The 57671-nt window shown below is 62.4% G+C and carries 49 protein-coding genes and 2 pseudogenes (1 of these 51 cut by a window edge); 21 read left to right on the forward strand and 30 right to left on the reverse strand.

The genetic code is table 11. The annotated features are described in order from the left end of the window. From E3T19_RS15200 to E3T19_RS15225, 5 genes are all read right to left on the reverse strand, one after another. Window positions 1-162: the start of a M23 family metallopeptidase gene (locus E3T19_RS15200; RefSeq protein WP_134409249.1), read on the reverse strand. It extends 1005 nt beyond the left edge of the window; 162 of the gene's 1167 nt are visible here — the first part of the coding sequence; the start codon lies at window positions 160-162; its stop codon lies beyond the left edge, outside the window. Between the two features lie 7 nt (window positions 163-169). After that, complete coding sequence (locus tag E3T19_RS15205) at window positions 170-823, reverse strand: hypothetical protein (RefSeq protein ID WP_134409250.1); 654 nt, start codon at window positions 821-823, stop codon at window positions 170-172. Window positions 824-867: 44 nt separating this feature from the next. After that, complete coding sequence (locus tag E3T19_RS15210) at window positions 868-1941, reverse strand: ParB N-terminal domain-containing protein (protein ID WP_134409251.1); 1074 nt, start codon at window positions 1939-1941, stop codon at window positions 868-870. 1391 nt (window positions 1942-3332) lie between these two features. Further along, on the reverse strand, window positions 3333-4232 hold the full coding sequence (locus tag E3T19_RS19670) for a bifunctional DNA primase/polymerase (RefSeq protein ID WP_134409252.1): 900 nt from the start codon (window positions 4230-4232) through the stop codon (window positions 3333-3335). Then, on the reverse strand, window positions 4232-5290 hold the full coding sequence (locus tag E3T19_RS15225) for an ArdC family protein (protein ID WP_134409253.1): 1059 nt from the start codon (window positions 5288-5290) through the stop codon (window positions 4232-4234). Before E3T19_RS15225 ends, E3T19_RS19670 begins: the two co-directional genes overlap by 1 nt. Before the next feature lie 252 nt (window positions 5291-5542). Here E3T19_RS15225 and E3T19_RS15230 point away from each other — a divergent pair, with 252 nt between their 5' ends. From E3T19_RS15230 to E3T19_RS15245, 4 genes are read left to right on the forward strand one after another with little or no spacing between them, the layout of a single operon-like run. Beyond that, window positions 5543-6025, forward strand: coding sequence for a hypothetical protein (locus E3T19_RS15230; RefSeq protein WP_134409254.1), 483 nt, complete (start codon window positions 5543-5545; stop codon window positions 6023-6025). 7 nt (window positions 6026-6032) lie between these two features. After that, a complete protein-coding gene (locus E3T19_RS15235) occupies window positions 6033-6497 on the forward strand; it encodes an ImmA/IrrE family metallo-endopeptidase (RefSeq protein ID WP_134409255.1) in 465 nt (154 codons plus the stop codon). Beyond that, on the forward strand, window positions 6494-7513 hold the full coding sequence (locus E3T19_RS15240) for an MAB_1171c family putative transporter (RefSeq protein WP_174776722.1): 1020 nt from the start codon (window positions 6494-6496) through the stop codon (window positions 7511-7513). The genes E3T19_RS15235 and E3T19_RS15240 overlap by 4 nt, the downstream gene beginning before the upstream one ends. Beyond that, window positions 7510-8658 (forward strand): S9 family peptidase, encoded by a 1149-nt coding sequence (locus E3T19_RS15245; RefSeq protein WP_241980277.1) that lies wholly within the window; start codon window positions 7510-7512, stop codon window positions 8656-8658. The genes E3T19_RS15240 and E3T19_RS15245 overlap by 4 nt, the downstream gene beginning before the upstream one ends. A 107-nt stretch (window positions 8659-8765) precedes the next feature. Here the strand turns inward: E3T19_RS15245 and E3T19_RS19525 are convergent, their stop codons facing one another. Next, window positions 8766-8891 (reverse strand): hypothetical protein, encoded by a 126-nt coding sequence (locus E3T19_RS19525; RefSeq protein WP_255578577.1) that lies wholly within the window; start codon window positions 8889-8891, stop codon window positions 8766-8768. A 397-nt stretch (window positions 8892-9288) separates the two neighbouring features. Here E3T19_RS19525 and mobF point away from each other — a divergent pair, with 397 nt between their 5' ends. Both mobF and E3T19_RS15255 read left to right on the forward strand, forming a co-directional pair. Next, a complete protein-coding gene (mobF, locus tag E3T19_RS15250; RefSeq protein ID WP_241980278.1) occupies window positions 9289-12777 on the forward strand; it encodes a MobF family relaxase in 3489 nt (1162 codons plus the stop codon). A gap of 111 nt (window positions 12778-12888) precedes the next feature. After that, entirely contained in the window at window positions 12889-13275 is a 387-nt protein-coding gene (locus E3T19_RS15255) for a sulfate permease (protein WP_174776723.1), read from the forward strand. 862 nt (window positions 13276-14137) lie between these two features. Here the strand turns inward: E3T19_RS15255 and E3T19_RS15260 are convergent. After that, entirely contained in the window at window positions 14138-14701 is a 564-nt protein-coding gene (locus E3T19_RS15260) for an RNA polymerase sigma factor (protein ID WP_166788894.1), read from the reverse strand. Window positions 14702-15751: 1050 nt separating this feature from the next. Here E3T19_RS15260 and E3T19_RS19405 point away from each other — a divergent pair. From E3T19_RS19405 to E3T19_RS15300, 6 genes and pseudogenes are all read left to right on the forward strand, one after another. Then, a complete protein-coding gene (locus tag E3T19_RS19405; protein WP_134409258.1) occupies window positions 15752-16441 on the forward strand; it encodes a serine/threonine-protein kinase in 690 nt (229 codons plus the stop codon). A 101-nt stretch (window positions 16442-16542) separates the two neighbouring features. Further along, window positions 16543-17151 carry a GAF domain-containing protein gene (locus tag E3T19_RS19410; protein ID WP_241980291.1) on the forward strand — a complete coding sequence of 203 codons (609 nt, stop codon included), beginning with the start codon at window positions 16543-16545 and terminating at the stop codon, window positions 17149-17151. Window positions 17152-17559: 408 nt separating this feature from the next. Then, window positions 17560-18126 (forward strand): DUF4232 domain-containing protein, encoded by a 567-nt coding sequence (locus tag E3T19_RS15275; protein ID WP_166788895.1) that lies wholly within the window; start codon window positions 17560-17562, stop codon window positions 18124-18126. 232 nt (window positions 18127-18358) lie between these two features. Next, window positions 18359-18943 (forward strand): annotated as a pseudogene (locus tag E3T19_RS15280) (hypothetical protein); the annotation flags it as partial. A gap of 130 nt (window positions 18944-19073) precedes the next feature. Next, window positions 19074-19433, forward strand: a complete 360-nt coding sequence (locus tag E3T19_RS15285) for a hypothetical protein (protein WP_134409261.1) — start codon at window positions 19074-19076, stop codon at window positions 19431-19433. 1530 nt (window positions 19434-20963) lie between these two features. After that, a complete protein-coding gene (locus E3T19_RS15300; RefSeq protein WP_166788896.1) occupies window positions 20964-21677 on the forward strand; it encodes a GAF and ANTAR domain-containing protein in 714 nt (237 codons plus the stop codon). A 262-nt stretch (window positions 21678-21939) separates the two neighbouring features. Here the strand turns inward: E3T19_RS15300 and E3T19_RS15305 are convergent, their stop codons facing one another. From E3T19_RS15305 to E3T19_RS15330, 6 genes are all read right to left on the reverse strand, one after another. Continuing rightward, on the reverse strand, window positions 21940-24201 hold the full coding sequence (locus E3T19_RS15305; RefSeq protein ID WP_134409263.1) for a glycoside hydrolase family 3 N-terminal domain-containing protein: 2262 nt from the start codon (window positions 24199-24201) through the stop codon (window positions 21940-21942). Beyond that, a complete protein-coding gene (locus E3T19_RS15310; RefSeq protein WP_134409264.1) occupies window positions 24198-25259 on the reverse strand; it encodes an ABC transporter permease in 1062 nt (353 codons plus the stop codon). Before E3T19_RS15310 ends, E3T19_RS15305 begins: the two co-directional genes overlap by 4 nt. A 1-nt stretch (window position 25260) precedes the next feature. Continuing rightward, entirely contained in the window at window positions 25261-26256 is a 996-nt protein-coding gene (locus E3T19_RS15315) for an ABC transporter permease (protein ID WP_103461488.1), read from the reverse strand. Further along, complete coding sequence (locus E3T19_RS15320) at window positions 26253-27065, reverse strand: ABC transporter ATP-binding protein (RefSeq protein WP_103461487.1); 813 nt, start codon at window positions 27063-27065, stop codon at window positions 26253-26255. Before E3T19_RS15320 ends, E3T19_RS15315 begins: the two co-directional genes overlap by 4 nt. Then, window positions 27062-27886: an ABC transporter ATP-binding protein gene (locus E3T19_RS15325; RefSeq protein WP_103461486.1), complete on the reverse strand. Its 825-nt coding sequence runs from the start codon at window positions 27884-27886 to the stop codon at window positions 27062-27064. Before E3T19_RS15325 ends, E3T19_RS15320 begins: the two co-directional genes overlap by 4 nt. Before the next feature lie 74 nt (window positions 27887-27960). After that, window positions 27961-29616 (reverse strand): ABC transporter substrate-binding protein, encoded by a 1656-nt coding sequence (locus E3T19_RS15330; RefSeq protein WP_134409265.1) that lies wholly within the window; start codon window positions 29614-29616, stop codon window positions 27961-27963. 150 nt (window positions 29617-29766) lie between these two features. Between E3T19_RS15330 and E3T19_RS15335 the strand changes: the two genes are divergently transcribed. Then, on the forward strand, window positions 29767-30417 hold the full coding sequence (locus tag E3T19_RS15335) for a TetR/AcrR family transcriptional regulator (protein WP_241980279.1): 651 nt from the start codon (window positions 29767-29769) through the stop codon (window positions 30415-30417). Window positions 30418-30468: 51 nt separating this feature from the next. On the opposite strand, the gene E3T19_RS19415 is transcribed toward E3T19_RS15335, so the two are convergent. The 7 genes from E3T19_RS19415 to E3T19_RS15370 all read right to left on the reverse strand — a co-directional run bounded on the left by E3T19_RS19415 (window position 30469) and on the right by E3T19_RS15370 (window position 37351). Beyond that, window positions 30469-30663, reverse strand: a complete 195-nt coding sequence (locus E3T19_RS19415; RefSeq protein ID WP_241980280.1) for a hypothetical protein — start codon at window positions 30661-30663, stop codon at window positions 30469-30471. Window positions 30664-30670: 7 nt separating this feature from the next. Further along, on the reverse strand, window positions 30671-31012 hold the full coding sequence (locus E3T19_RS19420; RefSeq protein WP_241980281.1) for a hypothetical protein: 342 nt from the start codon (window positions 31010-31012) through the stop codon (window positions 30671-30673). 560 nt (window positions 31013-31572) lie between these two features. Next, window positions 31573-32175 carry a TetR/AcrR family transcriptional regulator gene (locus E3T19_RS15345; protein ID WP_134409268.1) on the reverse strand — a complete coding sequence of 201 codons (603 nt, stop codon included), beginning with the start codon at window positions 32173-32175 and terminating at the stop codon, window positions 31573-31575. Further along, on the reverse strand, window positions 32172-33224 hold the full coding sequence (locus E3T19_RS15350) for a saccharopine dehydrogenase (protein WP_134409269.1): 1053 nt from the start codon (window positions 33222-33224) through the stop codon (window positions 32172-32174). The genes E3T19_RS15345 and E3T19_RS15350 overlap by 4 nt, the downstream gene beginning before the upstream one ends. 208 nt (window positions 33225-33432) lie before the next feature. Continuing rightward, window positions 33433-34008, reverse strand: coding sequence for a recombinase family protein (locus E3T19_RS15355; protein WP_241980293.1), 576 nt, complete (start codon window positions 34006-34008; stop codon window positions 33433-33435). Window positions 34009-34580: 572 nt separating this feature from the next. Further along, window positions 34581-34790, reverse strand: a complete 210-nt coding sequence (locus tag E3T19_RS15365) for a hypothetical protein (protein ID WP_134409271.1) — start codon at window positions 34788-34790, stop codon at window positions 34581-34583. Window positions 34791-34837: 47 nt separating this feature from the next. Further along, window positions 34838-37351 carry an MMPL family transporter gene (locus E3T19_RS15370; RefSeq protein WP_134409272.1) on the reverse strand — a complete coding sequence of 838 codons (2514 nt, stop codon included), beginning with the start codon at window positions 37349-37351 and terminating at the stop codon, window positions 34838-34840. A 151-nt stretch (window positions 37352-37502) separates the two neighbouring features. Between E3T19_RS15370 and E3T19_RS15375 the strand changes: the two genes are divergently transcribed. Further along, window positions 37503-38069 (forward strand): TetR/AcrR family transcriptional regulator, encoded by a 567-nt coding sequence (locus tag E3T19_RS15375; protein ID WP_134409273.1) that lies wholly within the window; start codon window positions 37503-37505, stop codon window positions 38067-38069. A gap of 497 nt (window positions 38070-38566) precedes the next feature. Here the strand turns inward: E3T19_RS15375 and E3T19_RS15380 are convergent, their stop codons facing one another. Further along, the gene (locus tag E3T19_RS15380) at window positions 38567-39337 is read right to left on the reverse strand and encodes a DeoR/GlpR family DNA-binding transcription regulator (RefSeq protein WP_103461470.1); all 771 of its coding nucleotides are present in this window, start codon (window positions 39335-39337) and stop codon (window positions 38567-38569) included. 30 nt (window positions 39338-39367) lie between these two features. On the opposite strand from E3T19_RS15380, the gene E3T19_RS15385 reads away from it, so the two are divergent. Continuing rightward, window positions 39368-40552 (forward strand): MFS transporter, encoded by a 1185-nt coding sequence (locus E3T19_RS15385; RefSeq protein ID WP_198418799.1) that lies wholly within the window; start codon window positions 39368-39370, stop codon window positions 40550-40552. Window positions 40553-41060: 508 nt separating this feature from the next. On the opposite strand, the gene E3T19_RS15390 is transcribed toward E3T19_RS15385, so the two are convergent. The 3 genes from E3T19_RS15390 to E3T19_RS15400 form a co-directional block, all read right to left on the reverse strand. Continuing rightward, window positions 41061-41711, reverse strand: coding sequence for an HAD family hydrolase (locus E3T19_RS15390; protein WP_134409274.1), 651 nt, complete (start codon window positions 41709-41711; stop codon window positions 41061-41063). A 228-nt stretch (window positions 41712-41939) separates the two neighbouring features. After that, window positions 41940-42662, reverse strand: coding sequence for an HAD family phosphatase (locus tag E3T19_RS15395; protein ID WP_134409275.1), 723 nt, complete (start codon window positions 42660-42662; stop codon window positions 41940-41942). Between the two features lie 1217 nt (window positions 42663-43879). Further along, the gene (locus E3T19_RS15400) at window positions 43880-44491 is read right to left on the reverse strand and encodes a hypothetical protein (RefSeq protein ID WP_134409276.1); all 612 of its coding nucleotides are present in this window, start codon (window positions 44489-44491) and stop codon (window positions 43880-43882) included. 359 nt (window positions 44492-44850) lie between these two features. On the opposite strand from E3T19_RS15400, the gene E3T19_RS15405 reads away from it, so the two are divergent. Next, window positions 44851-45444 (forward strand): RNA polymerase sigma factor, encoded by a 594-nt coding sequence (locus E3T19_RS15405; RefSeq protein ID WP_134409277.1) that lies wholly within the window; start codon window positions 44851-44853, stop codon window positions 45442-45444. After that, window positions 45441-46202: a hypothetical protein gene (locus E3T19_RS15410; RefSeq protein ID WP_134409278.1), complete on the forward strand. Its 762-nt coding sequence runs from the start codon at window positions 45441-45443 to the stop codon at window positions 46200-46202. The genes E3T19_RS15405 and E3T19_RS15410 overlap by 4 nt, the downstream gene beginning before the upstream one ends. Window positions 46203-46288: 86 nt before the next feature. Here E3T19_RS15410 and E3T19_RS19105 read toward each other — a convergent pair whose 3' ends face one another. Further along, window positions 46289-46429: a hypothetical protein gene (locus E3T19_RS19105; protein WP_166788897.1), complete on the reverse strand. Its 141-nt coding sequence runs from the start codon at window positions 46427-46429 to the stop codon at window positions 46289-46291. 24 nt (window positions 46430-46453) lie between these two features. Here E3T19_RS19105 and E3T19_RS15415 point away from each other — a divergent pair. Then, window positions 46454-47416 (forward strand): annotated as a pseudogene (locus tag E3T19_RS15415) (ISL3 family transposase); the annotation flags it as partial. A gap of 322 nt (window positions 47417-47738) precedes the next feature. Here E3T19_RS15415 and E3T19_RS15420 read toward each other — a convergent pair. The 4 genes from E3T19_RS15420 to E3T19_RS15435 all read right to left on the reverse strand — a co-directional run bounded on the left by E3T19_RS15420 (window position 47739) and on the right by E3T19_RS15435 (window position 53659). Then, window positions 47739-49886: an EAL domain-containing protein gene (locus tag E3T19_RS15420; RefSeq protein ID WP_198418800.1), complete on the reverse strand. Its 2148-nt coding sequence runs from the start codon at window positions 49884-49886 to the stop codon at window positions 47739-47741. 14 nt (window positions 49887-49900) lie between these two features. Continuing rightward, the gene (locus tag E3T19_RS15425; protein ID WP_134409280.1) at window positions 49901-50329 is read right to left on the reverse strand and encodes a response regulator; all 429 of its coding nucleotides are present in this window, start codon (window positions 50327-50329) and stop codon (window positions 49901-49903) included. Next, the gene (locus tag E3T19_RS15430) at window positions 50329-52827 is read right to left on the reverse strand and encodes a PAS domain-containing hybrid sensor histidine kinase/response regulator (protein WP_198418801.1); all 2499 of its coding nucleotides are present in this window, start codon (window positions 52825-52827) and stop codon (window positions 50329-50331) included. Before E3T19_RS15430 ends, E3T19_RS15425 begins: the two co-directional genes overlap by 1 nt. Before the next feature lie 286 nt (window positions 52828-53113). After that, the gene (locus E3T19_RS15435; RefSeq protein ID WP_166788898.1) at window positions 53114-53659 is read right to left on the reverse strand and encodes a MarR family winged helix-turn-helix transcriptional regulator; all 546 of its coding nucleotides are present in this window, start codon (window positions 53657-53659) and stop codon (window positions 53114-53116) included. Window positions 53660-53723: 64 nt separating this feature from the next. Between E3T19_RS15435 and E3T19_RS15440 the strand changes: the two genes are divergently transcribed. From E3T19_RS15440 to E3T19_RS19110, 3 genes are all read left to right on the forward strand, one after another. After that, on the forward strand, window positions 53724-54317 hold the full coding sequence (locus E3T19_RS15440; RefSeq protein ID WP_134409283.1) for a nuclear transport factor 2 family protein: 594 nt from the start codon (window positions 53724-53726) through the stop codon (window positions 54315-54317). Window positions 54318-54361: 44 nt separating this feature from the next. After that, complete coding sequence (locus tag E3T19_RS15445; protein ID WP_134409284.1) at window positions 54362-55477, forward strand: amidohydrolase family protein; 1116 nt, start codon at window positions 54362-54364, stop codon at window positions 55475-55477. Between the two features lie 366 nt (window positions 55478-55843). Next, window positions 55844-55981 (forward strand): hypothetical protein, encoded by a 138-nt coding sequence (locus E3T19_RS19110; protein WP_166788899.1) that lies wholly within the window; start codon window positions 55844-55846, stop codon window positions 55979-55981. A 555-nt stretch (window positions 55982-56536) separates the two neighbouring features. On the opposite strand, the gene E3T19_RS15450 is transcribed toward E3T19_RS19110, so the two are convergent. Continuing rightward, window positions 56537-57493, reverse strand: coding sequence for a GlxA family transcriptional regulator (locus E3T19_RS15450; RefSeq protein ID WP_134409285.1), 957 nt, complete (start codon window positions 57491-57493; stop codon window positions 56537-56539). Window positions 57494-57671 lie beyond the last annotated feature (178 nt).

Below are 57671 nucleotides of genomic sequence, written 5' to 3' on the forward strand. Positions count from 1 at the left end.
ATCGCGTGTCTGGGCTGTCAGCGAGTCGGGCACGCTGCCGACGGCGAGGGATCCCGAACCGCATGAAATCGCCGCCGGGTTCATCAGGGTGGCCACGCTCACCAGCCCGATGGAGGGGCCAACGAGTATGAGTACCACGATGACGACTATGAGCTTCCTCATCGCTCAATCACTTCAAAGGACGGTCGAGCTGCGAAAGCCGAAGGAGCACACACGGTTGTCCTTCCCGGCACGCAACGAAAATAGTGAACGCCACCGGACGCTCTGTACGGATGACTTCGGTATTCCACGTACCCACTCGGTGACTAGTTCCCATGATCGTTATTGCCGTTGCACCTGGTGGAAGCTGTCCTGCCGTGGCTTGTTGCAGTGCAGTGGACCACGACTCGGGGACGGCGATTGACTCCACGTCGAGCCGTTGTTGGGTCCCGTAAGCGCTCAAGCGCTCCCACATCTCAGGGCTGGGCAGGTAGCCGCGAACGTCGGACGCCAGGGCTGGCGCCTCTTCCGCGTCGGCGACGTCGAGCGGCGCCTGCCCCCATTCGGCAGGGCCACCCTCGTGCCGGGTGTCCCAATTGAACAAGGCTCGAGCCACGCTGCTGGCGAAGAGCTCGGCGTTCGACGTCAGGAGCACCGGCCGAGGTTCATCGGCGCGTCCAGGCGAGACCGACGGGGCGGATGTCTCGACCGCGAGCCGGTCCGGGGGACTCGCCCTCTCGGGGCCTCGGATCAGGCCGTACAGGCCGATCGCCATGAGCAGAATTAGCGTGAGGCCGCCGCAGATGACTGCAATGATGAAGCGGCGCTGGTGAACGAGGGGCATTTCAGGCCCTCAGTTCCAGGTACCGTAGTGCGTCTTGTACCGGATCATCGGCTTGCCGATAGCTGACTTGAGCCGAGGGAAACGTCGCGCATACGGCGTAGCTGCTCAGCGAAAGCGATGGTGCCTGCCAACGTCTCTTCGAACTGCTCCCATTGCCCGTCCGTGAGCTGGGCCGAGATCTCCTCGACGTCGTAGCGCAGCCACCATTCACCCATATCGTGCCAAAGGAAGACGAAAGAACGGACAGGCAGTTTCGCGTCAGTTGTGGCAATCGCTCGAGTCTTCTTGGACTTGGTTGCGGTTTTGGCGCGTGCCAGCGCATCTTGAGCCAGACGTTCCAGGTCGGCATCCGGGGTCATGGGAGCAGCAGCGTGGACCCGTGTCGCACCCGCCGACGAGGCTTCGCGGATGCCAACAGGCTGTCCGGGGTCTGCGGCCATCCGCTCAAGTTCGAGTACAGCAACTTGAGTGTTCATCCTGTGTTGTGCAGAGGAAACCGAGCCTCCGTTGTGGATCGAGTCGAGCTCGGCCGTTGCGCGACTTCGCAGTGCGTCGTCGAGGCTCTCATCAGCGGCGATTCGTTGCAGCTCGCCTATCCGTTCGAGCATCGTGTAAGAGCGGCGCCCAGTGACGAAGAGAGCAGCTTGGGTGCGGGCAGGCCCATCAAGCTGAGTTGACGGTGATGCCGTTGCGGCAGCACCGTGTGACCTGGGATTTTCTTGTTCGGAGCCGAATCGCGAGGCTTCCTGACGACGCCTTGCGTCCTCGGCCAAAAGGACCTTGACCTCGCGGTAGAGAGTGGCCGCCTCAGTCGGGCTCAGTTCTTTGTGAAAAGCGTTGTCGTCTTGCTCGGCAAGTAGCTGGGTGAGCCGCTCCGATATGCCGGAGCGAACCCAGACATTGAGCCTTCGTACCCCCAGCTGCCGAAGTGCGGCGAGGCGGCGAGCACCACAGACAAGAGTGCCTTCAGGAGTCACCGTGATGGGCTGCAGGAGCCCTTGACGCTCGATCGAGGCCGCGAGTGCGTCTATGTCGCCGAGGTCATTGCGGTGGCGCGAACCTATCCGAATGGAGTCGATTGACCGCTCCAGCTCGATGTGGCCTGGCGTGTTGGTCATACTCGCACTCCTGGTGCGTTGGCCACGATGTCGGAAACGAGGTCATCGTCGCGAAGTAGAGTGCGAAGTGGCTCGCCGATAAGCAACCGAAGCAGGATGCCGCGGCTGGCAGCCGTGTGCGCTTGCAGCGGATCGCAGTTCCCTAAGAGCGCTCGAAGCATCGACATCCACGCTCTCTGTGGAATGTCCAAGTGCGCTCGGGCAGAGTAGTCGCGGCGCAGACACTCGAATGCAGAGGGGCGTGATTGGGAGTCCGCGAGCCTGCTACAGATGTACTCAACGCAGCTTCGTGCTCGGTCAGACTCCCAGCCCAGCAGTGTGAACAGCATGATTGCGTCCTCGACAGCCGGTTCCACTTCAGGTCGCGGCGATGCGTCGGTCTGTGGGCAGGCCGAATCCGTGCGGAACGCCGGGTGATACTCCGGTAGTGGGTGCTCCCGATCACTGAATCGCTCGGCATCGTGGTACCTCGAGATCTTGCGTCGGCGTGCCTGGTGCACTGAGCACAGAAGACCCTGGGCACGTTCCTCCGCAATACAGGTCACCTGCACCGCCCTCGTCACGATCGCCCAAGGGTCGTCGGCCCGCAACGCCGACGGTGCTCGCATGGCGTCGTACGCAGCGGCGGCTGCCTCCCAAGGATCCAGCCCATGTCTGTGCGCCAGGGCTGCGTAGCGTTTGGCGGCGTATCGCATGAGCTCGGATGCCTCGGGGTCAGTTCGCCAGCTGAGACCACCGTCGGCCTGCAGCCTGGCGAGCACCGTTCGCAGTCCCTCGGAGTCGTGAAACGCCCTCGAATCTGCTCCTCGGTGTGTGGTCCATTCCATCACGGCACCTCCCTTCGGATTGGTGTGCGTCGTCGCACTGGCTGCCGTTGAGATCAGGTTCGGCCGAGCTCGGGGCGTGAAACCTGGGGCTGGTCGTTTCGCTGCCCGAATTCGGAGAGCGGGGGAAGCTTGCTCGCGCGGTCGCGTATTGCGCGGCGAGTGGTGGCCGGGGTCCTGCGCATCCGGCGTGCGAGCTCCGCCTCAAAGTCGATGCCCCGACCGGCCATACGCCCGGTGCTGCTGCTGAGTAGATCCGAGGCGCGAACCCAGTTGACGTCGCCACCGGGGGAGCGCTTTTCCTTGCCAGTGAAGAGTAATCGTCTGTCCGCTTCGTTGTGCGAAGCTGCTACATCAGAGCGAACGGGATCCTCTGCGGGCAATGGATGCTGCGGCTGCGTTTCGCCGAGGGTCTCGATAGCTGCTGATTCGCCTACCTCGTCGAACTCATCCCTAGCCATGGCTTTGGTCCTCCCTCATTTCGATGGTTTGAACTACAGGAGTGACGACACTTACCTGGATGGCAACGCTCTGAGGATGGCAAGACGTCGCCGTGAGTGCGAAATGTCATCCCAGGCACGGCGCGTCACCTCGCCCGCGTACCTGAGCTCCTGGGTCGCACCATTGCTCGCTTTGTGCGCCGGGCGCATGTGGGGTGGCCGGCCGGCTCGCGGACCGGATAGTCGCTGTGATTTCCGCAGTCGGCAGCCCCGCGGACTCTGCAGCCGGAGCCAGCGCAGCGTCAATGTCCGCGGGCACAAACCCAGCCTCCACAAGTCGGCAGGCCGCCCAGAACAGGCCTCTGTTTCGTTCGCCCTCGGCGAGGTCGCTGACCCACTGCGCCAGTCGCTGAGGCTCAGCCGAGGCGAGCACCTCCGGCCTCGATACCGCCCGAGGCGGTCTGGGTGCAAAGAACTCCCGGAGGGCGATGGCGTCGACCGGCTTCGAGTCCGCCGCTGAGAGTGAGTCGAGGCGGTAGCTGAATCGGCCGTTGGGTGTCGCCAGTCTCGAGGGAGGCACAATGACGTAGCCGCCGTCGCCACGAAAGTCGATGTGCGCAGCTGCAGCTTGCCAGCATCGTTGAGGGCGGCTCATCAGCGCGGGGAAGTAGACGTGCATTCCGCGGGAAGGGGTACGCACCCGGGCCAGTTCACTGTCGACGAGCCCGGCGGCACTCGCACGCGCATACGCAACGAAACCCGAACTCGCGGCTGTGACGTCGATATCGACCACATCGAAACCAGATGGGCTGCCCGTCGGCATCCCGATATTCGCAGAGGGCCAGCGGGCCCACCAAGCCCGCACTTGGTCTAAGTCAGAGCTTGCTTCGTGAAAACCGGCATGAGTGAGCGGACGTTTGCCCCCTCTGGCACACGGGAAGATCGGGATAGCTGCCCGCGCGAAGGAGAGAGCCGCGCTTCCCAGCGAAGATTGTCTTGTGTCGAGCAGCACGTCGACGATATCCATCAGAGTGTCCTGACTCCGAGCCGCTCCGACCGGTGATCGAGGGCATCCGGCACTGTGACTTCTGAATGCCCGACCGGTTGAGACAGGCCCAACTCGGGAGGATCGCCGGCCCCTATTTGATCGGTCGAGAGCCGGTCGAGAATCGCGACGGCCACCCGACGCACGCGCTCGCCAGTCGCCTGGATAACCTCGGTCTCGGTCTTGTCGGGCACGGAGCTGGCCCAAGCGGACACGTACGGAATCGTGTAGTCGCTTGTATCCATCCCGTGTGCCGCGCCGATCATCAGTGCGACTGACTCCGCTTCTACTTCACTCACCCCGCGGAGCGACAGTGCGCCAGCGTCGAGATCGTGCATCCTGATGTGCGCCAGTTCGTGGCTGAGCGTCTTCACCCCGGCCGCAGGATCCATGTCAGCTCGCACCGAAACGACTCGGCGCACGAAGTCGGTCAGGCCGTTTGCTTCATTGATCGCGGCGGCATCCGGTACCAACACGACAGCGAAGCCAGACTCTTGGATGAGCGCTCGAAGGCCATCCCAGAGTCCCTTGGGCGCCTCGCCTCGGAGCATGATCGGCCCGGGATGCTCAGGGATCGGCGACCCCTCGGTTTGGGTGACATCCCACACGTATGCGGGTCGGGCTCCGACCATTCGCTGGCGTACGACCTCACCGGCTCGAGGCCGCTCGTTTCGGCTAAGCCGCCGCCACGAACTCATGTCGATGGGGGAGGAGCTCGCGAAACGCGCGGTGAGGGGCGCGAAGATCATGTAACCCTTTTGCCCGGCGATCACGTGTCGCCCGAGCGCTTGCCAGTGCCGGAACCCGGCCACGTAGCTCGGGAGTTCAGTCGGGACGGTTCCACGTTCGTGCGCTTCTGAATGCTGCGCCCAGATCAATAGTGAGTTGTTGAAAGACCGTGATCGAAAGCGAGCGGAGAACTCAAGGGCGCGGCTCCACTCATCTCCATTGACGAGCTCCTCGACCGAGGCAACCAGGCGTTCGTGAAGGCTCGCGAGCTTCGCATCCCAGTCTTGTCGCGCTTGCGGTTTCGTCGACACATCGATCACCTTCCCAAGTGGCTGCCAACACTGGTGTGTGGCTGACACAGAGGTGCGCCTCGCCATGCCAGCGCCCTTGGCGAGTCGTCTCCGTTGAGCATGCTCAATTGGTCTCAGGTTCGTTTTAGCACCACATTTGAGCATGCGCAACCATTGCGTTGGTCATGCTCAAAGACTAGATTGAGCACTCCCAAGGCCTCGAGTGACCGCCGACAATGACCGGGCCAGGGCGCAGGGCGAGAGGGTCTGTCTATGACCGATGAAGATGACCAAACAGCCGCCGAGAATCTCGCAAAACGCCTCCGGCTGCTGCTCGACGTTGCGACCGCGGAGACGGGGAGCGAGCCGACCTTCGCCCAGATCGCCACGTACCTCGAAGAGCGCGGCACGAACCTCTCGCGGTCGCGATGGACGTACATGGTCAACGGTCACCGGTATGTACAAGACCTTCCACTATTCGACGGCCTGGCCGCATTCTTCGACGTCGATCCCGCGTTCATCACGGGTGCCGCCGATGCTGACATTCCCGCAAAGGTGAGCGCTCAGCTCGACCTCGTTCGCGCAATGCGAGCCGCCCGAATCAAGACCTATGCAGCTCGCACCCTGGGAGACATTTCCCCTGGAGCGCTGCAAGCGATCAGCAGGTTCTTGGATGCGGAGATCTCTCCGAAATCTCCAGAAGCGTACGAGAATCGTGCCGGAGATGAGCCCAAGATAACGCATGAATTGAGGTGAAGACGCAGTGAACAAGGACGTGAGCGTGTCGACGGCTGTTGACGACCTCGCTCTTGGGGACAACTTCACATTCGACGAACTCGTAGGCGCCGTGCAGAGGAGCCGGCACCGTCGACTCCGAATCGTTGAACTCGCGGACCTTGGCGATCAGGACGGCTTGTGTGCGGTTTGGCTCGTGGCGGACGGGGAAGACTTGATCCTGCACGCCAGCAGTGACTCGGCGCTGCATCGGCAGCAGTTCGTGCTTCACGAATTGGCGCACATGATTCTCGGTCACGATGCCAACCATGATCCCGAAGCGCCGGACTTCCTGCTGCCAGACATCCCGCCTCAGATTCGGGCCCGGTTACTCAGGCGCCAGGATCTAGACACCGCCGAGGAAGTCATTGCGGAGACGCTTGCCGACCGCCTCGCCGCTGCAATCCGTGGGTCGGCGATGCACAACTCTCGGTACTTGGAGACCTTCGGATGACTGTCGTCCTCGTTGCCGCAGCCATGTGGTTACTCGCTGCGAGCCTGCTTATCCTGCGGCGTGGTCGTGCCGAACGGAACATCACCTACGCGGCGCTGACGATCGCAGTCGCGATGACACTAAATACTGACCCCGTCTATCGGGTTCTCGACAGACTGGCCGGCGGCGATAACCTCGTGACCCTTGTGGCGGACGTTGCGTTGATGATCGGTGTCTTCTTCTTAGGTCGCGGAGTGATGAAGGCATCCGAGCGCCAGCCGAGGGCGGTCAGGCTCGCGCTCGGGCGGGTCGCCCTTGTGACCGCAATCTTGAGTGCGGTCGTCGCCTTCTCTCTCATCGACCTCGGCGGGACCACCACGAACTTCATGCTCGAACTCGGTGATCAACCCGCGGCTGCTGTCTACTCAATGATCCAATTCGTTTACTACGGGGTCGTCCTCTCCGCGATGGCAGTTCTCGCTGCCCGGCAGTTCCGCAACATCGAGGGTGTCCAGAAGTTGCCTCCAGCTTCTTTGCTTATCGGAAGCTTCCTTGGTGTGGTTCTGAGCGTCGTCGTCATCGCTATGGACCTCGCCCACGTCTTCAACGATCTGGACCTGATGGCGGAGATCGCCGTCACATACGAACCACTACGACTACTGGCGTTTCTTTTTCTCTGTCTCGGCTTCGCTGGCCAACCGGCTGCTCGCACTTTGCAGGCCCGTTCTCGCGAACGACGGACCCGGAAGCTGGTCGACGATCTCAGGCCGATCTGGGCAGAAGCGACCAAGGCGCGCCCAGGAATCAGCCAAAACCAGCATGTCGCGGTCCCTGCGGACGAACCCGACACGGTGCTCCATCGTCAGGTCGTCGAGATCCGCGACGCGATGATCGACTCGCGGGTGAACTTTGCAGTCAGCGAGCCCGAGAGAGAGCTCATCGAGCGCGCCGAGCTCCACCTTGTCGGGGCGGGGCAGGCCGGCTCGCTGGCCGCCGCTTTGCCCACGACAAACGGAGATGAAAAGTTGGCGCCATGAAAGCCGGCTGGGCGATGGCCGGTGCGGTGGCCGCTGTTGGTGGGACGCTCGCCGGGCTGGGGCTCGTGATCGCGAGGAACTTGACCGCGCCCGCGGGGGGCCGAACGTATGACCTCACCGTCCGTGGGGTCGAGAAAACGGGCGAGCGGACCATCGTCGTTCTCGATCGGACGACTCACACCGGCGCATCCGGCATCTATTGCCTCATTCTCGAGAACGGCGGCTGGGTTCGGCTGTCGAAGGGCATAGTGGACCGTGGGACAGGGCGCGTCGGCCGCGTGGTGGAAGACCTGAGCGGAGAGCTAAGAGCAGGCGACAAAGCCTCCTGGAGCGGAATCTTCTTCTCGACCCCCGCGGAAGCCGGTTTGGCGGCGAAGGACGTCTGGGTGCCGACAGATGTTGGGCCCGCGCCAGCGTGGCTCATCCGCCCGCCAGCCGGCCCATCGACGACGTGGGCCATCCATATCCACGGTCTCGGGAGCCCGCGCGCTGGAACGCTTCGTGGGGTGCAAGTCGCCGCGGAAGCGGGTTTGCCCTCGCTTGTCGTGACGTACCGCAATGACGGCGTAGGCCCCACTGTAGGAGCTGGACGATCCGAGCTCGGTGCTGCCGAAACGGATGACGTCCGCGCTGCTGTGCGGTTCGCCCGCGAGAACGGCGCACGCAGCGTCATCCTGTTCGGATGGTCTATGGGCGCTGTCATCGCACTCCAGCTTGCTAAGGACCCAGAGTTTGGGGTGGTAGTGAATGGCCTCGTGCTTGAGTCACCTGTCCTCGATTGGGTGTCGACGATCAGAGCGAACTGCGCACGGGCCGGCCTGCCTGCATGGACCGGCACCCTTGCCCTGCCGTGGCTGAACTCTTGGCCGCTGGCACGCTTGACCGGTCTCCCCAAGCCCATCACCCTGAGCAGGCTTAACTGGATTGCGCGAACTGACGAGCTGACCGTGCCGACTCTCATCCTGCATGGCCGCCAGGACAGTTCATCTCCGTTCGAAGTATCGAATCGGCTTAGCGAACGGCGACCCGACATCGTCGACCTTGAGCCATTCGACGCAGACCACACCATGAGCTGGAATTCGGATCCCGTTCGCTGGAGGGCAGCTCTCCACGCTTGGCTGACTTCCCTGACCAAAATGAGCTGAGGTAGCCCACCGTGATCGAGCTCAACCCAGATGTCGACTCTGCGCGAAGCAAGATCGAGGTGAAGCTGAATCCCTAGCGTGACAGCCGCGGATTAGATCCGCGTGAACTAACGACGAAGACCTCTGAGTTCCCGCACGAAGATCCAGATCAGCCACAGACCACCCGTGATAAGGACCAGAATGACATCGAGCAGGAACTTACCAAGGCCGTATTTCCGGGCGTTGCGGGACATTTAGTGGGTTCCTTTTGGGTTCGAGGGGTGTGAGCCGAGTGGGACATGGACTCGGTTGAGCTTAGTGAAAGAGTTGTCTGCAACACGCCCGGGCCGGTGGCCCATACGCTGAAGAAGGTCAATGCGCAAAGCATTGCACCGCGTTGGAAGAAATAGCCGGAATGCGATCGACATAACCAGTCGACGTTCGCACTCATCGCTGGGCCGATTATTCTCGATCACCCTTGTCTGGACGGGTTGCCGACAAGGCGGCAGGCAGAATACCGACACCAGCCAGCGGTGAGTGAAACACTCCGTTGGGCGAGCCTCGGAGTCCCCTAACCGTATTACCACGCCTCTTGCAGATCGAGGCGGCGCACCTCTCTCCCGGAGGCGGTGTGTTTCAATGACGGTGTCTATGCGGGTGATGAGCGCTGGTGAGGGTTACAAGTACCTGCTCCGCACCATCGCTGCTGGCGACGGCGATCGGTCGTTGTCAACGCCACTGACCCGGTACTACAGCGCGAAGGGCACCCCGCCAGGACGATGGATGGGCAGCGGCATCCCGAGCCTCGGGATGGGGCGCATTGTCGAAGGCGCCGAAGTCACAGAGGCGGAATTACAGCTGTTGGTTGGTAGGGGGAGGGACCCGGTCACTGGCGCACCATTGGGACGCGCGTATCCCGTCTATCAAACCTCGGTCGCGTCGGACGTGGCCCCGGCGGGAAGCGACCAGGTAGCACGTCGGCGGCGCGCAGTCGCCGGGTACGACTTCACATTTTCAATCCCCAAGTCGGCGAGCATCCTCTGGGGTGTCGCAGACGCAGCGACCCAAGCGCAGATCGTGGATGCGCATCATGCGGCGGTCGCCGAGGTTTTCGCGTACATGGAGCGCGAGGTTGCCGCCACGAGGACTGGCGTAGCGGTCCACGACGGCGCCGTTGCCCAGGTGGATGTGAGCGGCTTGATCGCGACGGCCTTCGATCACTTTGACAGTAGGGCGGGTGATCCGCACCTGCACACGCATGTCGTAATCAGCAACAAGGTGCAAGCCGTGCTGGATGGACGGTGGCGATCCCTCGACGGTCGACCAATGCATGCGGCTGTCGTGGCCCTATCCGAATTGCACGAGACCTTGTTTGCGGACGCCCTTACGCGCTCGATTTGCGTGAGGTGGGAAACGCGCGAGCGAGGCAGAGACCGTCACCCAGCATGGGCAATCAGCTCCGTTCCCGAGGCGCTCGTCTCCGCGTTCTCCACGAGGTCCAGACACATAGATGTCGAGACCGACCGGTTAATCGAGGCATATGTGGGTAGTCACGGTCACCGTCCCAACCCGGTCACAATCACCAGGCTTCGCGCGCAGGCTACTCTGTCCACTCGACCTACGAAGACATTGCGGTCTCTGGCTGAACTCACCGCAGAGTGGCGTGAACGCGCCCAGCGTGTGCTGGGCCATAAGGCCGTGCCCCAGGCGAGTGCAGCGGAGGTGGGGCCGTCACCGGTGGTCCTTTACGAGACCGACGTGCCCCTTGACACCATCGGCGCACTCGGGTTGAAGGTGGTGCGTGCGGTCGGCGAAAGGCGTGCGACCTGGCGCCACTGGAATCTCCTGGCCGAAGCCGCCCGCCAAACCATGCAGTACCGTTTCGCATCGGCATCCGATCGAGAAACTGTTGTCGGCCTGGTGGTGGATGCCGCCGAGTTCGCGTCATTGCAGATCACGCCTCCGGAATTGGCGTCGAGCCCAGCACCATTCCAACGGGGTGACGGCACGACTGTCTTCCGTCCCAAACACTCCGCGGTCTTCACTTCCACGGAGTTGCTGGACGCCGAGAGTCGGTTGCTCAACCGGGCTCGTGATACGACTGGCCCACGGATACCAGCGACCACACTCCGATCTTCTGAGCGACGGGTTCTGCCCGGTGGCGGCGTACTTGCCGCCGATCAGATGGAGGCGCTGACCGCGATTGTCGAATCCGGGCGGGTGCTCGACGTCCTGGTGGGGCCGGCTGGCGCGGGTAAGACTACAGCGATGAGCACGCTCCGGCGGGCATGGGAATCGGCCCACGGTGCGGGTTGCGTGGTCGGGCTGGCTCCCTCTGCTTCCGCCGCTCAGGTGCTCGCGGATGACTTGGGCATTACGACCGAAAATCTGGCGAAGTGGTGGAAGAACCATCTCGAGCACGGAGCGACATTCCGCGCTGGCCAGCTGGTGATCATTGACGAGGCATCGTTGGCGGGGACCTTGCCGTTGGACCGGGTTACCGCGCTCGCCGCGGGCGCTGGCGCGAAAGTTCTCCTCGTGGGCGACTACGCCCAGCTCCAGTCGGTCGATGCGGGAGGGGCGTTGTCCCTGCTGGTTCACGATCGAGCGGATGCGCCTGAACTTCTTGACGTTCACCGCTTCGTCCATGAATGGGAGAAGTCGGCATCACTCGGCCTGCGTCACGGTGACCCGGAGTCGATCGACCTCTACGTCGGGCACGATCGCGTGCGTGAGGGCAACACCGAGTCAATGGCAGATGCTGCGTTTGAGGCCTGGCGCACCGATGCTCGAGCCGGCAAGACCACGGTGCTCATTAGCGACTCGCTCGAGGCAGTTGCCACGTTGAATGTCCGCGCCCGGACTGAACTAATCCTGGAGGGGCGCGTGGATGCGCTTCGGGAGATAACCCTGCATAACGGAACCCGAGCGGCGGTCGGTGACACGGTAATCACGCGCCGGAATGAACGGCGTCTTTGCGCGGCAAGATCTTGGGTGCGCAACGGCGACAGGTGGACCGTGATCAGTGTGCACCGAAATGGCTCCGCTGAGGTCCGACGGCACGGCCGACGGTGGGGGAGCACGGTTCTCCTCCCTGCCGAGTACACCATGCGACACCTGGAACTCGGCTACGCGGTCACCTCTCATCGGGCCCAAGGCATGACGACGGAAACCGCTCATACTGTTGTTGCGTCGGGCATGACGAGGGAGAACTTCTATGTGGCGATGACGCGTGGCCGGAAGGCGAATACCGCGTATGTGGCCGTGGATCGACCCGATGATGCTCACGTCGGACCTCGACCTGGCGATAACCCCGAAGCCACGGCGCAAAGCATCCTCTATGGTGTTCTGCAGCACGTGGGTGCTGAACTGTCTGCACATGAGACGATCGCGGGGGAGCAGGATTCGTGGGGATCGATCGCCCAGCTTGCTGCAGAGTACGAGACCATCGCGGCGGCGGCTCAGCACGACAGGTGGGTGTCTATGGTGCGCGAGAGTGGGCTGTCGCAGGTGCACGCCGATAGCGTTGTCGCCTCGGATGCGTTCGGCCCGCTGACCGCCGAACTCCGTCGCGCCGAGGCACACCACTTCGACATCGAGCGCCTACTTAAGCACGTCGTCGCGGTTCGCGGTGTCGAGGATGCTCAAGACATTGCTGCCGTTCTTCGGGCCCGAGTGTCGTCGGTGACCGCCCGTGAAACCGGGCCGGGTCGCTCGCGCAAAACGCCGCGACTAATCGCCGGGCTCATTCCGCGAGCCTCCGGGCCGATGCGCGCTGACCTTCACCGAGCACTCACCGAGCGCAGCGACCTGATGGAGGCCCGAGCAGCGGCATGCCTGGCAGCCTCGCTGGTAGCGACGGAGGCGTGGACGAAACACCTTGGGGCGGCACCACGGGAATCCGAGGATGGCGCTTGGCGCCAGTTCGGACGCACCGTCGCGGCCTACCGGGACCGATACGAGATCGTCAGCGCGAGTGCTCTTGGCCCGCCACCGCAATCGACTGCCCAACAGCTCGACAGGGATCGCGCTCACGCAGCGCTCAGACGAGCTCGGCGCCTCGCGGATCGGCTCCCGGCCTCCGATGCACCTCATCAGCGCGTCAGCTTGGGGCTTCCGACATCAGGCATCCAGTTCTAAACTCGAATCAAGCGACCTCATGTGCGCCGCCACTTGCAGTGACGGCACGACGTTCCCTCCAATAGGCAGTCCTTCCAGGTTCTCGTCGCCGAACATCAGGAAGGCTCAAGCATGTTCGGACTTATCCTGGGCGTAACGGCCCGCGCCTACTACGTCGTGCGGCGGTTCATGCCGACCAACATCGCGCTCGCTGCCATCCACACTCGCCGCGGTCTGAAGTGGGGCCTGCCTGCGACACTTCTTGCGGTCCCATACACATTCGCGATGGTGTTGTGTGCTGGTCTGGCTGACAATAGCGGCGCGGGCTGGCTGAACCTCTTTGCGTTGCTGTTTGCGTGGAACTCGCTGAAGTTCCTCGTTGCAGGCCCCGCGACCTTGATCACACTGGTTCGAGTGCGCGGTCGGGAAGAGCGATGTCGGGCGACTACTGCCGGACACTTCAATGGCGGCGAGCAGGAGCGACTCGAGGAGCCTGTGTTTTCTCAGAGTCGCGGCTGAGCTTTCGCAGTTCCTCGGTGTCGACACCGCGCGAACGATACACCGAACCTCGGCACGCATCCATAACTCACGAACCACGACCGACAGGCCAGGAGATGCCACGGTAGTCAATGAAGAGGCCCACAAACCGAGCTCGCAGACGAGCTACTCGCTATGACGCAAAAGCTGCACACTCCATTCGTACCGTTCTGCGCCCATCCGACTCCTACGACCTGTTGTGCAACCTCCAAGCCGCCCAAGACGCGCTCGCGCAGGTCTTCGAGCAGTTGGACACCTGGCACGTGGAAGCGATTAACGGCACGCCTTACAAAGGCAAAGACGGCACCGGTGCGCCTGGTCTTCACGCCGTGGGCCCGGCAGGACAGGTAGCCGGACTGCTCAAATGGCGGCGGAGTCCGCCGCCCTCGTCCGACGAGCTCAAACCGCTAACGGCGTCGTGCGTTGGTTCGATGGCGTCAAGGGCGCTGAGTCCGGGCTCACCATCGACAAGGCTTTGGCTGCTGTAGAGCGATGAGTCCGTTGCGCGCCAAGTGCCATGTCTTCGTACCCGGCAAGGAGAGGATATCGCCGCCTCCATGCCGATAGCTCGGTCGAGCGGTCATTTTCCACCAAGGCCGACGGGGCGCGACCGGTTCGCCTCGACCGCGGAACAATCTCGCGCCAACGATGACGCTTGCGAGCGTGATCGCCGTACTTAGCAGGCTACTGACCAGCGCGGGTGCGCTCAACGCGGCGAGGAGATGACTTCAAAACGACCGCTCTTGCATCTCGTACCGACGCGCGGTCGTTTGGCCACGAGTCTGGCTTAGGGCCCGCCTTTATGCGCGGAAGCCACCAGGGGTACGGCTGCGAAGCTGGGTGTTTAGTGCCATGCTGCCAACTCCCGAGCGAGAGTGTGGCGTGATCGAGCAAGTAGGCCACGAACCGTTGATTCCGGAACGCCTAACTCGCTAGCTATTACGTTGTAGCTAGCACCCGAAAACTCGCGCATAACCCAGGCTCGACGCTGATTCGTTGGCAATCCGGATAGGGCCAGCGACAAGGCCTCATTGTGCAGGAGGGTTTCAACTACGTCGAAGGGGCTGTCCAAGAGTGCCGGCATATTCTCGTCAATCTCGACGGTGACGGGGCGCCGTTTTCGCAGTCGATCCAGGCACTTGTTACGCACAACACGCATCAGCCAAGCCTTCAGGTGCACGCCGTCCTTCAACGCCGGAAGCTTTTCCCACGCAGTGATAAACGCTTCCTGCACGACGTCGTCAGATTCCTCATTGGAACCCAGCGTCCGCATAGCGTAGCCATGCAGCATCGGTCGATAGCGGCGGACCAGTATTTCGAATGCCGTTTGGTTTCCGGCGATTACGAAGTCAACCAAAACACTGTCAGTCTCATTCTCAAGAAGCAACTGACCAATAACGTCAGGCACCGTCAGGTTCCAATGGTTGATAAGGAAGGGCGCCTGACTGCGCGTGGGATAGGGATATCAGCAGGAAGCACTCGATGAGTATACGGACAGGTGACGACCTAATGTGCTGACCATGGCGCATTAGAACGTCTTGTTGCACTCGTAGGGTGGGCGCCGCGGTGCCGAAACTATTCAAAGCCGCGCCCAGGACGAATGTGGCCCCCGAGAGTATCGTCGGGCCGGGGCGTCCGCCCGACGATTCTCTGTCGGTCGGTCGCTTGCGGCTCGATTGAAATCCAAGAACTAACCGCAAGGTGCCAGTTAGACCGATGGCCGCGCCCCACAAGCTCAATGTCTTGAGGCACCGGTAGTCTGCGGAGAGACCAAGAGGACCATTGGCCGCGATCGACCCGGAGTGCGTGGAGCATCAATATCTTTACGTCCCATTTCCTGAGAGCGCCGACATCGATACGGTCCCTGTGGGCAAAGCGATCGCCCTTTGGGTTGCGGCTCAGTATCACGTCCGGCCCACCGTTGCCCGTCCGCAAAACTCCAATGCCGCCTCCAGACCGGAACTCACAAAGCAGCCCGTAGCGCCCGAACGCGGCGCCGAAAGCGCTGCGCGCAATTTGATATGAGTGACTTTTCGGGGCGTGGGCCATTCCCTGACTTCCGACCATGTGGCCGCGTTCTTCAACCGCGTGTTCCACGGCCCTTAAATCGCATGGGGTGACAGCTCCAACACGTAGCTAGAACCTACCAGTGAGAATCAGTCATTTAGGAAAAAGTCCGGTCTTCGCGCATCGCGAGTATCTGTCGGCCGAGCATCATGAACCAAAAGGGCGGGTGATCTCGCATGCAATCGGGTGATTCGACAAGTGGTTCCGCGCGCGTGCACTTGGCCGGTGTGTCGAATTGGATGGCCGCGAACGCGAGACCTTGGCAGCGACCCCGCCCATTGCGGGTTTACAACGACAGGACGCCCGCAGTCTCCATGGCCACGGCGCAGGTATCTGGCCCGGTAGAGTTGCGGCAGGAAAGGCGGGCAGTGTGCCGGAGAATGGTGCAGCAATGGGTATGCTGCTGCGAGGCCGTTACCGGCTGCTTGACCTGCTTGGCCAGGGCGGCATGGGGGCCGTCTACAAGGCCATCGACGAAGTCCTCGGCCGCCACGTGGCCATCAAGATCTTCCTCGCCGACGCCACCCAGTCGGCCGACGTACGGCGTCAAGAGGATGAGGTTAACATCCTCGCCTCCCTTAGTCACCACAGCCTCGTCACCCTGCTCGACGCTGCCGTTGACCGCAGCGATCCAATGATGCCGCGTATTTACCTGGTGATGGAGCTCGTCGAGGGCGCCGACCTGCAGCGTCGGCTCGCCCGCAGCCCGTTGCCCTTGCGTCAAATCGCCCAGCTGGCTCAGGATCTCGCAGAAGGCCTGGAATACATCCACTCGCGCGGCGTTGTGCACCGGGACATCAAACCCGCCAACGTGCTGCTCGTCAACTACAACGGCGACGACTCGCGTACCCGAGCTAAGCTCGCCGATTTCGGCATCGCCTTGCTCGCCGATTCCCGGCGCTATACCGCGGATGGAGCGGCCACCGGCAGTGCCCACTACATGAGCCCCGAGCAGGCCTGGGTGACCAGGTCGGGCCAGCCAGTGACGTGTATACGCTGGGACTGGTTCTACTGGAGTGTTTCACTGGCGAAATCGCCTTCCCCGGCCAGGCAGTACCGTCGGCTCTGGCCCGACTTATGAAGGATCCGGCCATTCCCGAAACTGTGCCAGCCGCCTGGGCCGGCCTGATCGCCGCGATGACTGCGCGCGACCCTCGGGACAGGCCGTTGGTGGACGATTTGGTGCTCGCGCTGCGGCAGCTGATCGCCGGCAGCTCAGGGCGGCACCGCGCCAATGCACCTCTGCAACTGACGGCCACCCGGCCCGGGGCTCCTGACGCCGCGGACGAAGAGGGTCGGATGATCGCCGTCAGACGCTACGACCTACTAGACACCCCGCCCGACGACACTTTCGACCAGATCACCGCGTTGGCCGCCCGCGCCTTTAGGGTTCCGATCGCGCTCGTCAGCGTGGTGGACCACGATCGGATCTGGTTCAAATCGCGACACGGGTTGGCCGTTGAACAGATCGACCGCGACGCCGGACTGTGCGCCTCCGCCATCCTGCAAGACAAGCCCTGGGTGGTGACAGATGCCCGGATCGATCCCCGAGCGCTCGCTAACCCCCTGGTGATCGGCGAAATGGGTCTACAGTTCTATGCCGGCGTTCCGCTCACCACTCGGGACGGACACAACGTCGGCACCTTGTGCCTAATCGACCACACGCCCCGGGACTTCACGAGCGCCGAGATGGCCACTCTGGAAGGCCTCGCCGGCGTCGTGATGATGGAACTAGAACTGCGCCTGGACAGCCGTCAGGCCCTGCTCGATAGCCGCGCCGCCCTCGGCTAACGACCTTGGACTGGGGGAGTGCCCTGCCAGACGATCGATTCCCGGACGCTTACCGGGCGATGAGGGCGAACGGTTCGGCATCATGGAGGAGAAACGCGCGTAGCGCTCCCGCGATCTTCGAGACGTGATCCTCACCCACGAGTGGACGCCGAGCGGTTGAGCGCTGCGCTTGCCGCGCTTGCCAGGGTAGAAGGAACGCACCCGCGCCTGTCATAGCCGAAGCCCAGGCCGACCCAGAAGGCCCAGCCTGGAACCTAACGACGCACGTCTGGGGCGACCAGCGAGTTGTCCCTCGAGATACGGGGAAGCTGGGCGAGTGCTGAGTCTCTGAGGGACTAAGAGTTCCCCAACTTTTCGCGCTGATCAGCTGTATAGTTCTGCTAGATGACTTGGTCTGGGGGGATTCCAATGAACGGTCGACCTCGTCGATCCACCATCGCACTGACGGGTGCGACAGCGTTGATCATTCTGGCGGTACTAACGGGCTGTTCGCCGACCTGGGCCAATGAAAGACCGGCGATGTCGGCACCGACGGTAGATGCCACGACGGGCAGCTGCGAGTTTGCTGCCTCCCGTAAATCCCTCGACCCTGACCACCCGCAAAACACAGCCCTGACTTACGTGAGGCTCGCCAACACCGGCACCACTGACTGCGAAGTGTTCGGATTTCCAGATGTGGCCCTGCTCGATGTCAACGGGAACGTTATCGGCGACCCGGCCGTAGAAAGAACCACGATCCCAGCACGGACGCTCACGGTAAAACCGAAGCACGCCGCCTACGTCATGCTCAAAGTCGCCGGCCAAAACCTCTACCAGGGTTGCCCGCTGCTCGGAGCGGCAACACTGCGGATCCGTCTGCCTCAAAGTAGCGAAGACCTTCTGGTTGATGTGGCTGATCTCAGCATCTGTGATGGCGCCACCTCCAACTGGCTGGTGTACAACATCGTGGCAAGCTCGGACAACCCTCTTTCTTAACCGATGCGGCTGGACGTCACCTGTTTAGCGTTGGCTAAATGATAAATACCAGTGCGCTGAACGCAAGAATCAAGTCGGATCGGCCGCTGACGGCGCTGAAGAAGACAGGCCGCACCATCACGCCCCAAGTGATGCGCGCACCACCCCCCTGTCAGGTTGACGCACCCATACCGGCGGTCCTGGCCGATCAGGACGCCCGCAAGCAGGTGCGAACACTGCGAGGTCGGCCAAGACGATCACCTTTACGAGCTCGACTTTAATTTACGGATTCGACCCGACTGCTCACATGACTGAGAACGCCCCACTTCCGGCGGCCAGCGTGCAGCCCGTCAAGGCTCTCGCCGAGAAGCTTAACCTGGATGCCCCGAACGTCACGGGCATCGTTGTTCACGCGGGACTAATTTATGGTCACGACGGCCCCGGCACCGTGGCGAATATGATCCAGGGCGCCGTCTCCCGGGGAGCCGCCACCTACATCGGCGACGGCGCCAACACGTGGACACCGGTGCACGTGGACGACATCATTGATCTGTATGTGCTTGCCCTGTTTATGCCGGTCGCCGGGATCTTCAATGCCGTCTCGTCGACACCATTCTCGTTCCGCGACCTCGTAGAAGCGATTGGCGAACTGACCGGGGCTCCCGCGGTGTCGGTCAGCTACGAGACGATCGCCCAGAACGTCGAGTGGTTGGCGCAGCTGATGTCCAGCACCAACGATGCCGTCGGCGGGAAGGCGCAAAGCACCTTCCGGTGGACCCCGTCGGGTGTCTCCTTGACCGAGGATGTCCGGGCCGGCAGCTACACAGTTCCCGCCTAAGCTCCGCCACATGCGTACCCGCGCCCGTTCACTTTCGGCAGACCTGAACGAGCTGACTGGGCAGACCCCGAGTTGTGGCCGCCGGCCACAACTCGCGGGCGCCTCCCTGAGAGCCCCTAGAGGTGAGTCCATGTCCAAATCGGAACAACGGGTCAGCCGTGTCGAACGGCAAGTCGGGGCGGGATGCCAGGACCGCCGCCATATTTCGCGGGAGTTCGAACGGCAGCTTGCCCTGCGCTGCGGCTTCGCCGGTCGGGATGTCCAGCAGAGCTTCGGGGCTCGCACCCCAGTTCGCCACGACCGCGGCGGCCGACGTCGTGATCGGATCGAGGGTGCCGTTCGCCGTCAGTTCATTCGTTTGGATCGTGATGGATACGCGCTGGGCCGCTTCGCCGGCGGCTCGAAATTCCGAGGCGCCGAAAATTGCATCGGCCGCATCCGAATCGACATAGGAATTCTCGAATACGCCGTGGAGGAACTTCTCTCGTAGCAGCCGACGGGCCGACACCCTCGGCGTTGTAGTCGCCGACTGGCCCGGGCGTCCGATGCGGATCCCTCATTGAACTTGCGTCGGGGACTTGGCAAGCGCCCATCCGGCACCCGCCCTGTCCGCTCAATCCAGCTCATCTCCGACGACGCGACTGGCGGCCGCGTATACGGGGTGCCAAGCCTCATACGGTAGTCCTGGTGCGTTAGGGCTGGTACATCGACCAATCGGACTCGTTCAGCACGCGAGTCTCCCCTTTCACATCGAGGTGCCAGACCCCGCCTGCGCGATCGATAACTGTGCCCACAACTATCTCCGGCAACCACTCCTCACCTTCTCGCAACCAACGAATCAGACCGATCCGCCTACCAACGTCGCCGAGCTTTCGCTGCACCATGCGTTTATCCTCTCAGAGCGCCAAAACCAGGACGGCAACAGGAGCTGTTATCGCCGAAGAAGCCGCCCGTGAACTGTCACCGGATACGGGATCGGACTCCTATCGGGCAGACAGGGCGACTTGTAGTTCCGTGCAGGCGTCGCTCAGGCGATGACTCGCGACGGTGCACGTGACCCAGGGGCTGTACAGCTGCGCCACCCGCTCACAGGCGACCGTTGACGCAGCGCAGACTTCGACGCACGCGTCGAGGTTTGGAGGGTCCTCTGTCGTGAGGCGCCGCCTGGTGGATCGAGCCGAAATCGTCATCAGGGGCAGAAAAATTTCTCTAGATTCCTTCGACCGATGCTGCAAGCTGCGCTCGTCGTCGAGGATGGTGTTGGTGGAGTCGATCCAACCGAAGCAAATGGCTTCCTCGACGGCCTCGGGGTACGGGCAGCGTGGTCGGCCGGTGGTGATGCGCCAGGAGCACAACCACACACCTCGGGCTGACGCGAGGTTGTGCGTCAGCCAAGCTCGCCCTTGTTCCCTAGACTCGGCGTGGATGATCGGGTACTCGAACTCGCACGTTGGGGGGTGGGCGGATACCGGCGGCGGTGATTCTGAAGCGGTCATTTATCCTCCCAGCTCATGATGGCGCCACCTTGAGGTGAATGGCGAGCTTCTTGACGGTGTCGGCGAGATCGGCTGGTTCGATGACCACGACCGGAGCTTCAACGACTGGACACTCGCTCATCTTCAGGTCGCCATCGGGGTCAAGCTGCACCTAAGAGAGAGCTTTCATCTCTCCTGGAAAAATGAGACGGACGGTGTCGGAGGGCGGGGCTCGATCTGGATATTCCCCGGCGCCCCACTCTTCTTCAAGTTCGCAGACGGCCGATGGCCTCTCCTCGATTTGGAGTGGGTCGAAGCGTTAGTCAAGTCCGCGAACACGCCCGAAGGAATGACGGTCATCCCAGAAACGCGCCCACTCGTCGCGAATCGACCCGCCAAGGTTTGGTCCCCTAACGTTAGCGGGACCGCTCAGGTCAATGACCCAGTCTGGGCCGGGCGCACAGTTCGATAATCCGTGTAGGGCCTTTGGCAGTGGAGCGCAAGCCCTTTACGGCCGTCGTGATCGCGCCCTATTCTCTGGGTGCATGGTCTCCTCACAACGCGAAGTTGATCTTGCAGACGTCTTTGTGCTCCTCGCCGACTCACTAAGTGCGGGCCGCGACGTCGTCGACACCATGGACATCCTCGTCCAGGCCAGCACCGAATTTACCGCGGCGACAGACGCCGGAATTCTTCTGGCCGACAGCGGTGGAGTTCTCCACATTGTGGCGTCTTCCAACGAGCGTACGAGCGAGGTCGAAGAGGCCCAGCTTGGTCACGATCAAGGCCCGTGTCTGGACTGCTTCGCTTCCGGGGAACCTCTAGAGATTCCTAATCTCTCCGAAGAATCCGGACGGTGGCCTCAGTTTGTTGCGATTGCCCTCTCGCGAGGATTCGATGCCGTGCATGCCTTCCCATTGCGCCTGCGCGGTCACACGTTCGGGAGCCTTAACCTCTTTAGTTCCACCCGCGAACCGTTCAGCGACCAAGACGCAGCCTTGGCGCTGGCCTTGGCTCAAGTGGCAACGATCAGCCTCGTCCAGTACCAAATCACCCACAATCAAGGCACAGTGAACGGACAATTACAGCAAGCGCTGAAGAGCAGGATACTCATCGAGCAAGCTAAGGGTGTTTTGGCGCAGCGCCACGGGGTGCCCATTGATGCCGCCTTCTCCTTGCTCCGCACCTACGCCCGCACAAGTAGTTCAAAGCTGCACGACATTGCTGATGGTGTCGTGCATCACGGGCTCTCGTTATAGATGGAACGATTGAATCGTTCGCTTGAGCGCCCTCGCCTGGAACAGAAGTCCTGGGCAGCTTGCTTCGCGGCCGGCACGTCAGTGGGAGGGGGGTTCGCTCAGCGGCCATTTCCCCGGTTGAGCAAAACGCGTGGGGGACGTGGGCGCGGGCTGACCGATAGAGCCGTCCGTATGGCCTGGACCCGTGCTCACTCTCCGGGGTCAAGGCCACCGGTGGTAGTCGGTGCACTCGAGCGGGCGACTTCACTGGCTGCCCCGCCCGCTAATCTTCTGTTACCGTAAACCCCGCCCCGAGCAACGCGGTGTCTCGTGACGACGGACCGACCAAAAGCTCGAACTCGCCCGGTTCCACGACTCGTCGTTCTTTGGCATCCACGATGGTGCACTCGGCGACGGGCAATTCCAACCGCACGCGAACGCTCTCGCCGGGTACCAACTCGATCTGACGGAAGGCCTTGAGTTCCTTGTCGGTCCAGCTCACCGAGGTGACGACATCCCGCACGTACACCTGCACTGTCTCCAGTACCGGGCGGGCGCCGGTGTTGCGCACTGTGATGTGTGCCACGATCGTCTCGGATGCTGTCAGCGCCGTCGCCTCCAGTACGAGGTCCTCGTACTGGACGGTGGTGTAGCTCTGCCCTTCACCGAAGGCCCAGGCGGGTGACTGGGTGAGGTCGGCGTAGCGGTCGCCGTGCTGGCCGCGGATCTGGTTGTAGTACGCCGGCTGCTGCCCGACGTGCCGCACAAAGGAGATCGGCAGGCGCCCGGACGGTTGTACCTCACCGAGGAGAATCTCGGCGAGTGCGCGCCCGCCCTGCATGCCCGGATTCGCCGTCCAAAGAACAGCTGCGGCCCGCTGAACGGAGATTGGCAGCACGAGCGGTTTGGAGGCGAGCAGCACGACGACCACCCGCTTCCCCGTCGCGATTAGCGCGTCTAGAAGGGCGTTCTGTCCACCCATGAGCTCGAGCGTCGCCGTCGACCGCCCCTCACCGACGAGTTCGATCCTGTCGCCGACGACGACCACCACGACATCCGCCTGGTTCGCCGCGGAGACGGCCTCGGCGATAAGTTTCGGGTCGGGGTCGCACGCCAGGACGTGCGGCGGGCGGGGCTGTCCATCCGGGAAGGTCGCGCCGATGGGATCCGGCTGCAGAGTAAGGATGTCGGCGCCGCGCGCATAGGTGACGGCCCAGTCATCGGGCGCGATCCGCCGGATGCCGTCGAGCACGGTGGTGATCATTTCGCGCGGCTGCCCGGCGAGCCAACCGACCTGACCCGATCCACCGGCCCAGTCGCCCAGCTGAGTCTGAGCATCGTCGGCCAGCGGCCCCACAACGGCGACCCGGGTCGGGCGAGCAGCCGACAACGGCAGCACTCCGTCGTTCTCCAGCAACACAATCGATCGTCGAGCCACCTCCAGGTTTAGCTGAGCGTGTGCGGCGCTACCGACGATCACGTCCAGGTCAGCGCGCGGTAACCGGGGGTTCTCGAACAATCCGAGCTCGAACTTGAGGGTGAGGATCCGGGCGACAGCCGGGTCGAACGCGTTCGGGTCGAGGAGACCCTGGTCGACGGCATCCAGCGCGCCTTGGAAGAACTGGGGGGTCGTCATGATCATGTCGTTGCCGGCCCGCACGGCAGTGGCGGCCGCGTGCGCATAGTCGGGCTGCACACGCTGTTCCCAGACCATCCGGCCGACATTGTCCCAGTCGGTGATGAGGGTGCCGGTATAGCCCCATTCGCCCCGGAGGACCTTGCTCAGAAGCCAGTCGTTAATGGTGATGGGCACGCCGTCCATGCTTTGGTAGCCGAGCATGAAGGACCGGCAGCCCGCCTTGGCCACTCGCTCGAACGGCGGCAGGAACCACGAGCGGAGCTTGCGACGAGAGATGTCTGCCTCGCTGGCATCACGCCCTCCCTGCGTCTCTGAGTACCCGGCGAAGTGCTTGGCGGTAGCAAGGATCGCCGTCGGGTCGGCCAGACCGTGTCCCTGATAGCCCCGCACCATCGCCGAGGCCAGCTCGCCGATGAGAAACGGATCCTCGCCGAAAGTCTCGTTCACCCGCCCCCAGCGCAGGTCGCGAGCGATGCACAGCACGGGTGAGAAGGTCCAGTGCACGCCCGTGGCAGCCACCTCGATCGCTGTCGCCCGGGCGACCCGCTCCAGGAGATCGGCGTTCCAGGACGCCGCCATACCCAGCTGCGTCGGGTAGATCGTCGCGCCCTCCCAGAACGAGTGACCGTGGATGCAGTCCTCAGCGACAAGCAGCGGAATGCGCAGCCGCGTGTCGGCGGTGAGTTCGTTCGCACGCACGATCAGCTCCGGCGAGGTGTGCAGTACCGATCCGACATACTTCGTAAGCACGTGGTCGTCGAGGCCCTGACGGGCGTCGAGTTGGAGCATCTGCCCCACTTTCTCCTCCAGCGACATGCGTGCGAGGAGGTCGGCGACGCGTTCGGGGATCGCGCGTGCGGGATCCTGGTACAGGCGGGAAGCGGTGAACGTTTCGGAGATGGTCATTTCGGGCCCTCTTGCTTACTCGGTGTCGAAGTCTTGGTCATGGTGCGCACGATGGTCATCGTCTCGTTGATGTCGAGACCCTTCTTTTTCATCGCCCGGGCACGCTCGCCGGCCGAACGCAGGCGTGGGTTGACGTACTCATCGATGCCGAAGTTGATCAGTGACAGTGCGACGCCGAGGATGGCGATGCAGAGTCCAGCCGGGATGTACCACCACCAGAAGTCCGGGAAGGCGCCGTTCTGCTGAGCCCAGAACAGGATCGTTCCCCAGTTCAGGTTGGTGATGGGGATCACGCCGATGAAGGCGAGAGTGGTGAGGCCCAGCACCGCTGCAGTGACGGTGCCGACGAAGCTCGAGGCGATGATCGCCATGAGGTTCGGCAGCATCTCCACGAGGATGATGCGATGCAGCGGCTCACCGTTCGCGCGAGCGGCCTGGATGAAGTCGCGGTTGCGCAGCGACATCGTCTGCGCCCGAAGGACGCGGGCGCCCCAGGCCCAGCCGGTTGCCGCCAGCACGGCGGCGATGAGGATGAGCGGTGGGTTCTCGAACTGGGACGCGACAATAATGATCAGCGGCAGCCCTGGTATGACGAGGAACACGTTCGTGATCGCGGACAGCGACTCGCTGCGCCAGCCCCGGGTGTACCCGGCGACGACGCCCATGACCACGGCGATCGCCGTGCCGATGATACCGGCCAGGAACCCAACGATGAGCACACCGCGGGTGCCGTAGATAATTTGGCTAAGGATGTCCTCTCCCATGTGCGTCGTGCCGAGCAGGTGGGCCCAGGACGGTGCCTGACGTAGCGCCGTGAAGTCCTTCTCCAGCGCGCCGTACGGAGCTAGGACGTCGCCGAGGAGCGCAACCGCGACGAAGACGCCCAGGATGACGAGTCCAGTCAGCGACTTTGGGTTGCGGAACATTGCGAACGACGACGCGAGCTGCGACAGGAACGTCTTTTCCTTGGGCGGAATGCTCGCTGCCGGCGAACGCAATGTCGCCGTTTCGGGGCTGCCGGCGCTTGCCGGTCCGGTGGGGTTTAGCGGGGTTGTCATCTCAGGCCTCCGTCTGGCGTGTGCGGGGATCGAGGATGGCGTAGGCGACGTCTGCGAGGATGTTCGCGCACAGCACCGCCATCGTGATGATGAGGAACACGCCTTGCATTAGCGGGTAGTCCTTCGCGGTGGTCGCGTCCAGCAGCAGCTTGCCGATGCCGGGATAAGAGAACACCATCTCCATCACAATCGTGCCGCCGACGATAAATCCGATGGATAACGCGAAGCTGGACAGCTGCGGCAGCATCGCATTGCGGGCTGCATAGTTCCAGAGCACGCGACGGTTCGGCATGCCCTTAGCCTGTGCCACGGTGATGTAGTCCTCGTCGAGCACGGTAAGCATCATGTTGCGCATGCCGAGGATCCATCCTCCGAGCGACGCGATGACGATCGTGATCGCCGGCAATGCGCCGTGGGCGATAACTTGCCCAATGAAGTCGGCCGTGAACTCGGGCGACGAGCCTTTGTCGTAAGCGTGCGAGGCGGGAAACCAACCGAGGGTGGACGAGAAGACCGCGATCGCGATCAGTCCGAGCCAGAAGTACGGCACCGTGCTAAAAAAGGTCGAAATCGGGACGATCACGTCTGCCTTGCTTCCCCTGCGCCAGCCGATCAGGGCGCCAGTTGCGGTGCCGAGAACGAAAGACACGATCGTGGCGATCCCGACAAGCCCGAGCGTCCATGGCAGAGCAGAGGAGATGACGTCACCGACGGGGGCGAGGCCGTTGGAGAAGGAGCGTCCGAGGTCGCCGCTGAACAACAGTTGCCAGTAGTCCGAGTACTGCTCCCAGACGCTGCTGTCCTGGTCGAGGCCAAAGAGGATGCGCAGCGACCGCTCGGCTTCCGGGGTGATCTGCCCGGCGTTCCGCTGCATGTACGCGGTGACGGGGTCACCCGCCATCATGCGCGGCAGGAAGAAATTGATGGTGATCGCCGCGAACGCCGTGAACAGGTAGAACGCGGAACGGCTGGCGATGAAGCGGACTGGGATCTTCATGCGACACCGCCCTGGGGGTGGGCCGATGTCGTCGCGAAGTGCTTCTCCGGGTCGGGCGACGCCGATCGGAGCTCCCGGGTGTATTCGTGCTGGGGGTTCAGGATAACGTCGTCGGCTGAACCGTGCTCGACCACGCGACCGTGGTGCAGCACCATAATCTGGTCGCTGAAGTGCCGCGCGGTGGCGAGGTCGTGGGTGATGTAGAGCACACCCAGGCCCTCTTCTCTCTGCAGGTCGGCGAGAAGGTTCAGCACACCGAGGCGGATCGACACGTCCAGCATCGACACCGGTTCATCGGCCACGAGCAGCGACGGCCGGGACGCAAGCGCTCGGGCGATCGCGACTCGTTGGCGTTGTCCGCCGGAAAGCTCGTGCGGGCGGCGGTCGATGACCGAATCCGCGTCCAGGCGTACCCGCTCCAGGAGACGTCTGACCTCTCTCTCGGTTTCGGCTTTGGGAACGACGTTGTCCAGCCGCAGCGGGCGTTCGATGTGGTAGCGGATTGAGTGGTACGGGTTGAGCGAAGCGAAGGGATCCTGGAAGATCATCCGCAACGTCTGGCGGTAGCTTCGGAGGCCTCGTCCGTGGCGCGGGATCGGCTTGCCGTTCAACAGAACCTCGCCGCTGGTCGGTGTCTCCAGCTGGGTCAGGATCTTCGCGATGGTCGACTTACCGCTGCCGGACTGGCCGACCAGGGCAATGGTCTCGCGGTCGTGCAGGGTGAAACTGACGTCGTCGAGGGCGAGCATCGACGGTGCTCCGCGCACCCGGTAGCGTTTGGAAACGTTCACAAACTCGAGTGTGGTCATCGGACCAACACTCCCCTCTCGCCGGTCAGGCGGGGAAACGACGCCAGCAGCGTCTTGGTGTACTCATGTTGCGGTTGCTCCCAGAGCTCGCGCGCGGGTGCGAGTTCGATGATCTCTCCGTTGCGCATTACCGCGATCCGGTCGCTGATCTCCAGCAGCAGAGGGAGGTCGTGGGTGATGAAGATCACCGAGAAGCCGAACTCGTGGCGCAGCTGCGAGATCTGGCGCAGGATTTCGCGTTGCACGAGTACATCCAGTGCCGTGGTCGGCTCGTCCATGACCATGAGCTGAGGGCGCAGAGCGAGCGCCATCGCGATCATCACGCGTTGGCGCATGCCGCCGGAGAGCTCGTGCGGATAGGAACGGATGCGCTCGCGCCCCACGGCGACGAGCTCGAGCAGCTCCTCGCACGCGGCGCGGCGTTCGCGCCGGTTGAGGTCGGGACGGTGAACCTGGAACACGTCGTCGAGTTGTGCGCCGATCGTGGTGACAGGGTTGAGCGCGTTCATCGCCCCCTGGAACACCATAGAGATTTTGTCCCAACGGAAGCGTCGCATCTCTTCGATGTCGAGCGCGTTGACGTCGATGTCAACACCGGAGGCGTCGTGGAAGGTAACGCTTCCGCTAGTGATAACCGCGGGTGCACGCAGCAGGCGCTGCAGGCCGTAGGCAAGGGTGGTCTTGCCGCATCCGCTCTCGCCGGCGAGTCCGAGGATCTCGCCGCGCTGCAGTTCGAGGGTGACGTTCTTCACTGCCTCGACGGGCGGATCGACGTCGTACACGATGGAGAAGTCGTGCACGCTGAGCAGGGGGTCTGGCATGGGTTTCGTCGCTTTCGTGAGGGTCGGCGCAGGAGGGTCGGATGCTGTCGCATCCGCCCCTCCTTCGATTCGAACTACTCGGCCGGTGTCAGCTTCGTGAGGATCAGCGGGACGGTGACCTGCACAGGGTCAGCTGTCGCGTACTGATCCTCCTCACTTGGCCAGCCCACGTAATTGCGGGTGTTGTACTCACCCAGCACCGGGTGAGTGCCGACCGGGATTACCGGCACGTCCTCGACGAACACCTTCTGGATCTCTTCAAGCGCTGCGGTGCGCTCCTCGTCGGTTGCCGCGGTCGCGTACGTGTTCAGCAGCTCGGTGGCACGAGGGTTGTCGTAGCGACCGAAGTTGTAGTCCACGTTCTCGCCCGTCAGCAACCAGCGTCCGTCCATTGTGTCGGAGTAGAGGTCGTACGGCGTTGTGCCGCTGTCGGTCCAGTGCATGATGGCGTCGAAGTTTCCCGAGCGTTTGTTCGCCCACCACGTGTCGGCGTCCGGCGTGTTCACCTTCGCGTCGGCGCCGAGGGTCTTCGTGACCTGGTCGGCGATGAGGCTGATGCCGGTGACGTAGTCGTTCCAGCCCTGCGGGACCTCGAGGGTGAACGAAACAGGCTCGCCATCGGGGTCGATCAGGGCGTCCTTGGCCCAGGTGTATCCCGCGTCGGTGAGAATCTCGCGAGCGGCCTCGACGTCCATGGCGAGTTCTTCGCCCTGGTACTCGGGAGCGATGTACTGCTCGCCGACGGGAGTCGGCAGGCCGGTAACCGACGATAGTTCGGGGCCGGCCTTCTCTCGGGCGATCTCGGTGTGCGCAGCACGGTCGATGACGATGTTGACCGCCTGGCGGAAGGCGAGATCGTTGAACGGCTTCTGCTGGTGGTTGAGGAAGAGGACGTCGGGCGCCATGACGTTCGCGGCCCAGAATTTGTTGTGCTCAGGGTCCTTGTCTACAAACGCGCTCTGCACGTTGGGGATGAACGCCTGCGCCCAGTCGGCATCGCCCTTCGCGAGTGCAGTAGTCAGCGCCGTGTTGTCGTTGTAAGAGACGTAATACAGGGTGGGCACGGCGAGGTCGCCGCCCCAGTAGTCGTCACGGGCCTGCAACGTGACTGACTGGCTGCTGAAGCTGTCCAGCGTGTACGGACCGGTGCCGACGGGTTCGGGGTTGGTCTCCGTAGTGGGGTCGGCGATGTCGGCCCAAACGTGCTCAGGGACCATCGGGATGTGCAACACCTGCGCCTGCTTGACGAACTTCGACTCGGCGAAGCTGAGGACCACGTTCTCGCCGTCCTTCACAACTTCAGTCAGCTGCAAGTTGCCCGTGTCCAGCGCGGGAGTGTTTCGGATTAGGTTGAAGGAGAAGACGATGTCATCAGCGGTGAACTCCTCCCCGTCGTTCCAGGTCACCCCGGTGCGCGGGGTAACGGTGAGCTGGGTGTAGTCGTCATTCCATTCGACTTTTTCTGCCAGCCAGGGGGTGGTCTCGTTCTCGCCGACGAGGTTCACCATGGCGAGGGGTTCAAAGATGACGTTTTTATAGCCAAGCTTGTTCGCGGACGAATCACCGACCCAGGGATTATTCGACTCCGTGGCGATGGCGCCGTCTGGCTTCGCGATGGTCAGTGCTGCCCCGGCCTCAGGCTGTGGGCTGGGGGCGGCGCCTCCGGTGCAGCCGGTGAGGGCGAGAGCCGCCACCAGTCCAGCGCCGATAAAGGTTGTTCTAAGCCTCATTGCTTCTCCTTTGTGATGCAGCACCGTCATCGGTGCGCTCTTCGCAATTACTTACTTGCTGGTAAGTGATCTTCTGCGTAGGCTACCAACAGGTAGGTAATAATGACAAGTAACAATTCAGACTTCATCGTCGCCGCTGAAGGGGGCACCGTGACACACGACGTCCAGAGCGTCTCACCGCGCACTCGCCCAGCGACGCTGCGTAAGCGCAAGAGGATCCTCGACGCTGCCATCGACATCTTCGGCAACAAGGGCTACGCGAACGGCACCCTTGCCGACATAGCCGACCAGGTGGATCTAACCCACGCCGGCGTGCTTCATCACTTCGGGTCTAAGCAGAATTTGCTGCTCGAGATGCTCACCTACCGCGACCAAACAGACGTCGCCGATCTCGACGAGCAGCACATCCCAGGAGGGCCGGACCTGTTCTTGCACCTGGTGCGCACGGCCCTCGTGAACTCGCGCCGCGCCGGTGTGGTGCAGGTCTACACAGTACTTTCGGCCGAGTCCGTCACCGATGATCACCCGGCACGCCCCTACTTCGAGAGTCGGTATTCGACGCTACGAGGCCAAGTCGCCGATGCCTTTCAAGTGTTGTGCCTGCAGGAGGGCGTCACGGAGACTGCGATGATTGGTCCTGCCTCAGCCAGCATTCTCGCTGTAATGGACGGGTTGCAACTGCAATGGCTCCTGCACCCACAGGAGATCGAGCTCGCCGAGGCCAGTGAGTTCGCCATCCGTGCCGTCGTCAACGCGGTGCTTCATCCGGGACCGGAGTTGTCCCAATATTCTCGAGGCTGATCGCCCGGCGATCGAAATGGCCGATTCAAGCCGCTCGAGGTCCATTAGACCCTACGGGCGGAGAATGCCTGAGCCAATTCTGGTCGTCATCAGGGACACATCCATTTCGCCTTGCAGGATTCTGACGTGTGAGCCGGCTTCGCCCTTCGGCCCGATGCTGCGGTCGATTACCGCGGTCGCCACGGTGATGAGCGTGAGGCTGTGGTGGCGCGCATGATTCCTCAAAGCCACGAATGCTTCGTCCATGGTTAGCTCAGCGCTTCCTTTTACAACGCCCTTCGCTTGCTCGGTCAGAATTCGGGAGTTTTGAGGCGTGTTGCAACTGCGCCGCGACGAGTCCCTCCTCGCTGCTCCCTTGCTCTTGCAGTAGCCCGATGGTGCCAACGTCGGCCAAGGCCTGTGCAGCAGCGACATCGGTGGCGGCCAGTTCACCCACGTGGATGCTGAACATCTTCACGGCCCCAAGTTGAGTAGATGCCACAGACCGCTGGCTGCTTCTGAGTTCTGCCCTCTCACTTGAGGAGAGGACGAGTTGGTCCGTAATGTCCTGATCGACGAACTCCACGCCGCACTCCGCGTAGACCTTTGTCGTCAAGTCTTCTTGAGTCGGCGCGCAGCCCGACTGCCCTGTGATCACTTCTGACCAGCATGCTTCGCACTGCGTTTCGTCCGCAGCTGCCGGCGGAGTGGGTGCTGCAGGGGCAACAGGGAAACCGACTAGGAGCGTTTCTGCTGACGCGAGTGATCCCTTAAGAGAAGCCTGGCAAGGCTTTCATTGTTTCCCCCCGTTTGAATAACGGCGGGCGATCACCGGCCGTTGATTGGAGCTTGCGCTTTCCGTTCTTGAGAAGATGGAGCTGTCCTGGAGGCGGCCAGACTCAACCGCGAAACAGTTAAGGCCCTCACCGCAGCCGGCGTTAGCCAGGCAGGCACCGCCCGAATTCTCGGCCTCTCACCGCAGCGCATTAACCAGCTCACTCACTAGGTCAGCTCCAAGAGAGCAGAGTGTGTCGATCTGGGGGACAGCCCAACTCGGCGTCGGCAGTGTCGCAGGAAGCTGAAAGAATACGTCTAAACCAGCTTTCTAGACGGCTAGTCCTGCCGGCTCTGGAGCTCTGCCGCACTCATCGAGTGGTTCGCATGAGACTGGATGAGTTATGGCCTATGAATGACGTCTTGAATTGCGCCCAACAAGACCATGTCGGTGCCCGTGGGCCGCTGTCCGGCAAAACCGGCACTCATGATGACGACTCCCTCGAATATGGTCACAACGGAGTGAGCTCTGGCCCGCCGTGCACCACGAGCCAACCCGGGCCTCGCGCGCTCGATCACGCGCTCGACGTAGCGCACGTACTCACTGTAGAACTCCCGGAGCACCGCGGCGATCTCTTCGTCCGAGGCGGCCATCGCCCATATTTCCACGTACAGGCGCACGACGGTGGGATCAGTTTGTTGCTGCATGATGGCGACGACAAGCCTGTGACTGTCATCGCGTGATACGGGGCCATTGCTGCCGGCGTCCAGGTCAATCCCGGTGGTTTCCCGCATCCACGCCAAGGATCGGTGAAGCACGCGCTGTAGCACGGCCTGCAGGAGGTCCGAGCGGGCGGGAAAATAGTACTGGAGATGGCCGATGCTTACATGGGCCGCTGCGGCGAAATTTCGCATCGTTGCCGTGGCGTTGCCCGAGGTGACGAGCACCTGCTCGGCGGCTTCCAAGAGCATGATTCGTCGGAGTTCACCCTTGTTCGCTTTCACGCGGCGTGAACAATTTTCACGTTGTAAGCCTGCAGTACGGCCAGCGCATCGGTTATGTCTGGACGGATTTCAGGGAAGGTTACGCCCGTCGCGGCGCCATCGGCCAGCACTTGCTGAAGCCCGAGGTATCCGCCCAGGGCGGTCAGGTGTGCTTGGCCGGCGGGGTCGGTGACGACTACTGAGCGGTTGCCGCCCGGGCCGTGCGCATCGATGCGGATCATGGCAGTCCCACCGTGGCCGGGAGAATACAGCAGCGATCGCCGGAGGCCCGTGAACCTAGGGCCGCTGCCCCAGCGGAAAAAACCCACCGCCTTCGCGGCAAGTAGTGCTCTGGATGACACGTTCGAACTGAAGCCGATTCTCGTCGCCACGGAGTCCACGCCGAGGGTGAGTGGCAACGTGAGTTGTTCGGGCGTGTCTAGTCGAGCCACCAGGGTGCGATGTGCGCCGATGTTGGCCCACCTCGCATCGGAGAGCGGAGTGACTATTGCCGCCGCTCCGGCGTGGCGCACCTCATAGTCCTGTCCGAGCCTGTCCATGAAGTCCACCGAGTCGACTCCAGCGCGATCCTTGACGTCATAACGGATGGCAACTTCTATGCTGTCTGCTCCACCGAGTTCGTTACTTAGGGACGCCGCCACGATGTTCACGATGCCACCCATCCAGCCTGACGATAGGAGCACGGGTGCCGTCGGCTGCAGCAGGCTGGCCGTGGTGGCGGCTCGCAGCATCCGACTCGTCCAGCGGGTGACATCCACGTACGGAATGCCACCCCGCACTGCAGCCCGCACGACGCGGTCGTCAGGATCGTTGACTGTGCTGACGATGGCACGAGGTGCGGCGGAGAAGGGTTCCGGTGAGTTGAGATCCCAACGGCGCACGGTGGCGCCGAGATCTGTCGCGAGCTCTTGCCCCTTGGCGGGGTTGCGTCCAGTGAGCAGCAATGGCCACGAGGGCGCACCCAGCCGGGCGAGGGCACTGCCAACTGTGCCGTAACCGCCCACAATGAGGACTGGGCCGAGGGGAGAGTGGGTCAGGAGATCGCTCATACCAACAGATTAGGTCAGATGACCTATTATGGCGAATCGCACTTTTGCCTAACACTTCGCCACGCGCTGCCTACTGTGTGCATCAACGAACTGCGGGTTGGCAGCGCGCCCCTGGGCTTCAGTCACGCGAGCGAGCCAGGCTGGTGGGCTGTGGTCCTCGGCGTGGAGGGGGAGGTCCGTTTTCGGCCTGCTGGTAGATTGAGCCGCTTTAGCTGATTGAGGAGGACTGCTGGTGGCAATAGAGAGTCGCTCGGCTCCTTCCCACGAGGCGGGCTGCGTTTTCAGCGGTGCGCCCGTTTGCTCGCGCGTTGGTGGCGATGGCGAGCTTGTCGGCGATGACTGCCGGGTCTGAAAGGGGCCGTCCGAAGCGGGTGCCGGACTGCCGGGCCGCGGCGATGCCTGCGGTGACGCGCTCGACGATGAGTTCCCGTTCATATTCGGCGAGGGTGGCCAACATGTTCAGCATGAGCCGGCCGGTGGTGGTCCCTGGATCAATGCCGTCCGAAATGGATCGTACATTGACGCCGCGTTCCCGCAGCAGAGTGACCGTGTTCAGGACATCGATCAAAGAGCGTCCCAGTCGATCCACCCGCCACACCACGACTGTGTCGTCAGGCTCGGCATGATCGAGCAGCTTTTTCATCCCCGACCGCTCGATCGCGGTCCTACTCCCGGACGTGACATCGGCGAACTCATCCCGCCTTTGCACCCCGGCGGCAACCTGGACATCCAGCTGGAGCTGAGCGTCTTGACTGGAAATGCTGATGTGGATTGGCCAAGCAATCCCGTGCTTTCATTCTGCCTCGAAAAGCCCCATTCAGAACCATGAGACACGAACAGCGGTGAGGCAACTTTCCGAGAGGCCCGGGCGCCCCGAATCGCGGGGGAATGAGCGGCAGAGGCCTGACACGCCTGGTGTCTTAGAAAGCATTAGGTATTTGATACAGGGGTTGTTGGTCATCATGGGTATGGCGCTTGGTGATGACCTGCTCGCGGCCTTCCGATGGGCGGCGGGCGAGTCGGTCGCGGCCGGGGCCCAAAAGCTCAGTGCTAAGCAGGGACGTCGCGAAGAACGAAGAAGAGGCCTATGAGCCTCAAAAGATGCCGCGCAAAGCGCTAGCTGTCACAAGACAGGCTCACCTGCTCACAATATTCTGGTGTGGTGAGCGGGCGCCGTTATGAAGAAAGCAGCCAAACCAGCGCGGGTGTCGGCCAGGGCAGTGAAAGCTGGTCCATAAGTTTTGATTCGGTCGGCACTCAGGCCCGCAATCACTGCATCGAACGATTGAACCGCGATCATGGCCATAGCAGCAGCGGCGGCAAATCCAGGGGAGCCGCTGAATATGGCACCCGCAGTCACGACCACGAGAGCGGCGCTACCGCGAGCGCGTACTGCGACGGAATACGGGATGCGGCGGTAGAGGACTGCAATCCTGTCAGGGCGTAGCCAAAGCTCGCCAGGGAGCTGACGAGAGTGAGGTTAGCGTGGTTCCACGGCTGCGCCCGCGCGGTCATGACGATGACGACGACGATGACTTGGCCGATGTTTGCCGTCTGGTGGAACACGATCATTCCTAGGGCGAGACCAATTGCAGCCGTCGACATCGGGATCTTTAGAGTCGGGAGGCTGGGTGGGGTGGTTTTGGGCCTGTGATCACAAGGCGCTGGAGCGACACGCCCTCCACATCGATGTTCGGCAAGAGTCGGTCGAGCCGGTTTGGGATCCACCAGGCGGCGTCGCCGAGGAGGTGCATGGCGGCGGGGATTAGGAGCATCCGCACGATAAAGGCATCGAGGAGAACGCCGAATGCCAAACCGAACCCGATCGGTCGGATCGTTGCTGACTCCGAGAAGATGAACCCGGCAAAGACGGCGATCATGATGAGTGCTGCGGCGGTGACTACAGGCCGGCCCAGGCGGAGGCCGCGTTGCACCGCTTCCTGTGCTGAGGAGGCGTGCACGTATGCTTCTCTCATCCCGGAGACCAGGAACAGCTGGTAGTCCATAGCTAGGCCAAAGAGCACGCCGATTTCGAGCATCGGTAGGAAGCTGAGGATCGGGGCGGGGTCGTGGACTCCAAAGAGCGCGCTGAGCCACCCGAACTGGTACACGGCCGTGAGGGCGCCGAGAGTGGCTACGAGCGAGAGCACGAAGCCGGCGGTCGCGATGATGGGAACGAGAATCGAGCGGAAGACGAAGATAAGGATGATCAGGGACAGCGCTAGGACCACGGCGAGGTAGATCGGGAGGACCTCGCTCAGTTTCTCGGAGATGTCGATCTGTGCGCTGGCGGTACCTGCAACACCGAGGGTAACTGCGCCATCCTTCGTCTCAACGGGGGAGAGGTTGCGAAGGTCGTGAATGAGATCTTCAGTGGCGACGCTCGATGGGCCGCCGGTGGAGATAATTTGGAAGGCGATAGCGGTGCTGTCTGGCGATGTGGCGATGGGAGCGACGGCACTCACGTTGTTCTGGGCCGCGATCTTTGTGGCGATGGCAACCTGCTGTTGGAGCAAGGTAGAGCCCGTGGCTGCTTCCGGGAGATCAGCCACGACAACCAGTGGGCCGTTCTGGCCGACCCCGAACTTGTCGGCGATGGTGGCGAAGGACTTGTAAGGGCTGGAGGATGTCGCTTCTGACGATCCATCGGGGAGGCCAAGCCGCATCGTCAGCGCGGGGAGGGCGACGACTCCGAGAAGCGCGACTCCCGCGACGATGGTGAGCACCGCGCGCCGTGTCGACATGGGAGCGGCCTTGATGGTGGTGGCATCTCTTATTTGTTTTCGCTCCTTCTTGCGAAGGATGCGTATGCCGGCCAGTGACAGCATCGCGGGAGTGAGGCTGATAGCGACGAGGATAGCGACCGCGACGGAGACAGCGCCCACCGTGCCCATGAGGCCCAGAAACGGAATGCCGGTGATGTTCAGGGCCAGGAGCGCGACGATGACAGTTGTCCCGGCGAAGACGACGGCGTTGCCAGACGTACCGTTGGCCAATCCGATGGACTCAGCTAGCGGTATTCCCCGGTTGAGCTGGGACCTGTGTCTGTTGATGATGAAAAGGGAGTAGTCGATACCCACCGCAAGGCCCAGCATGACGGCGAGGAGTGGGGTGATCGAAGTGAACTCGACGAGCCCCGAGAACGATAGACCGGCAAGGAGTGCGACACCGAGTCCGACCATCGCGCTGATGAGCGGAAGCGCTGCCCCCAATCCCGTTCCCAGCAGCACAAGCAGCACTATGGCCGCGATGACGATCCCAACGGCCTCACCCGGACCGACGAGGTTGGGTGTGCCTTGAACCAGCTCGTTGGATATGTTGACCTCAACACCTGGGATGCGGGCATCGGCGGCCGCGGCAACGACCTGGGCCTTCAGCTCAGGCGGTACGACGAAGGCATTCTCGGTGAATTGCACTGTCGCAAGTGCCGCCGTGCCGTCCTCTGAGACAAAACGAATGTTCTTTGACATTCCGAGAAGTGAGGATCCGAGATCGAGTTTCAAACCAGGCTCTGTCAAGGACTCAACGGCAGAGTCGAGGTCGGCCTGCTGAACAGTCAGGAGCGTCCTCTGGGCGTCGAGGAGTTGCTGTTGTTGCGCGAATTGCGCCTGAGCGTCGGCGGAATCGTCCGCTTGGGAGCGTGCCGCGTCGAGTTGCGCGTGCGCGCCGGCGAGCTGCTGCACGCCAACATCAAGCTGGCCCTGCGCCGCGTCGAGCTCGGCTCGTCCGGCAACGAGCTGTGCCCGCCCGTCCATGATCTGCTGGCGCTGATCGGCCAGTTCCGTCTCGATCGCGAAAGGATCCGTTGCGGCGTTGATGCCCGAGAATTTAGCAATATCGGTAAGCAGGGCGTGGGCTTGTGCCTTCTGCGTCTCGGTGAAGGGTTGACCACCGGTGGTGGAGAAGACGAGGGTTCCAGTCCCTCCACTTACCGCTGGGAACTGCTCCTCAAGCTGTTCGCTCACCTTCGCCGTCGGGGTACCCGGAATCGTGATCGAGGACGAGATCGTGCCCGCGAACAGCGCATAACTGGCACCAGACAGCACGAAAATGACGATCCAGGCAGTGATGACGCTCCACCGCCGCCGCGCGGCGAATCGTCCGAGACGATAGAGAAGACCAGCCATGTGGAGAACCCGTTCCGTTGGGAGGAAGTCGTGAGATCACGAACCATTTTCGTTATACACACTGTATAGTCAATTACTATACAGGGTGTCGGTTTATGCTGTACGAACTGTAAAGTAACTAAGACCATCTAGGAATTAGGGAGCATTCACCGTGGCACGAGTCGCCCGCACCACTCGTTCCGAGCAAACCGCTCAGGCCAAGCAGCGCATTCTCGAGGTTGCCGGCACGATGTTCGCCGAGCACGGCTATGACGGCACTTCCATGCAGGACGTGGCAACGGAACTCGGGCTGACTCGAGCCGCGCTGTACTATCACTATTCGTCGAAGGCCGACATCCTGAGCGAGATCATTGAGGCCGAGACGTCACAGTTCCTCGCGACGCTAGAGACCATTAGCGCTATCAAATCCCGAACCGCTCGAATGGATGCGACAATAACGGCGCTGGTGGCCGCTGGGCTCAATCAGAGACTGCGGATCGTGTTTCTCGTCTCCGATCCCGCTGTAAGCGCCCTTCCGAGTCCCGCCAACGGTCGGCCAGACGTCTTCGATCGCGTCGCCAAGGTGATCTACAGCGAAACGCCAACCCCGGAACAGGTGTTCGCAGTAACTGCCGCATTCATGTCGTTTGCGGCAATATCGACCTTCCCGCACCTCACGGATGAGCAGCTCTCGCCCATCCTGACGCGTGCACTGCACCGCCTACTCCGGGTTCGTTAGGTTCCCGGACCCACACCGTTCGCCGCACGCCGGCCAACGTTGCAACCGGAGGAGACATATTGAGTCACAACAACACATGCGTGAAGTCGACTTCGATGTGCTCGCCCCCTGGTCGAACAACACCAGGTCAAAAAGGTCGGATAAAGGCAGGAACATCCGGCCAATCGCCTCGCCCACGGTGCGTCGTAAGAGCCACCTTCTGTGCATCCGGCGGAGGGGCAGTAGCCAAATGCCGGTATTTGGCGTGTGCGGCGATGTGCCGCCCGCCGCTCTCGACGCCATCGATAACACCTCACTCTGACGTTGTTGCTACGACCCCTTGAAGCCGCCCATGGGATACGAGACAGCGCGAAGCGAGTGCGGCTTGGGCAGTTATCCCGTGGTAGCCCCCCTCGTGCACTGCCTCTGGGATCGCTTCGATCCGCCTCGCACCACTCGGGCGAGAAGTGATCCCGGCCTTAGCCGCCACCAGGAGAATTCCCAGTTACCTGCTCGCGTTACGCGAGCTCTTCGGATGCCACGATTACGGTGGCCCCTGCTTCCCTTGCGTCGAATATGACTTCAGCGGGCACGTCGCGGGTGGTGACAATCGTGTCGAGGTCTTTTAGGCTGCCAAATCGGTGAGCGGCTGTGCGTTCGAACTTGTCGGGGGTGGCGACCAGCACGACGCGCCGGGCGCATTCGATGGCGGCCCGCTTAACTTGAGCGTCTCCCCATCCGGCTACCGTTAGGCCGGTTTCCGGGTCGGCTGCGCACGCTCCGAGAATAGCGAAGTCAAACCTCATTGCCCGAACCGCTTCCGCTGCACCCGGTCCCGTGAAAGCCAGGTCGTCGGGTCCGACCACACCCCCCGGCACGATCACTTCATTTCCCGGCGTCCGGGCCAGCGCGGCGGCGGCATGTAGAGACAGCGCCATTACAGTGATGCCAAGGCCGGACAGTCCTTCCGCAACAGCCAGCGCCGTCGTGCCGTTGTCAATGAGCACGGAATCGCCGGGCGAAATGAGGCCGGCGACCGTTCGAGCCAGCATCATCTTCTCGGCTGCGTCAGCACTACGGCGAATCTCGAATGGATACCGCGCTCCACGGCTAAGCGAGGGTGCGGCACCACCCCGAATACGTCTCAGGGCGCCTTGCTCGGACAATTCCACGAGATCGCGCCGGATGCTTACGGCAGAGGCGCCCGTGAGGGTAACCAGATCGTCGACGGTACGAACACCGGAATCAACAGAGCGAATGATCAATCGGTGGCGTTCTGATCGTTGCACGTGATCATTCTAGATCGTAAAGTGCTCGCTATGACGAAGACAGGCAAAGTCTCAAGAGCGGGTCCAGCGGGTGTGGGAATCATGTTCGCGAGCAACGGGGCCGTCTTCGCAGCGCTGCTCCCGTGGTACCCGCTGCTGTCCCAACGGCTGGGTCTCGGCGCAGCAGAGTTTGGCTTGATCGTGGCAGCTTTCGCTGTCGGCGCGATTGCCTCATCGGCTCTGCCATCACCGCTCATAGCTCGATTCGGGGCGATACCCGTAGCCGTGCTCGGCACGGCACTCGTGGGCGCCTCGGTTGCCGCAGCGGCCTGGGCTACCTCTGGCTGGATGCTCGCGGGGACCATTTTTCTCATCGGCTTCTTCGACGCCATCGTGGACGTAGCTCAGAACATTGCCGGCATCAGAGTTCAGGATCTGGCCGGGCGATCTATCCTTTCGTCGATGCACGCGCTGTGGAGCCTCGGCGGAGTCGCCAGCGGCGCCCTAGCCACCCTGGCCGCAGCTGGAGGGGTAGACGTGCGAGTCTTCCTCGCGGTGGTTGCAGCAATTTGTTTCCTGCTCGCCATCGCGGGCGGTTGGTTGATCGGGCCAGCCGCGCAGGCGCCCGAGGCGTCGGCCGCGGATGCCGCCCGGCCGCGTGGGGGCATGAGGCTCGCATTCGTGGCCGCATTGCCGCTTATCGCAATTGCGATCTGCGGGACGATGCTGGAAGACGTCGCGAACAACTGGGCAGCTATGTCAGCGGTGCAGATCGGAGGGATGCCGGTAGCCCTCGCCGGCCTCGCGTTCACCGTCACTATCGGCAGCCAGTGCGTAGGTCGATTCTCAGGCGATCTGCTTATCAATCGTTTCGGGCGGAGTGCAGTTGCACGCTTGGGCGGGCTCCTTATCGCGACGGGTGCGCTGCTTGTCGTCAGCACGCACGACCAGGTCGTTACCCTGCTGCTCGGCCTCGCGATGGCCGGCTATGGCTCCGCCACGCTCGTCCCCAGCGCGCTGACGGCCGCCGCCTCACTTCCTGGAATCAGCGCGGGGGCCGGGGTCACTCTGGTCAGTTGGCTCATGCGGATCGGATTCCTCGTCACCAGCCCCCTCGTGGGCGGCCTAACGGAAGCCACAGATCTCAGATGGGGCCTCTGTGTGCTGATCGTGGTCGGTGTAGTGGTTCTTCTTCTCGCGCCAAGTCTCTCGCGCTCGAGGAAAACGATGGCCTAGACGCTCATTGCCCTCCCGCACACCACCAACATAATTGATTCGCCCACGCTGAAGGAGTACGAAAATATGAAACGGGAACTTGCACCGAGCACCGTTCGACTGGCACGACGAACGCCGCTCTCTCAATTCCTCGCACCCGCTGGCGTTGCAATCAGAAGCCCAGCCGCCACCGTTGCTTCTATCTGGTCGGCGGCAGCTGAGACGGCTTCTACTGCTTGGTTTGCAGCCCAGTCCAATGACTTCCGCCTCGAGGAGCGATGATCGTGGCCTGGATCATCCTGAGTATCATTCCAGCAGATCCGATCAAGGATCTTTGCCGCCGCCCATGAATGTATGAGCGCTCCGCAAGCCGGATCGTCAGTGAAACGGCGAGCGGGACCTGATTAGTGCTCAGGGGCTTTTGGCTTGCGCCGCTCAGCTGTGCCGCGATCGGAGCTGGGCGGAAGGCTTTTGCCCAGCGACACAAGGACCCCCGTCACGCGCCGACGAACGTACGATAGACGATCCCTCAGCGCGACACGTGTGGGTGAGGGGCAGCGACCGTGTTGTGTCCGATCAGGGGGAGAGCATCTTCAGGTCGTCGGAGCGTGACGGTGGCCGGCGCCTTTGGGTCGTATAGGTGTCCCCATGCGGCCGCAGCTCCCACTGCTCCAGCCGATTGCGCTGCCTGAAGATCAGTGGGAGCGTCGCCGATATAGATCACGTTGGACAGCGAGGCCCCTGCGGCCTGTGCTGCACGAACTACACCGTCTGGTGCGGGCTTGGGGTGCTGAACGTGATCACCGCCGATAAGGAGGTCGACGTCAATTCCTGCAGCATCAAACAGGATGCGAGCCGCTCGGGAACTGGCTCCTGTGAAGACCACGACCTGTTGTCCTAGCCGCCGAACTTCAGCGAGAGTCTCAATGATTCCAGCGTAAGGCTCGATTTGCTGGCCTCGAAGACACTCATAGTAGAGGCTCATTTCCTGGTTGGTAACCGGTCGACCGACAAGGTGTGGAAGCATCACCTCCGGTACGCCAAGAGAGTATGCCGCGACGACTTGATCGCGATCAATATCGCGCGCTCCAAGCTGATGAGCGACAGTCACGAATGCCGCGGGCACTACGTGCGTCGAGTCCAGTAGCGTCCCATCCATATCCCAAATCAACTGAGCCATAAAAGCACCGTAGCCCGAATGCAAAGCTCGGCGACAATCACGGCATGTAGATGCACTCTTCAACAGCGCAGTGATCGTCCGACGCTCGGTCCTTCACCTTGCCGAGGCGACGTCGATGGGCCGGCTGATGGTCAACGTGCTGACCACTTCCGCATGGAGTACGAGCACGAGTTAATTGAAGAGCGGATCAGTCCAAACATCAACTGTCGCCAAGCAAAGCGGGCGCGACTAGAACATTCCGGGTGCAGTGACGCCACGTCGGGAACCAAATAGGTGCAATACGTCTTTCACGGTTTTTCCGTGGAGTGTGTCCCAAAGCGCGTGATCTTTTCCTTCCTCGAGCGCGACGTCGTTGGGCACCCCTAACGCGACTGCGCCAGAAGCGATCGCAGCCCGAAGGCCCGTGATCGAATCTTCAATTGCCAGACAATCAGCGATATCGACGCTAAGACGGGCCGCCGCAGTCAAATAGGGTTCTGGGTGAGGTTTCCCTTGCGAAACATCATCGCCGCTCACGACGGTGGAAAACGTTAGGTCGGCTTCAAGCGCCCGCACGACGACATCGACGAGGCTCTTCGAAGACGTGGTCACAATCGCCTGGCGGATGCCCGCGTGGCCGAGACTCCGGAGAAGTTCGCGGGCCCCAGGCCTCCAGACAATTTCCTCGCGGAGGGAGTTAATGACCGCGGTCTCCAATGCCTGAGCGATCGCGTCATCATCTAGGTCCACCCCCGCCGACCGCAGAGCCGCTACCGTCTGTTCCATTGTTGAACCTACTAGTGCAGTGACATCGGCCTCCGTCCAACGACCGCCGTATTGTGCCGCCAATCGGTGTTGAGCTTCTCCCCAGACTGACTCCGAGTCGATGATCGTCCCGTCCATGTCCCAAAGCACCGCCGCCATCTCAGCGTCATGAGTGACCGCCGACAAGGGAGCGGTGCCACGATGCATTCGAGGGCCTACAGGAGTGGAGTCCACAAGTCATACTTCCGTTCAGTCGATGAGTGGATCGGCCCACTCGCGGCTAGGTTATTCCAAATCGGCGTGGATCATCGCCAGCATGGCGGCTGCCGGAATCCGGCAGCCAACGCACCGTAGCGGTGGAAGGAGGGACTGATCGTTCGGCCAAGTCTCATATAGCGCGCGTGAGCACTGAAAGTGTCTCGCAACCCAAGCGCCTCATATCCCATGGGATGCAAGACGCTGTCTGGGAAAACCCCAGCTCGTGTCCGCGGGGTGGCGCCGCCGCTGAGACGACTTTTAGGGATGACTACTTATCGTGCGGTGACGAGCACTCTGCTCCCGTACAGGGAACCGTCCGAGTGTCTCGGAAAGCTGTACTTTTCTGAGACTGCTCCTTGTGCGCCGTCAACGTCGCATAACTAACAGTGAGTGCGATATCCAACCAGGAGGTTATGCAACGAAGTTACGAGATCATCGCTCCGCGAGATTCCGCGGTTCGTGCAGGGGTCTGTGAACGGGGCCGTGAGACGCCTTATATCCGTAGGGATTCGAGACAACAGGATGCCGTGCCCGACGTCGTGCGTCTGATTCCCACGATGCCGCCGTGGCTGGCGGCATTTTGAGATGGTTGCCAGCGGAACCAGAGGCAGCACGACGAAACACTGCCGAGCCGGCCCAGTCAGATGGCTACAGCATCGCTGTTGGCTACTCCAAAGGCGCAGTCGTTCCCCGACGAATTGGGGTTACCAGAGTTCGAGGAAGCCTATACGGTGCTCCACGATTGCCATCTTGGACAGCGCCAACCAGGGCGGCGGCGGCCTGCGAATAAATGGCCTGACGATTATCCGTTGGATGAATACAATCAGATTCACATCAAACCACCCAAGACAAGCCCCCAATGTGGCCCTGGTTTTCCAGAACAACACGACCCATGCAATGCAGGCAAGTGGAACGACTATCCAAAGAAGTACCATGCGTATCACCACAACCAGTACTTGCACTGGTATTTTCACTTCACTCACTAGAAGCCTCCCAGCCAATCCGTCCGATGGTCGCCCCCGGGGAGCCACACCAAGGAAGACGCCCTTCATTTGTATCTGGACCTGTCTCGCATCGGTAGGGTTTCGAGACACGTCATTGCGTTGCTAGCGCCGGCCCTTGGAACTTCCGCAGGACGGGAGATGCCGGCGCCCGGATTTGAACATTCAGGAATCCGCGTCATGCCGAGGACCGACTGGGACTCTATAGAGCGCTTCTTTCATTCCTTCCGTTGACAGGTTGTGGTGGCGGACATTTCGAAGGTTTAGTTGGAGGCGGTTGTTGCGGTGTGCTGTTGTGAGTTCGAGATCGATCGCCGGGTGACCCCGGTACCCGTCACTGACTTGTCCTACTGCGGCGGATTTGATATGCGAGGAAGCCAAAGTCAGAGTCGGTCCCTCTGCACCGGCCTCCCAAAAGGTGACGTCGGCCGGACCGAAGCGGACTCCAACAGTGGGTATCGATAGATAGGCCGACCCGTGTAGTCGCCAGCCGAGCTTGCCCAGCTGGCTCCTGACGGACGGATAAACGAAAGCTATGAAGTGCGCAGCGTCTGGATCGTCCAGGGTCATCAGGGCCCACGTCTGGCTCGACTTCCTGCGACGTAGCCAGGCAACCACCGCCATGAAAGCAAATAGGACTACCAAGACGGGCATCCCACCACTCATCCAGAGGAAGAGTGCGTTTGATGCACGGGAAAATCGCCAAACAGCAAGCCACCCAAGCAGCACCCCAATCAAAACGATCGGTACCACTACTGGCCAGTTGACTTTCTTCATTTGGTCATCCTCCCGCAATCGTGCATGCCCGGCGTTGCCGACGTGATTATGGTCGACGCGGATGGCGTCGCCACTGGATCTGGCGCTAAGCATGTGTACGTTGATTGTGGCCGAAGGCCGCCTGGTTGTTCGAGCGTCATGGATGCCCCGCCTTGGGCCATTGCCCGACATCGAATCATCGCTCACTTGCGGCCCGCACTTGCGCCCACGGAACGCGACCCAACGCACGCGCGACTGTTTCTTAACCCACAAGGCTCATAACCCATGGTTTACGAGACAGCGGTACCGCCCAAGAGGTGCGTTCACCTTCAAATTCTTGGCTTCTGTAACCTTTTCGATCCTGCCCGACAATACAGGGTATGGGGAACAACGATCGCGATGATGGCGAGCTGTGGTCGCGCAGCCTCGCGGGCGAGGGCGACGCCTTCGGTGTGCTTTACGATCGCCATCGCGACCGGATCTTCCGGCATGCCTACCGGTTGTCGGGAAACCGCCACGACGCCGAAGACATCCTCTCGGCGGCCTTTCTTGAGTTGTGGCGCCGCCGCAGCAAAGTGAGATTGGTAGAGGACTCTGTTCTCCCGTGGCTTCTGGTCACGGCCACTAACGTCGCCCGCAATGGCCGGCGGGCAGCGTTTCGCTACTCGAAGCTTCTTCTTTCCCTACCCAGGGGCGAAGTCGTCAATATCCACAAGAGCGAGGACTCCTATGCGGAGGACGCCGCCAATGTGAATGCGGCGCTTGCTCTCAGGAGTTTGAGCCCCACAGACATGCACCTGGTCAGCTTGGTCGTCTTCGAGGATTACTCTCTCGCCGCGGCTGCGGCGATACTCCACATCACACCTGGGGCGGCGAAGACTCGGATGCATCGGGCGCGTCGTCGAATGCGAGCAGCAATCGCCGAAGGGGCCACTCCCAACTCAGGCGCGATAGCGGAAGGGAATTTGTCATGAATCATCTTCACGTGGATAACACGTTTAGCGACGCGCTCAGGGCGGAGCTTGTGAATCAGGTCCAGTCGACCGCTCCTGTCCAGCGACGCAGGCAAACACTGCTGTGGTCGGCGGCCGGGGTTGTTGTCGGCGTGGGTCTCCTCGGGGGGTTGGCTTTAGCAATGGGTGGCGTGCTTATCCTGCCCGGCGGCCAGCCGATCGCCCAAGAATCCGCCGCACCGTCGTCCTATCAGGTTACCGACACCCTTGAGGCTCTCGGCGGTCGCACCGTCGATTACGACCCGTTGGATTCCCCGCAGGAGTTGGCCGCGGTTAGCCAAATGGTTGTGGAGGCGACGGTCGTGGGGTTGCGGGAGGGACGAACGATCACGGGTCTCGACTCTACGGTCCTCGTCCTGCTCCCCGACGACGTTTTCAAAGGAGAGCTCGCAGCTGGCAATGACGGCAATGTGTACCTCGAGCTTTACTGGGCGGGCAGTTCGGATCCCTCGTACTACGCAAAAGCTTTACCTTTTGGAGCCAAAGTTGTCGCGTACATGGTTCCCGCCGCCGACGGCGCGCCCGAAGAAGGGATTGATACCGTAGTCGACGACCCGAAAGCCGGTCGCCCCGAAGGACAAGCGTTGTTCCTCCCGAACGGGCCACAAGGGTTGGTAATGCAAGTCGAAGGCCACGACGTCGTCTGGCCCCTCCTCGGCGCGCAGGCGCCCGGGAACATTGCCGACACCCTTCCAAGAGGAAGCCTGATCGCAAAATAGCCAACTGGTAGCTCGTACTGAGGGAGTGATTCGACTGCGACGACACCGCCACAGCGTCGCAGGTCACTTCACGATCGAGAGAACCCCTAATAGACGGAGTCCTCGTAGTAGTGGACGGCAGAGTCCACCTGCAGGGTTAAGAGGCTCTTCGTAATTGAGGGTGTAGTCGGGGTGCGCGTGCCGGTGCTCGGATAGGCGTCGAGGTCTTCCAGGATGGAAGTTCTCACGCTGCCCATCTGAAAGACCTCGACGTGCTCCAAACTACCTTCGCCGCGCCCGATCTGACCACGTTCTGCCGACTCGATGAGCTCGGTCTCGAAGCCGTCGGGCAGCACCTCGAGCCGGACCGGGCGGTGATTGAATGCCGGTTGGTCGAGGCGGATCCGTGGTGTCGAAAATGTGGCACCGAGGCTGTGCCGCGTGACACCGTAATTCGCCGACTCGCGCATGAACCGTTCGGGCACCGACCGACGACACTGCTCGTCCGGGTCCGCCGCTACCGGTGCGCTGACTGCGGGCGAACATGGCGGCAGGACACCAGCACGGTTGCCGTGCCGCGGTCAAAGATCACTCGCCGCGGGCTGGCCTGGGCGCTTGCGGGAATCGTCGTTGACCATCTCACCGTGTCCCGTGTCGCCGCCGGTCTCGGGGTGTCGTGGCATACCGCGAACAGTGCGTTCATCGCGGAGGGCAAGCGACGCCTGATCGATGACCCTCACCGCTTCAATGGGGTCACCACGATCGGTGTTGACGAGCGTGTTTGGCGACACACCCGCAAGGGCGACAAGTACGTCACCGTGATCATCGACCTCACCCCCGCACGGAACAAGACCGGCCCGGCGAGGCTGTTGGATATGGTCGAGGGTCGTTCGAAGGCTATGTTCAAACAATGGCTCGCGGGGCGCCCACAGCAGTGGCGTGATGGGATCGAGGTCGTCGCGATGGATGGATTCAGCGGGTTCAAGACTGCCGCCGCGGAAGAGCTTCCCGACGCTGTTCCCGTGATGGACCCGTTCCATGTCGTTCAACTCGCCGGCGACGGCCTGGACCGGTGTCGTCAACGCGTCCAACACGACACCACGGGCCACCGTGGCCGTGCCGGTGACCCTCTCTACGGTGTTCGCCGCACCCTGCACACCGGTACGAGCCTGCTCACGGAGAAGCAGCAGGTTCGCCTGGAAGCGGTGTTCGCGAGCCAGGAACATGTCGAAGTCGTCCCGCTGAGTGGTGAAGTTTCTCAACACCATGCGGGTCTGTTGTTTTAGTCTAGGCGGAGACGAGTTCGGGGAGGATCACCGCCTCATCGATGACCTCGATGGGGTTGTTCAATGCGGCCAGCTCGAGCATGGAAGCTTCGGAGACGTAGCGTTGGTCGCCGGCTTCCCACGTCGTGCTGCTCGCTCAAAACCGACCCCGCCAAGTGTAGCAGCGCTGCCACTTCTCGACTAGGGCGTTGCACACGGCGGCCCGCCCGTCGTAATAGAGGATCTAGGCGTCGCCCGCCGTCCGGCGGATCAGACGGATGCGCTCCTGTAGTTAGCGCACCACGGCCGTCGGCGAGGTTGTCTCCCTATAGTTCACGCCGAAGGCCTTGACCACGGCGGCGTGCACCACGTCCGGGTCCCAGGGGTCTGTGTAGTAGCCGTGGGTCGGCCCGTGGTTGATCGCGTCGCTCAGCGCCTTCACGTCTCCGCTCCCATTTACGACGATTCGACGGGCGTGCGGGTACATGTGCCTGGCGTGACGGAGGAAGTCGCCGGGCGCGCTGATCTGCTGGTCGCAGACCAGGACTTGGACCTCGTGTTCGGCCAGCATCGCGAGCCCGTCGTGCGTTGAGGAAGCCGACAGGACGCGGTAGCCGTCCCGTATGAGGAGGGCTCGGAGGGCCGTCGTTTCGGCGGAGTCAGGGCCGAGCAGCAGCACGGCTTTCAGTGGGCACCGAGGGTCCGCGTCCGCCAAGACCGGAGCGGAACTCATAAGTGCCTCCAGCTCGGGTAGCGCCAGTGGGCAGCTGAACAAGTAGCCTTGCATCTGGTCGCACCCGTGCCGACGGAGGAACGCCAGCTGCGCCGCCGTCTCTACCCCTTCCGCGATCACCTCGAGGTCCAGGTCGTGGCCCATCCGGATGATCGCCCGTGCGATTGCAGACTCCTGGGCGCTTAACGTGATGTCCCGCACGAAGGCCATGTCGATCTTCAGAATGTCGATCGGGAACCGGCGCAGGTAGGCGAGGCTGGAGTATCCCGTGCCGAAGTCGTCGATCGAGATGCGGACGCCATGCTCTTTGACGCGGGCGAGCGTCTGGATGGTTGTCTCTGTGTTGGCCATAAGCGTGCTCTCGGTCAGCTCCAACTCGAGCAGATGCCCGGGGACGTTGTGTTCGGCCAGGGCGCAGACGACGTCGCTGAGCAGGTCCCCGTCGAGCAGCTGGCGGCCGGAAACGTTCACAGAGATGGACAGGTGGTTGAAGGCGGTCTCCCGCCATGCGCTGATCTGCCGGCACGCCTGGTCGATGACCCACTGCCCGACCCGCACGATCAGGCCCGTCGTCTCGAGTGCGGGGATAAAGTCCGCGGGGGACACCGCGCCGTGCCCTGGGCAGTCCCACCGGAGCAGGGCCTCGAAGCCGCTAACCTGGCCCGTGTTCAGCTGGACCTTCGGCTGGAAGTGCAGGGTGAATTGCTCCTCGACCACAGCGAGGCGCAGGGCGGTTTCAAGCCGGACCCTCGCCTGGACTTCAGAGTTCATCAGAGCGTTGGAGAAGCGGAAAGTGTTCCGGCCGGCCCGCTTGGAGGCGTACATCGCAGTGTCGGCGTACTGGAGCAGCGTGTCTGGCCGATCGGTGTCGTCCGGGTACAGAGCGATTCCGACGCTGGCGCTGGCGGTGACGTCGGTACCGTCGAGCTCGAAGGCGACCCGCATAGCGTCGACCACATTCTGTGCGACGCGCCCGGCGCCCGCCGGACCGTCCTCGAGAAGCAGGATCACACCGAACTCGTCGCCGCCAAGGCGTCCAACCGTGTCGCGGACGGGCACCGAAAGGCGCAACCGTTCGCCGAACTCGCGCAGGAGGCTGTCGCCGGACGCGTGGCCCCGTGTGTCGTTGACCATCTTGAAGTCGTCGATGTCGATGAAGAGCAGGCCGACACCGGACCCCTGCTCGACGCTCAGGGCAAGTGTTTTCTCCAGGGTCTGCATGAAAAGCGCGCGGTTGGGCAGCCCGGTCAAAGAGTCGAAGTGGGCTAGGCGGTTGAGCTCTGCCGTGCGCTCGATGACTTGTCGCTCAAGGTCGGCACCCTGCTCGGCGAGAGCATCCGTTAGGTCCTTGAGCCGGAGCAGGTTCCGAACCCGCAGCCACATCTCCGCTCGGTCCACCGGTTTGCTGAGGAAGTCCTCCGCACCGGCCTCGAGACCCTCGAGACGCGCCTCGGGATCAAGCCGCGCTGACAGCATGATGATAGGGATCCCGGCTGTCGTTGGGTTGCTCTTGAGCGTCCGCGCCACAGCGTACCCGTCCATGCCGGGCATCATGACGTCGAGCAGTACAAGGTCCGGCGGAAGCGCTGCAACGGACGCGAGCGCGTCGATCCCGTTGGCCGCGGTCCGCGTGCGGTAGCCCTCCGGGTGGAGCAGCGCCTCCATCAGCTTCCGATTCATCGGTTCGTCGTCCACGATGAGGACCACGGCCCGTTGCGGCATCAGCTGAGCCCATGCTTGGTATCCGCGGGTGAGCGGGTCTCGGCCGGCTCGACGCCGACCTGTGACGAAAGGAGCAGCCGGTCGATAACCGCATAGAGCTCAGAGCGGCGCAATGGCTTGGCGATGTAGGCGTCGCAGCCGGCCAACCGACTGCGCTCCTCGTCGTCCTTCATAGCCAATGCTGTGAGTGCGATCACGGGGATCACGGACGTCGTCGGGTCCTCCTTGAGCAGCGTGGTGGCCCGGTGGCCGTCCATACCAGGCAGCTGGATGTCCATAAGGATCAGGTCGGGCCGCTCGAGGCGGGCTCGTCCCAGGCCAGACTCGGCGTCGACGGCTGGAAGTACCGTGTGCCCGGCGTGCACCAGGAGCAAGGTCGCCAGTTTCATGTTCGCGGCGTTGTCCTCGATCACTAAGACCTTGGCCATCAGCCAATCCTCCCGCCAGCGCCCGTCAGCGCCCGGCGAACGTGGGCCATGAACCGCGAGCGGTCGAAGCCGGCCTTCTGCATGATCTGGATCGTGCCGGTGCCCGTGCCCGTGCCCGTGCCCGTGCCCGTGCCACCGTCGAGGGCCTCGCGGTCATGGGTCGTGACCTGCTTCGCGGTCACAATAAGTATCGGGATCGCCGAGGTCCTGGAGTCCTGCTGAAGGGCCTCGACGACGTCGAAGCCGGTCACCGTCGGCATCATCAGGTCAAGCAGCACCAGATCAGGGTTCACCCGCTTGGCGAGGGCGATCGCTTCAGCGCCCCCGTAGGCGCGCACGACGTTGTACGCCGGACGCGGGAGAAAAGCGGCGATCAGCTCCACCGCCTTGGGGTCGTCGTCAACCACCAGAACCGTACTGGTGACCGACTGGTCGTCGCGGAGGCCGTGCTCCGCGAGGGAGGCGCGGAGTTGGACCCGGCTGATCGGCTTAGGGAGGATGGCCGCAGCACCCGCCGCGAGAGCCATGTTGCTCCCATCGTCTCCGGTGACGATCACGACGGGCACCTGCGCCAGAGTGCTGTCCTGTCCTATGCGGGCGAGGAACTCCCAACCGTCCATCCCGGGGAGTCGGATGTCGAGGGTGATTAGGCTCAATGTGTGCTGCGTCACCACCGCCAGCGCCTCCTCGCCGCTGACCGCCCGGACCACGTGGAAGCCTTCGGACATGAGCAGGACCCGGATGAGCTCGGCCGAGGAGTCGTCGTCCTCGACGACCAGCGCCGTGTGGCCCTCAAAGCCCGGGTCGACCGTGCCCTCGTGCCGGCCGGCGGCTGACCTGTCAGCCGCCTCGGTGGTAGGTCGCACCGGGAGCCACACGGCGAACTGGGTACCTTCGCTCACTGCGCTCGCCACCCCGACCGCTCCGCCATGCAGCTCGGCGAGTTCCTTGACCATGGCAAGTCCGAGACCCGTGCCCTCGAACTGGCGGGCGAGGCTGCTGTCGATCTGGGTGAACGCGTTGAACAGCGTCACCATGTCCTGCTCGGAGATTCCGATGCCGCCGTCCGTGACGCAGATCTCGAGAAACTCGGCGAAGCCGTCATCGACCATCGGGAGGCCATGGGCCGGCCATGGTGCGGAGAGATGTCCAACCGTAGATGCCGGCACCGTTCGCGCGGTCATCACCACTCGGCCACCCGCGGGACTGAACTTCACGGCGTTGGAGAGCAGGTTGTAGACAATCTGCTTCGTCTTACGGACATCGAGGACGGTAAAGCCGACGCCGTCATTTACCTCCAGGTCCAGCGCGATCCGCTGGGCCGCAGCCTTCTCCCGCACTATCGACAGGCTGCTGGTCAGTAGCGCCTGCACGTCGACGGTCTCCAGCTCGAGCTGCATCATGCCGGCTTCGACCTTCGACAGATCGAGGATGTCGTTGATCAGGGACAGCAGGTGTTGCCCACTGGTGAAGATGTCCCCGATGTAGTCATGTTGGCTGGCCGTCATCTCTCCCATGAGGCCGTCACGCAGTGCCTCGGAGAAGCCGATGATCGCATTGAGAGGCGTCCGCAGCTCGTGCGACATGGTAGCGAGGAACTCGGACTTCAGCCGGCTAGCCCGCTCCAGCTCGAGGTTCTTCTCCAGCAACGTCCGCTCGGACTCCTTGCGGTCCGTGACGTCGCGAGCGGAGGCGAACACGCCCTGGAGCGTGCGTTCGCGGTCGTGGAACGTCGCGGCGTTGTACGACACCACGGTTTCATGGCCGTCGAGCGACCGGACCGTTAGCTCGTAGTCCGAGACTTTATTCTCCGATAGCACGCGGGTGATCGCCGCGTCGGCACTGATCGGGTCAGTGAAGAAGTTGCGGAACGGCGCTCCGATCAATTCGTCTCGGGTCCGGCCGGTGAGCGCGATCATCTGCTGATTGACGTCGGAGACGATCCCGTGCGGGTCAGTCGTCATGAGCGCGTCGATGTTCGACTCGATGAGAGAGCGCGTGTAGAACTGCTGGTCGCGCAGCCTCTGGTCGAGGAGCGCTTGCGTCGCCTCGATCTCCTGACGGACGGTGTTGTCGGTGCCGATTAAGAGGTAGCCGATGATCTCATCGTCCGGATCCCGCAGGGCCGTGACGGAGACCAGCGCAGGGAACCGGCTTCCGTCCTTGCGCACGTACGTGAGTTCGTAGATGTCCTCAATCCCGCGCGAAGCCTTGAACACCAGCGCCTCGAATCCTGGCGATATAGGCGTGTCGAGCTCGAGACTAAGTGATGCGGCTCGCGCCACCAGCTCTTGAGGGTCGGAGATATCCGCAGGGGTGATGCGGTTCACGACGTCCTGGGCCGTATACCCGAGCATGCGCTCGGCTCCCACATTAAAGATCTGAATGACGCCGCGCTCGTCCGTCGCGATGCTAGAAAAATAGGCGCTCTTGAAAATTGCATCCTGCAGAGCTATGGTTTTGATCTTCATGACCGGCAGCTTTCGGTCGTCGGTCACAAGTAGGCCGTACGGGTAAAACCGGTTGTCGACGCGCTCCGTGCCGGTCCGCGCTGCAAGGCTTCTATCAATGCACCTACCCCCAAGGTTGTCCGTCATCGGTACGTTGTCCGGGTGACGCGAGGTACATTTTACGTCCGCCATCTCAATTCCCACACCAATATGCGGCCGGTCGCGACACCGACGGCGGCTGTGTGGGCGATCCGGAGTGTCGGCCCTCTGTGTGTTGCCTGAACGGATATCTGCGACGGCTGCCAATGTGCGCACCATGACCACATTGAGAGTGTCAGCCTTCGCTTGGCCCATTGACGTCTCCCAAGTGCTCGAGAAGCTGTTGCAGCGCATCGTTTGCTGGGGTTAGGGCCTCGCGCGGCGTCAGGAGCGCAGTTTGCGCGGACACGGCGTCGATCGCGGCCAGGCGCACGGATTCGCGGCCACTGGCAGTCAGACGCACTCGATGTGATCGACCGTCGTCGCTCGCCCGCTCTCGGGCGACCAGTCCACGCGCCTCGAGGTGCCGGAGCGTGGTGGCGGTGCCGCCAGTTGTAGCGAGGGTGCGTCGCGTGATTTCGCCCGGGCGGAGAAAGCCCTCCGCGCCTTGGCAGTCGAGGATGGTCAAGATGTCGAACTCTGCCGGGGACATGGCGTGTGTGCGCAGCTGTGCCCGGAGGGCCTCATCGAGGAACCGGTGCAGTCGCATGATGCGCGCGACAAACAAGATTTCGTCAAGTCCATCGCTGGCGCCAGGACCTCGCTGTGTGTTCACACGCTGCAGCGCCGCTGGATTGGCCTGAGCCCAGGCGCGGGCGAAGCCATCGATGTAGTCATTCATAGGTCCATACTTGCAGATCGCGCGGGATTTACCTAGCATGATAGCTATCTAGCGAGGGAGTGTCATGTGCGACAAGTTACCCGAGACGAGCCTGCTCGAGCAGGTGGTTCTCCGTGAACGACAGGCTCGTGATCGGAGTTGGTGGCCGCAAATGGCCGCGACATACTGGCCAGACTCCCGGGTTCATCTGACGTGGTACGCCGGTGATGGCCCGGGCTTCGTCACGGCTTCGGAACGGATGAGCCACCGGGGGGACAGGAGCGTGCACCGGCTTTCAGCACCGGTCGTTCACCGCGGCGGTGACCGTGCCTGGCTGGAGCTGCCGGCGGCAATCGAGGTGCGTAGCGATGTCAACGACGTCCCTGTCGACCTCGTGTCCTACACGCGGATCGGCTACCGGCTCGAACGGCGCGAGGACGAGTGGCGGATCGCGGCTCTTGACGTCGTCTACGAGCGCGACACGATCGCTGCGGTGCTTCCCGGCACTCAAATCGACCTGCCTCATCACGCCTTCGCCGGATACCGCTCGTCGTATGCGGTTCTCGCTTGGCATCTGCACCGGCGAGGGTATGACGTCAGCGGCGACTTGCTCGGCGACGATCAGCCAGGGCCGCGGGACGAGTACTACGCCAACACCTTCGCCTGGTTACACGGCTGAGCCCCGCGTCCTCCAACACCGTGAACGAAAAAACGAATATCATCATGACGACCACTACCACTACCACTACCACTACCACCACCACCACCACCATCATCACGAACGTGCGGCTTCTCGCCGACGAGGGACTGACCGGGCCGGTCTCGGTCCGCATCGACGACGACACGATCACGAGCATCACCCCCGAGCTTCCGGACGGCGGGAATGCACGGATCGTGGACGGCGCCGGTGCCACGCTTCTGCCAGGCCTCATCGACGCGCACGTCCACATCTCCAGCCGACGCGACCTCGACGCCCTGGCGCACAACGGCGTCACCACTGGAATGGACATGGCGTCCTGGCCTGCCGCGACGACCGCCGCGCTCCGCGGCCAGACGGGCACCGCCAGCCTCATCAGTGCCGGGGTGCCGTTCATCGGTCCGACCGGTCCGCATTCGCGCTTCGGCATGCCCAGCTACGCCATCGCCACCGATCCGGCGGATGTGGCCGAGGGCGTAGCACGCCGCATCGCCGACGGCTCCGACTTCATCAAAATCGTCACGGATGCTCCGGGGAGAGGCGGCGCGGATCCGAAAATCGTTCGGGCCGTCGTCGCCGAAGCACATGCCACGGGCGTTATCGTCGTCGCGCACGCCAGCCACATCGACGCCTTCACGATGTCGCTGAACGCCGGAGCGGACATCATCACGCATGTCCCGACCGAAGACCCGATCACGGCTGCCATCGCGGTCGGCATGGCCGATCAGGGACGCCTCGCCATCCCGACCCTATCTGTCTCAAAGATTCTGGCCGCGGCGATGCCACGACCAGGAGCGAACTATGACAACGCCCGCGACTCAGTCATCGCGCTGCGGAAGGCTGACGTGACTGTCCTCGCCGGAACTGACTCCGTCGCCGGAACAGACGCCTCATTCACGATTCCGCTCGGTGTCGCCCTGCACCACGAACTGGAACTGCTCGTCGACGCTGGGTACACCCCCGTCGAAGCCCTCCGCGCCGCCACAACCGGCCCTGCCCGCGCCTTCGGCCTCACCGACCGCGGCGCCGTCACGCCGGGCCTGCGCGCGGACCTGCTCCTCATCGACGGCGATCCAACCATCTACATCACCGCCACCCAAAAAATCTCCGGTGTCTGGACCGCCGGGACAAGAATCCGATGACTGCCACCCCACAAAGTAGGCACGACCTGATATACGTCCATGCGCACTTCGTAACCGACGATTACGTCGCGGCTGCAAGTACCGGCGGGCACGAGATCCCCGACGGCGTGCCGGCGTAGCCGGACTGGAGCGTTGAGCGGCAGCTTGCCGATATGGACCGCAATGGCATTCGCACCGCACTGCTGTCGAACTCCTCGCCAGGCGTCCACTTCGGCGACGACGGTGACGCTACCGAGCTGTTGGCTCCGCTCCGCTCGGCCCAAGAGTCACTAGGCGAGGTCTATGAGCAGTTAGTCGCTTGGCACGGGGGAGCGGTAGGCAAAAGCACTACAACGGCGAGGACGGCCACGGTATCCCCGCGTCCCCGTGTTAGACGAGCAAGGTCACGCAACCGGTTTTCTCGAGGCGGCGGTATCCGCCACCGAAGCCGTCGAGCTGGTCAACAAAGGGCAGAGCGAAAACGCCGTTGTGGGCTGGTTCGTTGAAGTGGAAGAGACGGTTTAGGTCCAGGTCGGGAAGGGGGAGAAGTGAAAGCCGCTGGGCCGGAACAGTTCTGGTCCCGCGTCGGCACAAGGACCCGCCGCCGATGAATGCTGGATATGGACGGAGCAATTGCCGATGACGGTTGCGGGCGCTTTTGGACCAAGGACGGCGACGGCCAAAAATCATGCGGCCGCAACGTTTCGCCGACCAGCTCGCGACTGGACCGGCGCTCCCGTCTTCGGTTGTGCTGCTACACGTCGTGCGACGTTCCAATCTGTGTGCACGCCTCCATAGACGCGGCAGAGTCGCACCTGTTTGAGGACACCCACATATACGAACATGCTCGATCGGGCGCAGTGACACCGCCATGCAACCGGTGGTCAGCGGGGCAGTTCAATGGTCTTGCGCGAAAGAAACGCGCGCAGCGCTCCCGCGATCTACGGGACGTGATACTCGCCCACGAGTGGGACACGGAGCAGATGAGCGTGGTTCTTGCCGGGGTAGTAGAAACGCACCCGTGCCTGTTCTCGGCCCACTCAAAAGCACGACCCCGAGCCTCGTGTTCAAGCTCCAACGTCATGGTTGCGACTGGGACGAAGGACGGAAGGCGCGGCGGTAGTTTGCGGGGGTGGGGCCGACCGTCTTTTTGAAGGTGTCGCGGAAGTTGGTTGTCGATGCGAACCCGACCTGCCGGCCGATTCGTTCAATACTGTGATCAGTTGTCTCTAGCAATGATTGGGCTTGCCTGATGCGTGCTTTCCGCAGCCAGTGAACGGGTGTCATTCCGGTTTGATCCTGAAATTGCCTGTTGAGAGTGCGAGTACTGATACGCGCTTTTTCTGCGATCTGCCCCAAGGTTATGGGTTTGTGTGCATTTGCCTCGAGCCAAACCAGGACCTGAGCCAGACCTGTACCCTCGCTGGTTCGTGGGTTCTGCGTGATGAACTGGGACTGCCCCCCTTGCCTTTCCAATGGCACGACAGCCAGTCGCGCGGTGTCTGCTGCTACCGCCGCTCCGTAGTCCCGATAGATCATGTGGAGGCACAGGTCCATACCTGCTGCGGCGCCGGCCGAGGTGAGGATTTGGCCGTTGTCGATATAGAGGACGCTGGCGTCCGTTTTCACCTGCGGGAACTCGGCGGCGAACTTCTCCGCAGCCATCCAGTGCGTGGTGGCGGACAAACCGTCCAGCAGCCCAGTAGCGGCAAGCGTGAAGGCGCCGACACAGATGGATGCGATTCGAGTCCCGCGTCCGGCCGCCTCTCGCAGTGTGTCACGCACCTCACCTGACAACACCGCACTGGGATCGGTCAGGCCAGGGATGATGATGGTGTCTGCCGCGAGGAGCTCCTCGAGCCCCCACTGCGCACTGAGCGTGACGCTGCCGGCCCGAACCGTTGGTTGGGCGGCGCACACTTTTACCCGATACGCCGGTCCGCCGCCCGGCAAACGTGCACGGCCGAAAATCTCGATGGGGGTTGCCAGATCGAAAACGATGAGGTCATCTAACGCGAGTACCGCGATTGTGTGCATGGCAAATAGCCTACTTTCCGGAAAAACTTGACTACACGCATGCACGAGCTGGATGCCCTGTAATCATCTCAACAGTGGGTCGATATAGCTCGTGGCAAAATTCCGTTGCTTTGTGACTAAATTGCCCCTCACGCGTTTGGTCGGGCATCTCGTACCGTCTACATAGCCGAACGTGCTG

The organism is Cryobacterium sp. TMT4-31 (genome assembly GCF_004403385.1).
Taxonomy (GTDB): domain Bacteria; phylum Actinomycetota; class Actinomycetes; order Actinomycetales; family Microbacteriaceae; genus Cryobacterium; species Cryobacterium zongtaii.

Excerpts from the sequence above, each read along its gene's own strand:
- E3T19_RS15205 (WP_134409250.1), bottom strand. The coding sequence starts at position 823 with ATGCCCCTCGTTCACCAGCGCCGCTTCATCATTGCAGTCATCTGCGGC.
- E3T19_RS15210 (WP_134409251.1), bottom strand. The coding sequence starts at position 1,941 with ATGACCAACACGCCAGGCCACATCGAGCTGGAGCGGTCAATCGACTCC.
- E3T19_RS19670 (WP_134409252.1), bottom strand. The coding sequence starts at position 4,232 with ATGGATATCGTCGACGTGCTGCTCGACACAAGACAATCTTCGCTGGGA.
- E3T19_RS15230 (WP_134409254.1), top strand. The coding sequence starts at position 5,543 with ATGACCGATGAAGATGACCAAACAGCCGCCGAGAATCTCGCAAAACGC.
- E3T19_RS15240 (WP_174776722.1), top strand. The coding sequence starts at position 6,494 with ATGACTGTCGTCCTCGTTGCCGCAGCCATGTGGTTACTCGCTGCGAGC.
- E3T19_RS15245 (WP_241980277.1), top strand. The coding sequence starts at position 7,510 with ATGAAAGCCGGCTGGGCGATGGCCGGTGCGGTGGCCGCTGTTGGTGGG.
- E3T19_RS19525 (WP_255578577.1), bottom strand. The coding sequence starts at position 8,891 with ATGTCCCGCAACGCCCGGAAATACGGCCTTGGTAAGTTCCTGCTCGAT.
- mobF (WP_241980278.1), top strand. The coding sequence starts at position 9,289 with ATGCGGGTGATGAGCGCTGGTGAGGGTTACAAGTACCTGCTCCGCACC.
- E3T19_RS15255 (WP_174776723.1), top strand. The coding sequence starts at position 12,889 with ATGTTCGGACTTATCCTGGGCGTAACGGCCCGCGCCTACTACGTCGTG.
- E3T19_RS19405 (WP_134409258.1), top strand. The coding sequence starts at position 15,752 with ATGGGTATGCTGCTGCGAGGCCGTTACCGGCTGCTTGACCTGCTTGGC.
- E3T19_RS15275 (WP_166788895.1), top strand. The coding sequence starts at position 17,560 with ATGAACGGTCGACCTCGTCGATCCACCATCGCACTGACGGGTGCGACA.
- E3T19_RS15285 (WP_134409261.1), top strand. The coding sequence starts at position 19,074 with ATGTCCAAATCGGAACAACGGGTCAGCCGTGTCGAACGGCAAGTCGGG.
- E3T19_RS15300 (WP_166788896.1), top strand. The coding sequence starts at position 20,964 with ATGGTCTCCTCACAACGCGAAGTTGATCTTGCAGACGTCTTTGTGCTC.
- E3T19_RS15305 (WP_134409263.1), bottom strand. The coding sequence starts at position 24,201 with ATGACCATCTCCGAAACGTTCACCGCTTCCCGCCTGTACCAGGATCCC.
- E3T19_RS15310 (WP_134409264.1), bottom strand. The coding sequence starts at position 25,259 with ATGACAACCCCGCTAAACCCCACCGGACCGGCAAGCGCCGGCAGCCCC.
- E3T19_RS15315 (WP_103461488.1), bottom strand. The coding sequence starts at position 26,256 with ATGAAGATCCCAGTCCGCTTCATCGCCAGCCGTTCCGCGTTCTACCTG.
- E3T19_RS15320 (WP_103461487.1), bottom strand. The coding sequence starts at position 27,065 with ATGACCACACTCGAGTTTGTGAACGTTTCCAAACGCTACCGGGTGCGC.
- E3T19_RS15325 (WP_103461486.1), bottom strand. The coding sequence starts at position 27,886 with ATGCCAGACCCCCTGCTCAGCGTGCACGACTTCTCCATCGTGTACGAC.
- E3T19_RS15330 (WP_134409265.1), bottom strand. The coding sequence starts at position 29,616 with ATGAGGCTTAGAACAACCTTTATCGGCGCTGGACTGGTGGCGGCTCTC.
- E3T19_RS19415 (WP_241980280.1), bottom strand. The coding sequence starts at position 30,663 with ATGGACGAAGCATTCGTGGCTTTGAGGAATCATGCGCGCCACCACAGC.
- E3T19_RS15350 (WP_134409269.1), bottom strand. The coding sequence starts at position 33,224 with ATGAGCGATCTCCTGACCCACTCTCCCCTCGGCCCAGTCCTCATTGTG.
- E3T19_RS15370 (WP_134409272.1), bottom strand. The coding sequence starts at position 37,351 with ATGGCTGGTCTTCTCTATCGTCTCGGACGATTCGCCGCGCGGCGGCGG.
- E3T19_RS15385 (WP_198418799.1), top strand. The coding sequence starts at position 39,368 with ATGACGAAGACAGGCAAAGTCTCAAGAGCGGGTCCAGCGGGTGTGGGA.
- E3T19_RS15390 (WP_134409274.1), bottom strand. The coding sequence starts at position 41,711 with ATGGCTCAGTTGATTTGGGATATGGATGGGACGCTACTGGACTCGACG.
- E3T19_RS15395 (WP_134409275.1), bottom strand. The coding sequence starts at position 42,662 with ATGCATCGTGGCACCGCTCCCTTGTCGGCGGTCACTCATGACGCTGAG.
- E3T19_RS15400 (WP_134409276.1), bottom strand. The coding sequence starts at position 44,491 with ATGAAGAAAGTCAACTGGCCAGTAGTGGTACCGATCGTTTTGATTGGG.
- E3T19_RS15405 (WP_134409277.1), top strand. The coding sequence starts at position 44,851 with ATGGGGAACAACGATCGCGATGATGGCGAGCTGTGGTCGCGCAGCCTC.
- E3T19_RS15410 (WP_134409278.1), top strand. The coding sequence starts at position 45,441 with ATGAATCATCTTCACGTGGATAACACGTTTAGCGACGCGCTCAGGGCG.
- E3T19_RS15425 (WP_134409280.1), bottom strand. The coding sequence starts at position 50,329 with ATGGCCAAGGTCTTAGTGATCGAGGACAACGCCGCGAACATGAAACTG.
- E3T19_RS15435 (WP_166788898.1), bottom strand. The coding sequence starts at position 53,659 with ATGAATGACTACATCGATGGCTTCGCCCGCGCCTGGGCTCAGGCCAAT.
- E3T19_RS15440 (WP_134409283.1), top strand. The coding sequence starts at position 53,724 with ATGTGCGACAAGTTACCCGAGACGAGCCTGCTCGAGCAGGTGGTTCTC.
- E3T19_RS15445 (WP_134409284.1), top strand. The coding sequence starts at position 54,362 with ATGACGACCACTACCACTACCACTACCACTACCACCACCACCACCACC.
- E3T19_RS15450 (WP_134409285.1), bottom strand. The coding sequence starts at position 57,493 with ATGCACACAATCGCGGTACTCGCGTTAGATGACCTCATCGTTTTCGAT.